Origin of the sequence: Actinoplanes sp. NPDC049598 (assembly GCF_040675435.1) — a bacterium.
Taxonomy (GTDB): Bacteria; Actinomycetota; Actinomycetes; order Mycobacteriales; family Micromonosporaceae; genus Actinoplanes.
Map to the genome: position 1 here is coordinate 141,065 of NZ_JBFAOX010000005.1, position 54,684 is coordinate 195,748.

At 70.6% G+C, this 54,684-nt stretch carries 57 protein-coding genes (1 of these 57 running past the window's edge); 15 read left to right on the forward strand and 42 right to left on the reverse strand.

Annotated features, from left to right (window positions below):
* The first annotated feature begins 93 nt into the window (after nucleotides 1-93).
* Entirely contained in the window at nucleotides 94-408 is a 315-nt protein-coding gene (locus AB0J66_RS14095; RefSeq protein WP_364659721.1) for an STAS domain-containing protein, read from the forward strand.
* Here the strand turns inward: AB0J66_RS14095 and AB0J66_RS14100 are convergent.
* From AB0J66_RS14100 to AB0J66_RS14130, 7 genes are all read right to left on the reverse strand, one after another.
* On the reverse strand, nucleotides 395-3,907 hold the full coding sequence (locus AB0J66_RS14100) for a SpoIIE family protein phosphatase (protein ID WP_364660245.1): 3,513 nt from the start codon (nucleotides 3,905-3,907) through the stop codon (nucleotides 395-397). The two genes, AB0J66_RS14095 and AB0J66_RS14100, sit on opposite strands and share 14 nt — an antisense overlap.
* A 131-nt stretch (nucleotides 3,908-4,038) precedes the next feature.
* Nucleotides 4,039-4,788, reverse strand: coding sequence for a gamma-glutamyl-gamma-aminobutyrate hydrolase family protein (locus AB0J66_RS14105; protein ID WP_364659722.1), 750 nt, complete (start codon nucleotides 4,786-4,788; stop codon nucleotides 4,039-4,041).
* A 21-nt stretch (nucleotides 4,789-4,809) separates the two neighbouring features.
* Nucleotides 4,810-5,493, reverse strand: coding sequence for a gamma-glutamyl-gamma-aminobutyrate hydrolase family protein (locus tag AB0J66_RS14110; protein WP_364659724.1), 684 nt, complete (start codon nucleotides 5,491-5,493; stop codon nucleotides 4,810-4,812).
* Between the two features lie 209 nt (nucleotides 5,494-5,702).
* Nucleotides 5,703-6,467 carry a 3-oxoacyl-ACP reductase gene (locus AB0J66_RS14115; protein ID WP_364659726.1) on the reverse strand — a complete coding sequence of 255 codons (765 nt, stop codon included), beginning with the start codon at nucleotides 6,465-6,467 and terminating at the stop codon, nucleotides 5,703-5,705.
* Nucleotides 6,468-7,829, reverse strand: coding sequence for an aldehyde dehydrogenase family protein (locus AB0J66_RS14120; protein WP_364659728.1), 1,362 nt, complete (start codon nucleotides 7,827-7,829; stop codon nucleotides 6,468-6,470).
* A 25-nt stretch (nucleotides 7,830-7,854) separates the two neighbouring features.
* Nucleotides 7,855-9,201 (reverse strand): glutamine synthetase family protein, encoded by a 1,347-nt coding sequence (locus tag AB0J66_RS14125; protein ID WP_364659730.1) that lies wholly within the window; start codon nucleotides 9,199-9,201, stop codon nucleotides 7,855-7,857.
* A 98-nt stretch (nucleotides 9,202-9,299) separates the two neighbouring features.
* A complete protein-coding gene (locus AB0J66_RS14130; protein WP_364659732.1) occupies nucleotides 9,300-10,823 on the reverse strand; it encodes an amino acid permease in 1,524 nt (507 codons plus the stop codon).
* Between the two features lie 681 nt (nucleotides 10,824-11,504).
* On the opposite strand from AB0J66_RS14130, the gene AB0J66_RS14135 reads away from it, so the two are divergent.
* Nucleotides 11,505-11,882, forward strand: a complete 378-nt coding sequence (locus AB0J66_RS14135) for a MerR family transcriptional regulator (RefSeq protein ID WP_364659733.1) — start codon at nucleotides 11,505-11,507, stop codon at nucleotides 11,880-11,882.
* Between the two features lie 11 nt (nucleotides 11,883-11,893).
* On the opposite strand, the gene AB0J66_RS14140 is transcribed toward AB0J66_RS14135, so the two are convergent.
* Both AB0J66_RS14140 and AB0J66_RS14145 read right to left on the reverse strand, forming a co-directional pair.
* Nucleotides 11,894-12,244, reverse strand: coding sequence for a hypothetical protein (locus tag AB0J66_RS14140; RefSeq protein ID WP_364659735.1), 351 nt, complete (start codon nucleotides 12,242-12,244; stop codon nucleotides 11,894-11,896).
* A complete protein-coding gene (locus AB0J66_RS14145; RefSeq protein WP_364659737.1) occupies nucleotides 12,208-12,417 on the reverse strand; it encodes a hypothetical protein in 210 nt (69 codons plus the stop codon). The genes AB0J66_RS14140 and AB0J66_RS14145 overlap by 37 nt, the downstream gene beginning before the upstream one ends.
* Before the next feature lie 39 nt (nucleotides 12,418-12,456).
* Between AB0J66_RS14145 and AB0J66_RS14150 the strand changes: the two genes are divergently transcribed.
* Complete coding sequence (locus AB0J66_RS14150; RefSeq protein WP_364659738.1) at nucleotides 12,457-13,350, forward strand: ATP-binding cassette domain-containing protein; 894 nt, start codon at nucleotides 12,457-12,459, stop codon at nucleotides 13,348-13,350.
* Nucleotides 13,350-14,411, forward strand: coding sequence for an ABC transporter permease (locus AB0J66_RS14155; protein ID WP_364659740.1), 1,062 nt, complete (start codon nucleotides 13,350-13,352; stop codon nucleotides 14,409-14,411). The genes AB0J66_RS14150 and AB0J66_RS14155 overlap by 1 nt, the downstream gene beginning before the upstream one ends.
* On the opposite strand, the gene AB0J66_RS14160 is transcribed toward AB0J66_RS14155, so the two are convergent.
* The 3 genes from AB0J66_RS14160 to AB0J66_RS14170 are packed head-to-tail and all read right to left on the reverse strand — an operon-like array spanning nucleotide 14,408 to nucleotide 17,837.
* On the reverse strand, nucleotides 14,408-15,070 hold the full coding sequence (locus AB0J66_RS14160; RefSeq protein WP_364659742.1) for a TetR family transcriptional regulator: 663 nt from the start codon (nucleotides 15,068-15,070) through the stop codon (nucleotides 14,408-14,410). The two genes, AB0J66_RS14155 and AB0J66_RS14160, sit on opposite strands and share 4 nt — an antisense overlap.
* Nucleotides 15,070-17,214: a YhgE/Pip domain-containing protein gene (locus tag AB0J66_RS14165; RefSeq protein ID WP_364659744.1), complete on the reverse strand. Its 2,145-nt coding sequence runs from the start codon at nucleotides 17,212-17,214 to the stop codon at nucleotides 15,070-15,072. Before AB0J66_RS14165 ends, AB0J66_RS14160 begins: the two co-directional genes overlap by 1 nt.
* Nucleotides 17,211-17,837, reverse strand: a complete 627-nt coding sequence (locus AB0J66_RS14170; protein ID WP_364659746.1) for an ATP-binding cassette domain-containing protein — start codon at nucleotides 17,835-17,837, stop codon at nucleotides 17,211-17,213. The genes AB0J66_RS14165 and AB0J66_RS14170 overlap by 4 nt, the downstream gene beginning before the upstream one ends.
* Nucleotides 17,838-18,071: 234 nt before the next feature.
* Between AB0J66_RS14170 and AB0J66_RS14175 the strand changes: the two genes are divergently transcribed.
* Nucleotides 18,072-19,034: an LLM class F420-dependent oxidoreductase gene (locus AB0J66_RS14175; RefSeq protein ID WP_364660247.1), complete on the forward strand. Its 963-nt coding sequence runs from the start codon at nucleotides 18,072-18,074 to the stop codon at nucleotides 19,032-19,034.
* A 4-nt stretch (nucleotides 19,035-19,038) separates the two neighbouring features.
* Here AB0J66_RS14175 and AB0J66_RS14180 read toward each other — a convergent pair whose 3' ends face one another.
* Together AB0J66_RS14180 and AB0J66_RS14185 are read right to left on the reverse strand one after the other, a co-directional pair.
* Complete coding sequence (locus tag AB0J66_RS14180) at nucleotides 19,039-19,620, reverse strand: hypothetical protein (RefSeq protein WP_364659748.1); 582 nt, start codon at nucleotides 19,618-19,620, stop codon at nucleotides 19,039-19,041.
* A 155-nt stretch (nucleotides 19,621-19,775) separates the two neighbouring features.
* The gene (locus AB0J66_RS14185) at nucleotides 19,776-20,615 is read right to left on the reverse strand and encodes a GNAT family N-acetyltransferase (RefSeq protein ID WP_364659750.1); all 840 of its coding nucleotides are present in this window, start codon (nucleotides 20,613-20,615) and stop codon (nucleotides 19,776-19,778) included.
* Between the two features lie 124 nt (nucleotides 20,616-20,739).
* On the opposite strand from AB0J66_RS14185, the gene AB0J66_RS14190 reads away from it, so the two are divergent.
* On the forward strand, nucleotides 20,740-21,339 hold the full coding sequence (locus AB0J66_RS14190; RefSeq protein WP_364659752.1) for a PadR family transcriptional regulator: 600 nt from the start codon (nucleotides 20,740-20,742) through the stop codon (nucleotides 21,337-21,339).
* Nucleotides 21,340-21,508: 169 nt separating this feature from the next.
* Here AB0J66_RS14190 and ispG read toward each other — a convergent pair whose 3' ends face one another.
* The 3 genes from ispG to dxr are packed head-to-tail and all read right to left on the reverse strand — an operon-like array spanning nucleotide 21,509 to nucleotide 25,197.
* Nucleotides 21,509-22,681 carry a flavodoxin-dependent (E)-4-hydroxy-3-methylbut-2-enyl-diphosphate synthase gene (gene ispG / locus AB0J66_RS14195; RefSeq protein ID WP_360241929.1) on the reverse strand — a complete coding sequence of 391 codons (1,173 nt, stop codon included), beginning with the start codon at nucleotides 22,679-22,681 and terminating at the stop codon, nucleotides 21,509-21,511.
* Nucleotides 22,682-22,688: 7 nt separating this feature from the next.
* On the reverse strand, nucleotides 22,689-23,969 hold the full coding sequence (locus tag AB0J66_RS14200) for a site-2 protease family protein (RefSeq protein WP_364659754.1): 1,281 nt from the start codon (nucleotides 23,967-23,969) through the stop codon (nucleotides 22,689-22,691).
* Between the two features lie 25 nt (nucleotides 23,970-23,994).
* Nucleotides 23,995-25,197 (reverse strand): 1-deoxy-D-xylulose-5-phosphate reductoisomerase, encoded by a 1,203-nt coding sequence (dxr, locus tag AB0J66_RS14205; protein WP_364659756.1) that lies wholly within the window; start codon nucleotides 25,195-25,197, stop codon nucleotides 23,995-23,997.
* A gap of 60 nt (nucleotides 25,198-25,257) precedes the next feature.
* Here dxr and AB0J66_RS14210 point away from each other — a divergent pair, with 60 nt between their 5' ends.
* Together AB0J66_RS14210 and AB0J66_RS14215 are read left to right on the forward strand one after the other, a co-directional pair.
* A complete protein-coding gene (locus AB0J66_RS14210; RefSeq protein WP_364659758.1) occupies nucleotides 25,258-26,076 on the forward strand; it encodes a YhjD/YihY/BrkB family envelope integrity protein in 819 nt (272 codons plus the stop codon).
* Between the two features lie 33 nt (nucleotides 26,077-26,109).
* Complete coding sequence (locus AB0J66_RS14215; protein ID WP_364659760.1) at nucleotides 26,110-27,702, forward strand: NAD(P)/FAD-dependent oxidoreductase; 1,593 nt, start codon at nucleotides 26,110-26,112, stop codon at nucleotides 27,700-27,702.
* 276 nt (nucleotides 27,703-27,978) lie between these two features.
* On the opposite strand, the gene AB0J66_RS14220 is transcribed toward AB0J66_RS14215, so the two are convergent.
* Nucleotides 27,979-29,526 (reverse strand): Rieske 2Fe-2S domain-containing protein, encoded by a 1,548-nt coding sequence (locus AB0J66_RS14220; RefSeq protein ID WP_364660249.1) that lies wholly within the window; start codon nucleotides 29,524-29,526, stop codon nucleotides 27,979-27,981.
* A gap of 135 nt (nucleotides 29,527-29,661) precedes the next feature.
* Between AB0J66_RS14220 and AB0J66_RS14225 the strand changes: the two genes are divergently transcribed.
* A complete protein-coding gene (locus AB0J66_RS14225; RefSeq protein ID WP_364659762.1) occupies nucleotides 29,662-29,898 on the forward strand; it encodes a DUF2631 domain-containing protein in 237 nt (78 codons plus the stop codon).
* Between the two features lie 42 nt (nucleotides 29,899-29,940).
* Here the strand turns inward: AB0J66_RS14225 and AB0J66_RS14230 are convergent, their stop codons facing one another.
* The 8 genes from AB0J66_RS14230 to AB0J66_RS14265 form a co-directional block, all read right to left on the reverse strand.
* Nucleotides 29,941-31,149 (reverse strand): DivIVA domain-containing protein, encoded by a 1,209-nt coding sequence (locus AB0J66_RS14230; protein WP_364659764.1) that lies wholly within the window; start codon nucleotides 31,147-31,149, stop codon nucleotides 29,941-29,943.
* Between the two features lie 37 nt (nucleotides 31,150-31,186).
* Nucleotides 31,187-32,362 (reverse strand): 23S rRNA (adenine(2503)-C(2))-methyltransferase RlmN, encoded by a 1,176-nt coding sequence (rlmN, locus tag AB0J66_RS14235; RefSeq protein WP_364659766.1) that lies wholly within the window; start codon nucleotides 32,360-32,362, stop codon nucleotides 31,187-31,189.
* 31 nt (nucleotides 32,363-32,393) lie between these two features.
* Nucleotides 32,394-33,422 (reverse strand): phosphatidate cytidylyltransferase, encoded by a 1,029-nt coding sequence (locus AB0J66_RS14240; RefSeq protein ID WP_364659768.1) that lies wholly within the window; start codon nucleotides 33,420-33,422, stop codon nucleotides 32,394-32,396.
* Entirely contained in the window at nucleotides 33,422-33,979 is a 558-nt protein-coding gene (gene frr / locus AB0J66_RS14245; protein ID WP_364659769.1) for a ribosome recycling factor, read from the reverse strand. The genes AB0J66_RS14240 and frr overlap by 1 nt, the downstream gene beginning before the upstream one ends.
* A gap of 41 nt (nucleotides 33,980-34,020) precedes the next feature.
* Nucleotides 34,021-34,737 (reverse strand): UMP kinase, encoded by a 717-nt coding sequence (gene pyrH, locus AB0J66_RS14250; protein ID WP_364659771.1) that lies wholly within the window; start codon nucleotides 34,735-34,737, stop codon nucleotides 34,021-34,023.
* Between the two features lie 104 nt (nucleotides 34,738-34,841).
* Entirely contained in the window at nucleotides 34,842-35,672 is an 831-nt protein-coding gene (tsf, locus tag AB0J66_RS14255; protein WP_364659773.1) for a translation elongation factor Ts, read from the reverse strand.
* Between the two features lie 35 nt (nucleotides 35,673-35,707).
* On the reverse strand, nucleotides 35,708-36,613 hold the full coding sequence (gene rpsB, locus AB0J66_RS14260; RefSeq protein WP_364659775.1) for a 30S ribosomal protein S2: 906 nt from the start codon (nucleotides 36,611-36,613) through the stop codon (nucleotides 35,708-35,710).
* A 220-nt stretch (nucleotides 36,614-36,833) separates the two neighbouring features.
* The gene (locus AB0J66_RS14265) at nucleotides 36,834-37,475 is read right to left on the reverse strand and encodes a hypothetical protein (RefSeq protein ID WP_364659777.1); all 642 of its coding nucleotides are present in this window, start codon (nucleotides 37,473-37,475) and stop codon (nucleotides 36,834-36,836) included.
* Nucleotides 37,476-37,620: 145 nt separating this feature from the next.
* On the opposite strand from AB0J66_RS14265, the gene AB0J66_RS14270 reads away from it, so the two are divergent.
* From AB0J66_RS14270 to AB0J66_RS14280, 3 genes are all read left to right on the forward strand, one after another.
* Entirely contained in the window at nucleotides 37,621-37,980 is a 360-nt protein-coding gene (locus tag AB0J66_RS14270) for a YraN family protein (protein ID WP_364659778.1), read from the forward strand.
* A complete protein-coding gene (locus AB0J66_RS14275) occupies nucleotides 37,980-39,491 on the forward strand; it encodes a YifB family Mg chelatase-like AAA ATPase (protein WP_364659780.1) in 1,512 nt (503 codons plus the stop codon). The genes AB0J66_RS14270 and AB0J66_RS14275 overlap by 1 nt, the downstream gene beginning before the upstream one ends.
* A gap of 100 nt (nucleotides 39,492-39,591) precedes the next feature.
* Nucleotides 39,592-40,743, forward strand: coding sequence for a DNA-processing protein DprA (locus tag AB0J66_RS14280; protein WP_364659782.1), 1,152 nt, complete (start codon nucleotides 39,592-39,594; stop codon nucleotides 40,741-40,743).
* 64 nt (nucleotides 40,744-40,807) lie between these two features.
* On the opposite strand, the gene AB0J66_RS14285 is transcribed toward AB0J66_RS14280, so the two are convergent.
* Entirely contained in the window at nucleotides 40,808-40,993 is a 186-nt protein-coding gene (locus tag AB0J66_RS14285; protein ID WP_364660251.1) for a DNA-binding protein, read from the reverse strand.
* 2,484 nt (nucleotides 40,994-43,477) lie between these two features.
* On the opposite strand from AB0J66_RS14285, the gene AB0J66_RS14290 reads away from it, so the two are divergent.
* Nucleotides 43,478-43,882, forward strand: a complete 405-nt coding sequence (locus AB0J66_RS14290) for a winged helix-turn-helix domain-containing protein (protein WP_364659784.1) — start codon at nucleotides 43,478-43,480, stop codon at nucleotides 43,880-43,882.
* Between the two features lie 58 nt (nucleotides 43,883-43,940).
* Here AB0J66_RS14290 and AB0J66_RS14295 read toward each other — a convergent pair whose 3' ends face one another.
* Nucleotides 43,941-44,402 (reverse strand): pyridoxamine 5'-phosphate oxidase family protein, encoded by a 462-nt coding sequence (locus tag AB0J66_RS14295; protein ID WP_364659785.1) that lies wholly within the window; start codon nucleotides 44,400-44,402, stop codon nucleotides 43,941-43,943.
* Nucleotides 44,403-44,429: 27 nt separating this feature from the next.
* Nucleotides 44,430-44,924 (reverse strand): DUF6636 domain-containing protein, encoded by a 495-nt coding sequence (locus AB0J66_RS14300; protein ID WP_364659787.1) that lies wholly within the window; start codon nucleotides 44,922-44,924, stop codon nucleotides 44,430-44,432.
* A gap of 61 nt (nucleotides 44,925-44,985) precedes the next feature.
* Here AB0J66_RS14300 and AB0J66_RS14305 point away from each other — a divergent pair, with 61 nt between their 5' ends.
* Entirely contained in the window at nucleotides 44,986-45,933 is a 948-nt protein-coding gene (locus tag AB0J66_RS14305; RefSeq protein ID WP_364659789.1) for a tyrosine recombinase XerC, read from the forward strand.
* A gap of 17 nt (nucleotides 45,934-45,950) precedes the next feature.
* Nucleotides 45,951-47,138, forward strand: coding sequence for an aminotransferase class V-fold PLP-dependent enzyme (locus AB0J66_RS14310; RefSeq protein ID WP_364659791.1), 1,188 nt, complete (start codon nucleotides 45,951-45,953; stop codon nucleotides 47,136-47,138).
* A 35-nt stretch (nucleotides 47,139-47,173) separates the two neighbouring features.
* Here the strand turns inward: AB0J66_RS14310 and AB0J66_RS14315 are convergent, their stop codons facing one another.
* The 13 genes from AB0J66_RS14315 to proS form a co-directional block, all read right to left on the reverse strand.
* Nucleotides 47,174-47,593 (reverse strand): M23 family metallopeptidase, encoded by a 420-nt coding sequence (locus AB0J66_RS14315; RefSeq protein WP_364659792.1) that lies wholly within the window; start codon nucleotides 47,591-47,593, stop codon nucleotides 47,174-47,176.
* 68 nt (nucleotides 47,594-47,661) lie between these two features.
* Entirely contained in the window at nucleotides 47,662-47,985 is a 324-nt protein-coding gene (locus AB0J66_RS14320) for a DUF2469 domain-containing protein (RefSeq protein WP_067505225.1), read from the reverse strand.
* Nucleotides 47,982-48,821 (reverse strand): ribonuclease HII, encoded by an 840-nt coding sequence (locus AB0J66_RS14325; RefSeq protein ID WP_364659794.1) that lies wholly within the window; start codon nucleotides 48,819-48,821, stop codon nucleotides 47,982-47,984. Before AB0J66_RS14325 ends, AB0J66_RS14320 begins: the two co-directional genes overlap by 4 nt.
* Nucleotides 48,821-49,264, reverse strand: a complete 444-nt coding sequence (locus AB0J66_RS14330; RefSeq protein WP_364659796.1) for an NUDIX domain-containing protein — start codon at nucleotides 49,262-49,264, stop codon at nucleotides 48,821-48,823. The genes AB0J66_RS14325 and AB0J66_RS14330 overlap by 1 nt, the downstream gene beginning before the upstream one ends.
* 44 nt (nucleotides 49,265-49,308) lie before the next feature.
* Entirely contained in the window at nucleotides 49,309-49,947 is a 639-nt protein-coding gene (gene lepB / locus AB0J66_RS14335; RefSeq protein WP_364659798.1) for a signal peptidase I, read from the reverse strand.
* Nucleotides 49,944-50,813, reverse strand: coding sequence for a signal peptidase I (lepB, locus tag AB0J66_RS14340; protein WP_364660253.1), 870 nt, complete (start codon nucleotides 50,811-50,813; stop codon nucleotides 49,944-49,946). The genes lepB (AB0J66_RS14335) and lepB (AB0J66_RS14340) overlap by 4 nt, the downstream gene beginning before the upstream one ends.
* Before the next feature lie 112 nt (nucleotides 50,814-50,925).
* Nucleotides 50,926-51,282, reverse strand: a complete 357-nt coding sequence (rplS, locus tag AB0J66_RS14345) for a 50S ribosomal protein L19 (protein ID WP_364659800.1) — start codon at nucleotides 51,280-51,282, stop codon at nucleotides 50,926-50,928.
* A 123-nt stretch (nucleotides 51,283-51,405) separates the two neighbouring features.
* A complete protein-coding gene (gene trmD / locus AB0J66_RS14350; RefSeq protein WP_364659802.1) occupies nucleotides 51,406-52,164 on the reverse strand; it encodes a tRNA (guanosine(37)-N1)-methyltransferase TrmD in 759 nt (252 codons plus the stop codon).
* Nucleotides 52,164-52,730 carry a ribosome maturation factor RimM gene (rimM, locus tag AB0J66_RS14355; protein ID WP_364659804.1) on the reverse strand — a complete coding sequence of 189 codons (567 nt, stop codon included), beginning with the start codon at nucleotides 52,728-52,730 and terminating at the stop codon, nucleotides 52,164-52,166. Before rimM ends, trmD begins: the two co-directional genes overlap by 1 nt.
* A 3-nt stretch (nucleotides 52,731-52,733) precedes the next feature.
* A complete protein-coding gene (locus tag AB0J66_RS14360; RefSeq protein WP_014447131.1) occupies nucleotides 52,734-52,991 on the reverse strand; it encodes an RNA-binding protein in 258 nt (85 codons plus the stop codon).
* Nucleotides 52,969-53,484, reverse strand: a complete 516-nt coding sequence (gene rpsP, locus AB0J66_RS14365) for a 30S ribosomal protein S16 (RefSeq protein WP_364659806.1) — start codon at nucleotides 53,482-53,484, stop codon at nucleotides 52,969-52,971. The genes AB0J66_RS14360 and rpsP overlap by 23 nt, the downstream gene beginning before the upstream one ends.
* A gap of 170 nt (nucleotides 53,485-53,654) precedes the next feature.
* Nucleotides 53,655-54,311 (reverse strand): DUF402 domain-containing protein, encoded by a 657-nt coding sequence (locus AB0J66_RS14370; protein WP_364659808.1) that lies wholly within the window; start codon nucleotides 54,309-54,311, stop codon nucleotides 53,655-53,657.
* Nucleotides 54,311-54,684, reverse strand: partial view of a proline--tRNA ligase gene (gene proS / locus AB0J66_RS14375; protein ID WP_364659810.1) — the final stretch only. 1,033 nt of this gene lie beyond the right edge of the window; the window shows 374 of its 1,407 coding nt (coding positions 1,034-1,407); its start codon lies off the right edge, out of view; it ends in the stop codon at nucleotides 54,311-54,313. Before proS ends, AB0J66_RS14370 begins: the two co-directional genes overlap by 1 nt.

Below are 54,684 nucleotides of genomic sequence, written 5' to 3' on the forward strand. Positions count from 1 at the left end.
ACACCTTGGCGCCGGGCACAGCCCGGTAACAGGTCCGTTGACCTTAATCGACCGGTTCTTGCCGCGTTTCCGGCGCTGTGTAATCGTGTGTTCGTGGATCAAGAGGGGGCCGACCCGAACTTCACCGCGACCGGCGCGGTGGCCGAGGACAAGGTGACCGTGACGGTGACCGGCGAGGTGGACATGTCCACCGCCGACGCGATGTTCCGGGCCGCGACCAAGGACAACACCACCGCGGCGATCATCGATCTGCGTGAGGTCACCTTCTTCGACTCGGCCGCGATCCACGCCCTGCTGCAGCTGGCCGACCGCTACGGCGACGCCCTCACCGTCCTGCCCTCGGCCCAGGTGCGCCGGGTGCTGGAGATCTCGGGGCTGGCCACCCAGCCCTGGCTCACCGGGCCTTAGTCAGCGGCCGCCGCAGCGTCACCGCGGTGCCGGTGGGCGAGCGGCTCACCGACAGCTCGCAGAGCGCGCCGATCAGCGCGAGCCCGCGCCCGCGGAAGCCCTCCGAGTTCGTGTCGCGCCAGGTCCCGGTGTCGCGCACGGTGATCACGACCGCGTCGTCGTCGAGCGAGGCCTCCACCGTGACCACCGGTTCGGCCGGCTCGATCGGATGCTCGATCGCGTTGGCGGCCGCCTCGGAGACGGCCACGGTCACGTCGAAGACGTCGTCCTCGGGCACGCCGTTGCCGGTCAGGAAGTCCTCCAGCCGCCGCCGGAGGACACTGAGCCGGCCCGGCTCGGCCGGCAGCCGCAGCACGAACTCGCGGGGCTCGGTCACCTGCAGCGCCAGCAGTGCGATGTCGTCGCGCCGGGGCCGGCGCACGGCCTTGGCCAGCAGCTCGTCGAGCAGGTCCTCGACGTGCTCGACCGGCCGGGCGGCGTCGGCGGTCAGCTCGGCCAGGCCGCTGTCGATGCCGGCCCGCCGGTCCTCGACCAGCCCGTCGGTGTAGAGCAACAGCCGGCTACCGGGCGGCAGCTCGGTCTCCACCGTCGGGAACGTGGCCTGGGCCAGGGCGCCGATCGGCGGCCCGAGGGCCGAGGAGTAGAGGAACGTGCCCAGCTCCCCCGGCGGCACGACCACCGGCGGCGGGTGCCCGGCCGACGAGTAGCCCAGGGCGCGGGTCGCCGGGTCGTACCGCACACACACGACGGTCGCGAACTGGCGGCGCCCCAGGTTGTCGACCAGGCGGTTCAGCCGGGTCAGGGCCTCACCGCAGTCGAAGCCCTCCAGGATGTACGCCCGCAGCGCGTTCCGGAGCTGGCCCATGCCGGCCGCGGCCTGCACGCCCTTGCCGACCACGTCCCCGATGACCAGGAAGAGGCGGTCGTCCGGGGCCTCGATGACGTCGTACCAGTCGCCGCCGACCTCGGCCTCGTGGCTGCCCGGCAGGTAGCGGCCGGCCACGATCGCGCCCGGCGCCCGCGGCAGCGACTGCGGCAGGAGACTGTGCTGCAGCGTGCCGGCGATCCGGTGCTCGGTGTCGTAGAGGCGCGCGTTCTCCAGCCGCAAGCCGATGAGCCGGGCCAGCTGGGTCAGCACCGCGGGCTCCAGGGCGCCCTCGGGCGAACCCCAGACCCGCAGCTCGCCGACGGTGGCGCCGGACGTGTCGGGCAGCGGCAGCACGGTGTCGGGCTCGGCCGCCGGGTCGGCCCCACCGTCCACTTCGGCCCGCCCGCCGGGGATCGAGACCACGACCCGGCCGGCCGCCGTCATCGACCGCACCTGCCGGGCCGCCACGTCGAGCACCTCGGCCGTGGTGCGCACGGTGTTGATCGCGGCCGCCGTGTCGACCAGCCCGCGGAGCCGGCTGATGATCCGGCGGCGGGCCTGCCCGAGGTCGAGGTTGGCCCGGACCCGGGCCGTCAGATCACGGGCCGAGAACGGCTTGACCAGGTAGTCGTCGGCGCCGGCGGCCAGGCCCTCCACGGACGCCTCCTCGCCGGCCCGGGCCGAGAGCACCACGATCGGCACGTCGCGGGTGCGCTCGTCGGCCCGCAACGCGGCGATCAGCCCGAAGCCGTCCAGCCGGGGCATCATCACGTCGGTCAGCACCAGGTCGAAGCGGCGGCGCCGGGCCAGCTCGAGCGCGTCCTGCCCGTCCACCGCGACCGTCACGTCCCAGTGCGGGCCCAGCAGCCGGGCCACGTGGTCCCGCAGGTCGGCGTTGTCGTCGACCAGCAGGATGCGGCCGGGCCGGCGGTCCGCCGCGGGCGCCGGCAGCGGCAGCGTGGCCGGCTCGTCCCCGGTCCACCAGTGCGCGGCCTCCTCGGCGTACGGGCGGGCGCCGGGCCCGGGTGGGATCGCCGCGCCCTCGGTCATGATCTGGTCGGCCGGCAGATGCGCGGTGCCGAACGGGATCCGGACCGTGAAGACGCTGCCCAGGCCGGGCACGCTGGAGGAGCCGGCCGAGCCGCCGTGCAGCTCGGCCAGCTCGCGGACGAGCGCGAGGCCGATGCCGGTGCCCTCGTGGCTGCGCGACCAGGCCCCGGTGACCCGGTGGAACCGGTCGAACAGCAGCGGCTGCTGGTCGGCCGGGACGCCCACACCGGTGTCCTTGACGGACAGCACCGCGTAGCCGGCGTCGGCCCCGATCCGCACCTCGATGCGGCCGGCCGGGGTGAACTTGACCGAGTTGGAGAGGAGATTGAGGACGATCTTCTCCCACATCTCGCGGTCGACGAAGACGGGCGCCGGCAGCGGTGGCGTGTCCACCACCAGCTCCAGGCCGGCCCGCTCGGCCGCGGCGCGGAAGGTGCTGGCCACCCGGGCCGTGTAGTCGGCCAGGTCGGTGGGCCGGTAGGCCGCCCGCAAACGGCCGGACTCCAGGCGCGAGAAGTCGAGGACCGTGTTGACGAGTTTGAGCAGGCGCAGGCCGTTGCGCTGCATCGGCCGCAGGCGTTCGCGCTCCGCCGCCGGCAGCTCCGGGTCGTCCAGCATCTCCTCCAGCGGCCCGAGGATCAGCGTCAACGGCGTGCGGAACTCGTGGCTGACGTTGGAGAAGAAGTTCGTCTTGGCCTGGTCGAGGGCGGCCAGCTCGGCCGCGCGGGCCCGTTCCTGTTCGTACGCCCGCAGGTTGCCGACGGCCTGCGAGATCTGCGCCGCGGCCAGCTCGAGAAAGTTGCGGTACGCCCCCTCGAGCGCGAGATGACGGCTGAGCCCGACGACGAGCGCGCCGACCGTGGCCGTTCCCGCCGTGATCGGCAGGACGAGCGCCTCGTCGGCCGCCGTGCCGGCCGGAACCGCGATGATCTCGGTGAGCGCGACCTTGGCCGGCTTTCCGCTCTCGATCACCTGCCGGGCCACGGAGGAGTAGCCCTCGGCCTCGTCGAGAAGGAGCCGGGCGAACGGCAGATCCGCCTTGTTCTCGGCGAAGACCGCCATGGCCTCGTCCGCGAGGGCCGCCTGATCGGGTGAGCCGGCCAGCCGGGTGCCGAGCGCGCTGAGCGTGCGCACCCGGCGCGCGTTGAGCACCCGCCCGGTGGTGTCGCTGACGATGCAGAAGAAGCCCTCGACCGTGCCCGGCGCGACCCGGATCGGGTCGTACGAGATGTCGAAGTAGGCCTCTTCGAGAAACCCGTGCCGCTCCAGCAGGAAGGCGAAATCGGAACCCCAGAACGCCTCGTCGCGCTCGACCACGCCGGCGAAGAGCTCCTCCAGCACCGACCAGATCTCCGACCACATCTCGCGGCAGGGCCGCCCGAGGAACGACGGATGCTTGGCGCCCAGGGCGCTGATGTACGCGTCGTTGTAGAGCGCGCAGCGTTCCGGTCCCCACAGCACGGCGATCTGGGCCCGCGAGGCGAGCATGGTGGCCACGGCCATCCGCAGCTCGGGCGGCCACCCGGAGGGATGTCCGAGTGGGCTCAGGGACCAGTCGAAGGCCAGCATCCGGCGGCCCATCTCGCCGCCTCGTTCGAAGGCGATGCGCAACTGGCCCGGAAGGGCGTCGTCCGAACCCTCGCCCAAGGGTGCCTCCCCGCACACTCATCCGCACCAGTACGGAAAGGCACGGTAACACCGCGCAACAGGTGTCACACGGCGAGTGCCCGCCGGTCAAGTCCGGACCGCTTCCCCGCAGCTTCGACGAGGCGGCTGAAGACCCGGAGGTCATTGGTGCGCTCAGGATGCCACTGCACGCCCACCGCGTACGTCAGGGCCGGGTCCTCGATGATCTCGATGACCTCGTCCTCCGGGCACCAGCCGACCGCCCGCAGCGAGCCCGGGTCGTTCACGGCCTGGTGGTGGAACGAGTTCACCGTCAGGTGCTCACCGAGCAGCTCGTACGCCCGCGAGCCGGGCTGCACCCGCACGTCGTGCCGGCCGTAGGCGGCCGAGCCGGCGGCCAGCGGATCGGTGCCGGGCGCCCCGCGGTGCCGGTCGCTGCCGATCACATCGGGCAGGTGCTGGTGCAGCGTCCCCCCGGCGGCCACGGCCATCACCTGCATGCCGCGGCACACGCCGAGGACCGGCAGGTCGGCCTCGAGCGCGGCCTTCATCAGCACGAGCTCGGCATCGTCGCGCTCCTTGTCGATCTCGGTCTCCGGATGCCGCTCGGCCCCCCAGTGCGCCGGGTCGATGTCGTTGCCGCCGCTGAAGACGAGGCCGTCCAGCGACTCGATGACGTCGGTTCCGGGCTCGTCCGGGGTGATCAGCACGGCTCGCCCGCCGACGGCGTGCACGGCGCGGACGTACGTCATGGGGAGCATGCCCGCCATGAGGTCGTTGCTGCCGTACTGCACCTGCTGGGCGTACGCGGTCATGCCGATCAGGGGCCTGCGCATGCGGTGGATTCCTCCTGTGTCTCAACTCTGTGCTGCCGCGACCAAAGCGCCGAACAGGCGCCGGTCACGCACTACTTCCGGATGCCACTGGACGCCGAGGACGAACCGGCGGCCCGGATCCTCCACGGCCTCGGGGAGCCCGTCCTCGGCCCGGCCGGTGACGGTGAGCGGGCCCGGGTCGGCCACGCCCTGATGATGGAAGCAGCGGATGGCAAGGTCGTCACCCATCAGGGCTTCGATCCGGCTGCCGGGCTCGAACCGGGCGTCGTGCTCGCCGTACACCCCCGGCGCCGGCCGGTGTTTCTCATGGCCGAGCAGGTCGGGCAGGTGCTGGTGCAGCGTCCCGCCGGCCGCGACGGTCAGCAGTTGCATCCCCCGGCAGACGCCGAGGACCGGCACATCCTGTTCCAACGCCGCGCGGACGAGCCGCAATTCCGCCTTGTCCCTCTCCGGGCGTACGACGGTGTGCGGGCCGGGCTCCTGGCCGTACAGCTCCGGTCCCAGGTCCGGACCGCCGGCCAGCACCAGGCCGTCCAGCGCGCGCAGGACGTCGGTGTCATCCTCCTGGGGGATCAGGACGGGACGGCCGCCGGCCAGCGTGACCGCGGCGACGTAGTCGTGCGGGACGAGAGTGGTCGGCAGGTCGTGCCAGACGCCCCATGTGGCGTTCTCCACATAGGTCGTGATGCCGATGATCGGGCGCATCGCACCACCGTAACCAGATCATGTTTCTGTTCCATCGCCATTTCGGCGATAAAGGGGGGCGCGCGGCGTCACCGCCTCAGCGGTGACGCCGCGCCACGGGCCCTTCTGTCCCACCCACACCGGGATCGACCGGCGCGGGCGGGGATTCGACCCCTTCACCCCTCTCGGGTGTAAAAGGGACGTGCCCATGGAAACGAACCCTCAAACGTTCACAGCGGAGTCACATAGGCTCCCGTAATTCCGCCGTCCACCACGAACTGCGAAGCGGTCATGAACGACGAGTCGTCGCTGGCCAGGAAGGCCACCGCGGCCGCGATCTCCGACGGTTCGGCGAACCGGCCCATCGGCACGTGCACCAGCCGCCGGGCCGCCCGCTCCGGATCCTTGGCGAACAACTCCATCAGCAGCGGGGTGGCGACCGGCCCCGGGCAGAGCGCGTTGATCCGGATGCCCTCGCGGGCGAACTGCACGCCCAGCTCCCGGGTCATCGCCAGCACCCCGCCCTTGCTCGCGGTGTAGGCGATCTGCGAGGTCGCGGCCCCGAGCAGGGCCACGAACGACGCGGTGTTGATGATCGAGCCCTTGCCCTGCCGCTGCATGTGCGGGATCGCGTACTTGCAGCAGAAGAAGACCGACGTGGTGTTGACCTTGAGAACCCGCTCCCACGCGTCCAGCCCGGTGACCAGGATCGAGTCGTCGTCCGGGGGCGAGATCCCGGCGTTGTTGAAGGCGATGTCAACCCGGCCGTGGCGCGCCACCACGCCGTCGAAGAGCTCCTTGACCTGCTCCTCGTCGCTGACGTCGCAGGCCACGAACTCGCCGCCGACCTCGTCGGCGACCGCCTTGCCGGCGTCCTCCGAGATGTCCACGGCGATGACCTTGGCGCCCTCGGCGGCGAAGCGCCGCGCGGTGGCCAGACCGATCCCGCTGCCGGCGCCGGTGATGACGGCGACGCGGTCCTGCAAACGCTCCATTTACTCTCCCATGGCCAAGAACACGTTCTTCACATCGGTGAAGCTGAGCAGCGCGTCCGGGCCGAGCTCGCGCCCCAGGCCGGACTGCTTCATGCCGCCGAACGGCGTCCAGTAGCGCACCGAGGAGTGGCTGTTGACGCTGAGCGCGCCGGTCTCCACGGCCCGCGAGATGCGCAGCGCCCGGCCCAGATCGCGGGTCCAGAGCGAGCCGGACAACCCGTATTCGGTGTCGTTGGCCAGCCGGATGGCGTCCTCCTCGTCGCGGAACGGCAGCACCGACAGCACCGGCCCGAAGACCTCCTCGCGCCAGTGCCGGTCCTCGGTCGAGCCCGCGAGCAGCACGGTCGGCGGGAACCACCAGCCGTCGCCCTCCGGGGCCCGGCCGGTGAAGGCGACCTCGGCCCCTTCGACGTACGACGCGACCGACGCCCGCTGGCCCGACGAGATCAGCGGGCCCATCTCGGCCGTGCTGAGCGCCGGGTCCTCGACCCGGAAGGCTTGGACCGCCGGCTCCAGCAGGCTCAGGAACTTGTCGTAGACCGACTCCTGCACCAGCAGCCGGCTTCGCGCGCAGCAGTCCTGACCGGCGTTGTCGAAGACGGACGACGGGGCGGACGCGGCCGCCTTCTCCAGGTCGGCGTCGGCGAAGACGATGTTGGCGCTCTTGCCGCCCAGCTCCAGGGTCACCCGCTTCACCTGGTCGGCCGCGCCCGCCATGATCGACTTGCCGACCGCGGTCGAGCCGGTGAAGCAGACCTTGCGGACCGCGGGATGGGTGACGAACCGCTGCCCGACGATCGAGCCCTTGCCCGGTACGACCTGGAACACGTCCTCGGGCAGGCCGGCCTCCAGGGCCAGCTCGCCGAGCCGGATCGCGGTCAGCGGGGTGAGCTCGGCCGGTTTGAGCACGACCGTGTTGCCGGCGGCCAGGGCGGGGGCGAAACCCCAGCCGGCGATCGGCATCGGGAAGTTCCACGGCACGATGATCCCGACCACGCCGAGCGGCTCGTGGAAGGTCACGTCGAGGCCGCCGGCGACCGGGATCTGCCGTCCCATCAGCCGTTCCGGCCCGCCCGAGTAGTAGTCGAGCACGTCCCGGACGTTGCCCGCCTCCCAGCGCGCGTTGCCGATCGTGTGCCCCGAGTTGCGTACCTCCAGGTCGGCCAGCTCCTCGAGGTGTTGATCCACCAGGGCCGCGAAGCGGCGCAGCAGCCGCGCCCGATCGCCGGGCGCAACCGCCCGCCAGGCCGGGAAAGCCTTTTGCGCGCGATCGATCGCCGCATCGGTGGCAGCCAGATCCAGCGAGGGAACGGTCGTGAACACCGCCCCCGTCGCGGGGTTGATCACGTCATGGGATGTCACAGGTCGGATCCTTACACATGGTGGATTACATACGCTCGAAGCCGCGGCGCAGCTCCCAGTCAGTAACCGCGGCGTCGAAGGCACTCAGCTCCACCTGGGCCATGTTCGCGTAGTGGCCGACCACGTCGGCGCCGAACGCGGACCGGGCCACCTCGCTGCCGAGCCACAGCTGCTGGGCCTCACGCAACGTGGTCGGCACCCGGTCGGCCGCCGCGTCGTCGTAGGCGTTGCCCGGCGTCTCCGGCTCCAGCTCGAGCTCGTTCTCGATGCCGTACAGGGCCCCCGCGATCAGGGCGGCGATGGCCAGGTAGGGGTTGACATCCCCGCCCGGCACCCGGTTCTCCACCCGCATGCCCTGCCCGTGGCCGGCGATCCGCAGCGCACACGTACGGTTGTCGACCCCCCAGCGCAGCGCGGTCGGCGCGAACGAGCCGGGCTGGTACCGCTTGTACGAGTTGATGTTCGGCGCGAACAGCAGGCTGAACTCGCGCATCGTGGCCAGCAGACCGGCCAGCACCCGCTGCCCGGTCTCACTGAGGTGGGCCGGCCCGTCGCCGAGCATGGCCGACTTGCCGTCGCGGCCGCGCACCGAGAAATGGATGTGGCAGGAGTTGCCCTCGCGGGCGTTGGGCTTGGCCATGAAGGTCAGCGACATGCCCTCCTGGGCGGCGATCTCCTTGGCCCCGTTCTTGTAGATCACGTGGTTGTCGGCGGCGGTGAGCGCGTCGGCGTAGCGGAACGCGATCTCGTGCTGGCCGAAGTTGCACTCGCCCTTCGCGCTCTCGGGCAGCAGCCCCGCCCCGTACATCTCGTTGCGGATGCGCCGCAGCAGCGGCTCGACCCGGGCGGTCCCGAGCAGCGAGTAGTCCACGTTGTACTGATTGGCCGGGACAAGATCGCGATAGCCCTTGTCCCAGGCCTGCTCGAAGCTGTCGCGGTACAGGACGAACTCCAGCTCGGTGCCGGCGTACGCGGTCAGGCCGTGCTCCGCCAGCCGGTCGAGTTGCCGCTTGAGGATCTGCCGCGGGGAGGCGTAGACGGGCTCGCCATCGGTCGTCTCGAGGTCGGCCAGGACCATCGCCGTGCCCGGCTGCCACGGCACGCGCCGCAGGGTGGTGAAGTCGGGCCGCATCACGAAGTCGCCGTAACCGCTGTTCCAGGACGACATCTCGTACCCGTCGACGGTGTTCATGTCGACGTCCACGGCGAGCAGGTAGTTGCAGCCCTCGCTGCCGCCGGTGGCGACGTCGTCCATGAAGTAGCGGCCGTGCAGGCGCTTGCCCTGCAACCGCCCCTGCATGTCGGTCAGCGCCAACAGGACAGTGTCGATGCTGCCGTTCTCAACGGAGACGTCGAGTTCCTCGAGATCCATGCCGGTCCCTTCCAGGTCAGTCTTCAGTCCGCTTAAGGGCGGCGGTGGGGTGGTTGGACGGGGAAGGCCGGGCGGGTGGCCCCGCCCGGCCTCTTCGATCATTCCGTGGGCATGGTCTGTTCGCCGTGTGCCGCTTTCTCGATCAGGTTCTGCTTCGGGCCGGTGAACCACTTGCGGGCGCTCGCGAACCACCAGACCGTGGCCAGTCCGAGCACGATGACCACCGCGAAGATCGTGTAGTTGAAGTTGGACGCCGTGATCGGGCTGGCCGTCGGCAGCACGAACAGGATGCAGATGATCACGACCCAGACGATGGCGAGCCAGCCGACGATCGCGCTCCACCGGCCGAGGTGCCACGGCCCCCGCTCGAAGTCGGGGTTGACCCGGCGGAGGAACACCGGCACGACGTACGCGATGTAGAGCCCGATCACCGCGATCGAGGTGGCCGCCAGATAGGCGGTGGTGTTCCACAGCGAGGGCAGCACCAGCAGGGTCGAGCAGGTCACGCAGAGCCAGATCGAGTTGGTCGGCGTGCCGGTGCGGGGGTTGACCTTCTTCCAGAGCCGCGAGCCCGGCAGCGCCCCGTCCCGCGCGAAGGCGTACGACATCCGGGAGTTGGCGGTGACCGACGCCATGCCGCAGAACCACTGCGCGACCACGCAGATGAACAGCAGGAACGTGCCCGTGTCGTGGCCGACGGCGTCGATGAAGATCTGCGCCGGGGGCAGGCCGAGGTCGGTGCCGAGCGCGCCCTCGTAGTCCTGGATCGACCAGGTGATCGCGAAGAGCAGCACGAAGCCGGCGATCACCGAGACGACCACCGACATCACGATGCCGCGCGGGGCGGCCCGGGCCGCGTCGTGGGTCTCCTCGGCCACGTGGGCCGAGGCGTCGTAGCCGGTGTACGTGTACTGGGCCATCAGCAGGCCGATGAGGACCGCGTACACCCCGGCCCCGGCGAAGGTGAAGCCGGTGGAGTTGTGCACCTCGGTGAAGACCTCGGAGATCGGCTTGTGGTTGTCCGGCACGATGGCCAGCACGCCCACGATGACGGCGACCCCGACCAGGTGCCACCAGGCGCTGACGTCCGAGAGCAGCCGGACGAGGTTCACGCCGAACGTGTTCAGCAGACCGTGGACGATGATGATGACGAGGAAGACCAGGAACGTCCGCCCGGTGGTGACCTCCCAGTCGAAGGCCAGGCTGAGGAAGGCCGAGGTGGTGATGGCCGCGCCGAAGTCGATGGCGGCGGTCACGGCGACCTCGCCCAGGAAGTTGAACCAGCCGACGAACCAGGCCCAGGCGGCCTTGTTGCGCTTGGCCAGCGCGGCCGCCCACCAGTAGAGGGCGCCCGCGGTCGGATAGGCCGAGCAGACCTCGGCCATGGCCAGCGCCACGAACGTCACCATGATGCCGACGAACAGCCAGCCCAGGGTGATGGCCAGCGGGCCGCCGGCGTTCATGGCGATGCCGTACGAGGTGATGGCGCCGGCCAGAATGGAGATGATCGAGAAGGAGACCGCGAAGTTCGAGAAGCCGGACAGTCGGCGGTGCAGCTCCTGCTGGTAGCCGAGTTGGGCCAGACGTTCTTCGTCGGTGCTGGGTGCGGGGTTGACGCTCATGTGCGGCTCCCTTACCGAGGGGTTCGCTGTGACCGCGGTCACGGCGTGCCGTGATGATCTCGCCGCACTGTTACGCGCGTCAATGATCAACGTTAATTGCGTTGCCCCTGGCCCGGGCGGTCCCGCACACTCAGGACAGATCAGGCATTCGCGAGTCCTCGGCAGACGTCGCGAACCAGGGGGCGCTTTCTTCGCGCGTCCCTCCCGCGGCGGCGCGGGGCGCGGTCACCTCTCTCTCACACGGCATCGCCGTGCCCGGCGCCCGCCCCGTGCCGCCGCACTCACACGTCTAGTACTCCTTGCACTACCCACCGTTGCCTCTTGTCTGACGATTTGTCCCAAAAAATCTGCAGTCCCGGTACTAGAAATTCGCTGCTGATGGGCATAGTCTTCCTGTGTCGGCCACGCACAGCCGACACCGAAACTGGCTCAGTTGGAGAAGGAGGACGAGATACCGCAGCAACGCGTCATCACAACGTCCCCGACCCGACAAGAGGTGATCGCAGCCGATGCCCATCACTCAGGTGGCCCGCTAGCGGCACGCAGGCGGACGACCTCAAGCGCCGACGACGGTCGGCCACAGAATTGAAAATCCAGGGCCCCGGTTACCCGCCGGGGCCCTGGACTGCTCCTGGTTCCCCCCTCAGTCCGGACACCCCGGCTTTTCGCCAGGAAGGCACGATGAACAACACGTCGTTCGACGACGCCGACTTCCCCGCGTACACGATGGGCCGCGCCGCCGACATGATCGGCGTGACGCCGGCGTTCCTCCGCAGCCTCGGCGCCGCGGGCCTGATCGAGCCCGAACGTTCGCACGGCGGCCACCGCCGCTACTCGCGCCACCAGCTCCAGCTCGCCACCCGCGTCCGCCAGCTCCTCGACGACGAGGGCATGCAGCTCGCCGCCGCCTGCCGCGTCGTCAAGCTCGAGGACCGTCTGGCCGCCGCCCACCGCCGCATCCTCGAGCTGGGCGGCGCCCTCACCCCCGACGACGACGCCGACATCCCCACCCAGACCCACCCGGACATTGCGAAGACGCAGTACTACCGCGCCCCCTGAGCAGGTCCCCGCTACGCAGGCTGCGGCTGGGCGCGGCGCACGGCGAGAACCAGGCCAGGGCCACCGCGATCGGGCCGAAGGCCGCGGCCACCGCGAAGGCCCAACGCGGCCCCGCCGCTCCCGCTCTGGGCGAAGCTCATGATCGTCATCGGCCGGATCGTCGGGTGGTTCCTGAGAAAGATCAGCCCCTCGCGCGCCTCGGCGTAGAGCGACTTGCGCGCGGCCGGATTCCGTACGCCCGACATCGCCCGCGTGATCGCCCGCAGCAGAAGCGCCGAGGCGAGGAAGCTGACCGCGTCGACCGCGAGCACACTCGCCGGCGTCATCACCGTGAGCAGCAGCCCGGCCAGGCCGGGGGCCACGATGCCGACCACGGTCTGGCCTCGAACGCGACGACCAGGCCGGTGAGGAACGGCGACCCGGTGAGGGCGAAGACCAGGACCGGCATGGCGACGTACGTCAGGCGCGAGCCTGCGGCCGAGATGACGCTCGCCACCCAGTATTTCGCGAAGTCACGGTTGTGCCGGATCTTCATAGCGCGCGACCCTAGCTTGATCCACCTAGGCTGGGTGTCATGACCAGCGTGCTCAACGTCGATGGCATCAGCCGCGCGTTCGACGGCCGGCCAGTTCTCTCGGACGTTTCGTTCCAGGTGGCCGGCGGACGGATGACGGGCTTCGTCGGGGCCAACGGCGCCGGCAAGACGACCACCATGCGAATAATCCTGGGTGTGCTCGCCGCCGACAGCGGGGAGGTGCGCTGGCGCGACGAGCGGCTCAGCCGGGAGGTCCGCCAGCGTTTCGGCTACATGCCGGAGGAACGCGGCCTCTACCCGAAGATGACCATCGCCGAGCAGATCGTCTACCTGGGACAGTTGCACGGCCTGACCCGGGCCGCGGCCGCCGAGCGGACCACGAAGCTGCTCGACCGGCTCGGCCTGGGTGAGCGAGCCGGCGAGAAGCTGGAGAAGCTGTCCCTCGGCAACCAGCAGCGGGCCCAGGTGGCGGCGGCGCTGGTGCACGACCCGGAGATGCTGGTGCTGGACGAGCCGTTCTCCGGTCTCGACCCGCTCGCCGTCGACGTCGTGGTCGACGTGCTGCGGGAGCGGGCCGCGAGCGGCGTGCCGGTGCTCTTCTCCAGCCACCAGCTCGACCTCGTCGAACGCCTCTGCGACGACCTGGTGATCATCGCCGGTGGCACCATCCGGGCCGCCGGTGACCGCTCCGGGCTGCGCCGGACGTACGCGCTCCCCCGGTTCGAGCTGCACACCGACTCGGATCCGGCCTGGCTGGCCGCGCACCCCGGCGTCACGGTGGTCGAGAGCGACGGCACCCGCGCCGTCATCGACCTGGCCGACGGCACCGACGATCAGCAGCTGCTGCGGACGGCCCTCGACCACGGCCCGGTCCGCTCGTTCGGCCCGGTCACCCCCTCCCTGGCCGAGATCTTCCGAGAGGTGATCCGCTGATGACCACGTTCACTGCCGCCAAGGTCGTGGCCGCTCGGGAGATCAAGGTCAAGCTGCGCGACCGTACGTTCCTCTTCAGCACGGTGTTCTTCCTGTTCATCGCCGTCGCCTCGACCGTGGTGCCGGCCCTGCTCGGCGGCGGGGCGACGTCGGTGGCGGTGGCCGATCAGGCGACCGCCACCGCGCTGCAGTCGGCGGACCTCGACGTTCGGGTGGTCACCGACGACGCGGCCGCCGAAAAGCTGGTCCGCGACGGCGATGTGGACGCGGCCGTGGTGGCCGGCCCGACTGTGCTGGCCCTGGACGACAGCCCGGGTGACGTGGTGCGGGCGCTGAGCACCGCCCCACCCGTACGCCTGCTCGACCCGAGCGACGTCGACCCGTTCGTCCAGTTCGCCGTGCCGTTCGCCATCGCGTTCGTCTTCTTCTTCACGTCGTTCCTGTTCGGCGTGCAGATCGCGCAGAGCGTCACCGAGGAGAAGCAGACCCGGATCGTGGAGATCCTCGTCGCCAGCGTGCCGACCCGGGCCCTGCTGGCCGGCAAGGTGGCCGCGCTGACCCTGCTCGCGTTCGGCCAGGTGGCGCTGATCGCGATCGTGGCCCTGGTCGGGGCCCGGGTGGCCGACGTCGACTCGGCCGTGCTGTCGCTGCTGGAGCCGACCGTCGGCTGGTTCCTGGTCTTCTTCGTCTTCGGTTTCGTCATGCTGGCCACCCTGTGGGCCGGCGTGGGCGCGCTCGCCGCCCGGCAGGAGGACATCAACGGCGCCTCGGCCCCGGTGCAGATGCTGGTGATGATCCCGTTCTTCGCCACCATCTTCCTGATCGACAACGACGCCGCGATGCGCGCGCTGTCCTACATCCCGTTCTCGGCCCCGGTCGCCATGCCGGTCCGCCTGTTCACCTCGGACGTGGCCGGCTGGGAGCCGATCGTCTCGCTGCTGATCCTCGCCGCCACCGCCGTGGCCCTGCTGGCCGTCGGCGCCCGCATCTACGAGGGCTCCCTGCTCCGCACCAACGGCCGCACCTCCTTCGCCACCGCTTGGCGCTCAAAAGCGGGCTAGCCGACGCGGCGGACGATGGCGAGGAGGGACTCCTCGACGTCCTCGATGGGGCGGTCGGGCATGAAGACGAGCCAGTCGACGGCGACGACCAGGCCGACGCCGAACAGGGCCGAGGAGGCGACGCGCACGTCGAGCTCGGCCGGCAGGTCGCCGGCGTCGACGCCGCGCTGCACGGTCTCGGCGATCACCCCGATCGCCTGCTCGCGCAGCAGGACCAGGGTCTGCTGCCACTCGCGGTTGGTGCGCCACATCTCGGAGAGCAGCAGCTGAGCGAAGGCGCGGTAGCGCCGGATGTACTCCAGCTGGCTGCGCACGAGGGCGGCCACCGCCTCACGCGGCGGCAGGTCCTCGACCGCGGCCCGGAAGTCGGCGGTGAGCAGCCCGATGCCGTGCCGCAGCAGCTCCTCGAAGAGGTCGGTCTTCGACTTGAAGTTGTAGTAGACCGTCCCCTTGGCCACCCCGGCCCGCAGCGCGATGTCGTCGACCGTGGTGGCCGAGAAGCCCTGCTCGGCGATGAGCTCGACGGCCGACTCGAACAGGCGCTGCCGGGTGTCACCCCGGCGCCGGGTCCGCCCGTCCGCCGTCACCGTCGCCCCCTCGCAGATCTTGTACGCCCCGCCCGGGCGAAGCGCCCGCGGGGAAAGTGTGTGCGCCTCCATCACAGCACGAGCTCCGGGTGCAGGTCCGAGGCGGTCATCCGCCGGCTGCGCCGGGCGGCCATCCAGGTCAGCGCGACGGCCCCGATCCCGTACGCGACCATCAGCAGGGCGCCCTGCACCACGGTGCCCCACGGCCCGCCGTCGATCGCGTGACGGGCCGCCGCCACCACGTACGTCATGGGCAGCAGCGGGTGGATCGCCTGGAAGAAGCCGGGCGAGGTCTGCACCGGATAGGTGCCGCCGGAGGAGGTCAGCTGGAGCATGAGCAGGGCGAGGGCCAGGATCCGCCCGGGTGCGCCGAAGACCGCGCCGAGCATCTGCATGATCGCCGCGAAGACCGCGCCGGCCAGCAGGAGCAGGCCCCAGGTGGCCATCGGGTGGACCGGGTCGAGCCCGAGCCCGAAGTGCACCACCGCGAACAGAATCGTCGCCTGCACCAGCCCGATGGCGACGGCCGGCAGCAGACCGGCGAGGACCACGCGGAAGGTCGGCGCCTCGGACATCAGGTAGCGCCGGTTCAGCGGCTTGAGCACGAAGAAAGTGATCATCGCGCCGACCCAGAGGGCGAGGGCGAGGAAGTACGGCGCGAAGCCGACGCCGTAGGTGGCGGCCGGGTTGCGCACGGTGCGGTCGAGCGAGACGGGGTCGGCCAGCACGCCGGCCCGGTCGCTGGGGTCGTCGCCATAGCCGGGGATCTGCTTGGCTCCGTCGGTCAGCCCGGCCGCAAGCCGGCCCGCACCGGCCTGCAGGTCGCCGAGGCCGCCGGCTAGTTTGTGGCCGCCCGTGGAGAGCGTGGCGAGGCCGCCGCTGAGCTGCTGGGCGCCGTCCGAGAGCCGGTAGATGCCGTTGCGCAGGTCGATCGCGCCCTGCTCGGCCTGATCGGTGCCGGTGCTCAGCTGCCTGGCCCCGGTGGCCAGGCGGTCGAGGCCGGCGCTGAGCTGATCGACCTTCGTCCGGGCATTGTGGACGTCATCCGCCAGATGGGGCGCGGCCGCGGCGATCTCGCGGGCCGTCGCTGCCGTCTGTTTGAGCTCGGCCCGCAGGTCGTCGAGGTCGGCGTTGCGGACTGTGCTCTGCACCTTCCGCGCCGCAGTGACGAGCCGGGTGGCGAGGGCCTTCGCGTCGGCCAGCCCGGGGGTGTCGGCGGGCAGCGTGCCGAGGTAGCTCTGCAGCTGTTCGGCGTTGGCGACGGCCTGGTCGGCGGCGGTGTCGATGGTCTTGATGTTGGCGGCCAGGGCGTCCGCGCCGCGGGCGACCAGGGTCGCCGCGGTCTGGAGGCGTGACGCGTTCTCCCGCAGCAGGGGCTCGGCCTTGTCGGCCGCGGCGTCCACCGCGGTCGCCAGCTGCCGTCCGCCGCTCGCGGCCTGGGCGGTGCCGGTGGCCAGTTGGGAGGCGCCGGCGCTGAGCTGTGCGAGCCCGTCGGCCAGGTCGTCGGCGCCGCTGCCGGCGGTGCCGAGACCGTTGCTGAGGGTCTTGGCACCGCTCTGGGCGTCGTCGATGCCGTCGGCGAGCTGCTCGGCGCCGCTGCGGGCGGATTTCGCGCCGTCGTCGAGCTTGGTGGCGCCGTCGGCCGCCTTCTGCGTCTGCGTCTTGAGGTCGGTGAAGCCGATCAGCATCTTGTCGTAGTAGCCGGCCGAGGCGCTGGCCGAGGCGGCCGCCTGCACCTCCTGGAAGGCCGAGCGGGCGAAGACGCCGGAGAGGTAGTTGTTGGCGTCGTCGCTGACCGCGACGAGCTGGGCGGCCTGGGCCTTCACACCGGCGTTGGGCGGGGTCGCCAGGTCGGCCGAGAAGTCGGCCGGGATGCGCAGCAGGAGCTGGTACTTGCCGTCGGTCAGCCCGCGCTCGGCGCCGGCCTCGTCGGTGACGTCCCAGTCGAAGACCTGGCGGTCCTGGAGCTCCCGGGCCAGGTCCTGCCCGGCGTGCAGCTTCGTGCCGTCCTGGGCGGTGGCCGGGTGGTCCTCGACGACGAGCGCGGCCGGGATGTGGTTGAGGCGGCCGTAAGGATCCCAGAACGCGTACAGGTAGAGCGCCCCGTAGAGCAGCGGGATGACCGCGATGACGACCAGGGCGGCCGTGGTGAGGCGGCCGCGCAGGAAACGCCGGAGCTCCAGGCCGGCCAGCGAGAGGGTGGACAGTCCTTTCATCGCTCCTCCTTCGGCTCGGTCGCTTCCGTGGCCTCGATCTCATCAGGCTCGGCCGGGGCCGGGTCCTCGTCGTCCACAGGGGCCGGTGGCGGCGCGGGCGGGTTGTCCACAGGATGACGATCACCAGGCAGGCGGATCACCGTGGTCACTGACGCGGGATCGATCTCCCGGGCGGTCACCAGCACGGCCGTACCGCTCGCCGTGACCTCACCCAGCAGTCGCCCCAGGTCTTCCCGTTCTTGCTGGTCGAGCCCTTGGTCCACGCCGTCCAGGGCGATCAGCGAGGGCTCGCTGAGCCGGGCCAGGATCAGGCCGAGAAGCTGCTTCTCGTACGGGGAGAGATCGCGTCCCTGCCGGTCGGGATCCAGGCCGAGCAGGGGGACATTTCCGGCGCCGGCCCGCGATTTCCCGAGCAGAGCGAGTCGCTCCCGCACGTGTTCCGTGACGGTGAAGACAGGTTCGGGGCCTTCGACGTCGGGCACGTACCCGAGCGAGGCGGTGCCCGAGATCTCGACCGAACCGGCGCTGAGCCGGAACCGCTTCGCCAGCGCGAGCAGCGCGGTGGTCCGCCCGCTGCCCGGAGGCCCGACCACCGCGACCAGCTCACCAGGCTCGATGCTCACGTCGAGGTCCCGGAAGAGCCAGCGGCGCCGATGACGGACTCCCGCCCCGCGTGCGGTGACAACCGACATGTCCGGCCTCCAATTGAACTGACTGGTCAGTTCAAAAACATACCCGTGGTTGCCCCCGTTCCGACCGGCCCGTGGCGGACCTCACGTCCTACGCCGATGCGTCACAAGTGATGGACCTCACGGTCGCCCCACGGCAGGATCGAGGCCATGTCGACGCGATGGGGAATGACCGTTCCGCTGGCCGGGGTTCCGCTCGCCGAGCATGCCGCCGTCTACGCGGCGCTCGAGCAGGCCGGCTTCACCGACGTGTGGTCGTCCGAGGTGAACGGCTCGGACGCGTTCACCCCGCTCACCCTGGCCGCCGCCTGGGCGCCCAGCCTGAGCCTGGGCACCGCCATCGCGCCGGTCTTCACCCGCGGACCGGGCCTGCTCGCGATGACCGCGGCCGCCCTCGCCGAGACCGCGCCGGGCCGCTTCCAGCTCGGCATCGGCGCGTCCTCACCGGTCGTGGTCGGCGACTGGAACGCGGCCGACTTCACCGAGCCGTACGCCCGCAGCCGCGACGTCCTCCGCTTCCTCAAGGCGGCCCTGGCCGGCGAGCTGGTGGACGGCGAGTTCGACAGCTTCACCATCCGCCGCTTCCGGCTGGAGCGCGCACCGGCCGTCCCGCCCCGGATCCTGCTGGCCGCGCTCCGGCCCGGCATGCTGCGGCTGGCGGCCGCCGAGGCCGACGGGGTCATCCTCAACTGGCTCTCCGCGGCCGACGTGGCCACGGCTTTGGCCGAGGTCAAGGCCGGGGGTACGGATTTCGAGGTGGCCGCCCGCATCTTCGTCTGCCCGACCGACGACGCCGGCTACGCGCGCAACGTCGGCCGCCGCATGATCACGTCGTATCTCACGGTGCCCGCCTACGCCGCCTTCCACCGCTGGCTGGGCCGCGACGAGATCCTGCGGCCGATGTGGGACGCCTGGTCGTCCGGCGACCGCAAGGGTGCCCTGGCCGCCATCCCCGACCAGGTCGTCGACGACCTGATCGTCCACGGCACCCCCGAGCAGTGCCGCGAACGGGTCGAGGCCTACGCGGCGGCCGGCATCACGGTGCCGGTGATGGCCCTGCTGCCCACCCCGGCCCTGAACTCGGGCGACTTCGCCACCGTGCACGACGTCCTGACCGGCCTGGGCCGCTGAACCGTCACCAGGTCGGGCCGCAGACGCGGTATTGCGCGTAATGCCGGGCGGGCAGATAACCCGACTGCGACACCCGGATGTCGATCGTGCAGACGCCATTGACGATTCCGGTGCCGCGGTAGGTGCTGTAATCGGCGTAGTACACGTGACTGGCCCGGCGGCCGACCGCGAAAATCAGGACCGCCGATTGCACGACCTGGCGGGCGGCCGCGCACCCACCCCGGGCCGGAATGTGCTGCGCCATTGTTCCGACCCTCTGCGTGAGGGTCTGCTGCTGCAAGGTGCGGCCGAGGGCCTTGACCCGTCCGCTGACCACGTACGACAGGGTCTTCATCGGCCCGATGCCGGGCAGCACCCAGGTGAACGCGGACGGAGCACAGCGCAGGATGGTGCCGCTGTGCTTCACCAGCACATCGAGGGCCATGTCGGTGGCGTAGCGGCTCTTGTGCCAGCCGTCCTCGTATCCCGCCGCGTACTGAGAGCCGACGAGCCACTGACTGCCGGCCGCCTCGGCCGGTGAGGCCAGACCGAGTGAAAGCGCCACGGTCGTGACCGCGGCCACGACGAATCGACGAGAATGAAACATTTTGCCCTCCCCATTTCGAATGGGGATGACTCTACGATTGCCGGCGGTTCTTTTCGGCCGGCGTTAACCCGTACGAGATGCGATACGGATGATCGCATCGTCGCGGCGAATACCACGCCGTGAAAAACGATCCGTTCGGCCGATCCGATCTGTTTCTAGAAGAGCACCGTGGCGAAACTGCCCGCCGAGATGAAGCCGCAGCGCTCGTAGACGCGGCGGGCGGGGGCGTTGTAGTCGTTCACGTAGAGACTGACCGTGGGGGCCACGCGGCGTAGCGCGTCGCGGACGACGGCGGTCATCGCGGGGGCGGCCAGGCCCCGCCCGCGGTACTCCGGGTCGACCCAGACGCCCTGGACCTGCGTGGTGCGGCGGGTGACGATGGCCAGCTCGGCCTTGAAGATGACCCGGTCGCCGACGAAGCGGGCGTAGGCGCGTTTGCCCTTGACCAGCTCCGCGATGCGGCGCCGGTAGCCGCGGCCGCCGTCGTCGATCAGCGGGGAGACGCCGACCTCCTCGGTGTACATGGACACCGCGGCCGGGAAGAGCTGATCGATCTCGCTCGGGCGGACCAGGCGGACCTCGGGGTCGGGCGGCACCACCGGGTCGCGGTCGGCGACCAGCAACGGCTGGTTGGGGCGCACCTCGCGGGCCTTGCCCCAGTGGCCGCCCAGCCTGTCCCACAGGTCGAGCACCTGGTCGGAGCGTCCGATGATCGACGAGCAGATGCGGGGCTCGGCACCGAGCATGTCGGCGAAGGCGGCGATGGCCGGCGGCGTGGCGCAGAGCGGCACGAGGTGGGCGCCCGACCAGATGATGGACTCGACGCGGCGGCCGGGACCGTACCCGAAGATCCGCCCGTCGGAGCGCCACCAGTTCAGGCCGTGCGCCGCCACCCGCTCGGCGATCTGGGCGCCGGCGTAGGGGTCGCGGTCGAGGATCTTCTCGACCGCTGCGCGCTCGGACTCACCGAGCTGGCGAATCGGCACCGTCAGCACAGGTATCACATTGCCAGATCGACCCCGGCCCACACCCGTCGCAGCCCCCTCCCTTCAAGAAACCCTTGTCGACGATGCATTGCCGATATATCGTCTAGCTATCGACAACAGATCGGAGATAGTCATGAGGCACATGCACGAAGGTCACGAGGGTCGCCGGCACCGCGGCGGCTTCGGCTTCCCGGGCGGTTTCCCGTTCGGCGGCGGTGGTCCCGACTTCGGCGGCTTCGGCCCCGGCGGCCCGTTCGGTGGTCCCGGCGGTCGCGGCCCGCGACGAGGTGGTCGCGGCCAGCGGCTCAACGTCCGCCCCGCCCTGCTGGCGCTGCTGCTGGAGCGCCCGATGCACGGCTACGAGATGATCCAGGAGCTCGACTCCCGCACGAACGGCATCTGGCGCCCGAGCCCCGGCTCGGTCTACCCGACGCTGCAGCTGCTCGAGGACGAGGGCCTGATCGAGGCCGAGGCCAACGGCAGCCGCAAGAGCTACCGTCTCACCGCCGACGGCCGCCCCGAGGCCGAGGCCGCCGCGGAGAACCCGCCGTGGTCGCGCATCGGCGACGACTCGATGTCCCAGGTGCAGGATTTCCGCGACGCCGCGGCCGGCATCCTGGGCGCGCTGAAGCAGGTCGGTTTCTCGGGCACCGCCGAGCAGCGCCAGAAGGCGCTCGAGGTGCTCAACGAGACCAAGCGCAAGCTTTACGCCATCCTCGCCGACAGCGAGTGAGACCAGACCGAGGTACGCGGTCTCACCCCACCCAACCGCAAGCTCGGGCGGCCCGCCGCTCGGCTACGGCTGAGTGGTCCCCGAGGCCGCACCCCGCTTCCGGGCCGGATGGCGGGGAAAAGCGAAAGGCCCCGTCGACACCGACGGGGCCTTTCGCTTTGCTCATGGGTCAGTGCACGGTGACCCGGGGGCCGGGGACCAGGTCGCGCAGCTCCTCGGGGAGGTCGGCGCCCATCTCGTCGGCCAGGCGCAGGGCCTCCTCGACCAGGGTCTCCACGATGATCGCCTCGGGCACGGTCTTGATGACCTGGCCCTTGACGAAGATCTGGCCCTTGCCGTTGCCCGACGCGACACCCAGGTCGGCCTCGCGGGCCTCGCCGGGGCCGTTGACGACGCAGCCCATGACGGCCACCCGCAGCGGGACCGGGAAGCCGTCGAGGGCCGCGGTCACCTGCTCGGCCAGCGTGTAGACGTCGACCTGGGCCCGGCCGCAGCTCGGGCAGGAGACGATCTCCAGGCCGCGCTCGCGCAGGCCCAGCGACTCCAGGATCGCGTTGCCGACCTTGATCTCCTCGACCGGCGGGGCCGACAGCGAGACCCGGATGGTGTCGCCGATGCCCTCGGCCAGCAGCGCGCCGAAGGCGACCGCGCTCTTGATCGTGCCCTGGAACGCCGGCCCGGCCTCGGTCACGCCGAGGTGCAGCGGGTAGTCGCACTGCTCGGCCAGCTGCCGGTAGGCGCGGATCATGACGAGTGGGTCGTTGTGCTTGACCGAGATCTTGATGTCGCGGAAGCCGTGCTCCTCGAACAGCGAGCACTCCCACAGCGCCGACTCGACCAGCGCCTCGGCGGTGGCCTTGCCGTATTTCTCCAGCAGGCGCTTGTCGAGCGAGCCGGCGTTGACGCCGATCCGGATCGGGATGCCGGCGTCCGAGGCCGCCTTGGCGATCTCCTTGACCTTGTCGTCGAACTGCCGGATGTTGCCCGGGTTGACCCGGACCGCGGCACAGCCGGCGTCGATCGCGGCGAAGACGTATTTCGGCTGGAAGTGGATGTCGGCGATCACCGGGATGCCGGATTTCTTGGCGATGGCCGGCAGCGCCTCGACGTCGTCCTGCGACGGCACGGCGACCCGGACGATCTGGCAGCCCGAGGCGGTGAGCTCGGCGATCTGCTGCAGGGTCTTGTTGACGTCGGCCGTGAGCGTGGTGGTCATGGACTGCACACTGACCGGCGCGCCACCACCGACCGGGACGTTGCCGACCATGATCTGGCGGCTCTTCCGGCGGGGAGCCAGCGGCGGAGGGGGCACAGCGGGCATACCGAGACTGATGGCGGTCACTTTCACATCACCTGTTGAAGATCGTGATCGGGTTGACGATATCGGCGGTGACGGTCAGCAGGGTGAACGCACCACCAATCAAGATGACTGCGTAGGTGACAGGCATCAGTTTGTAGTAGTCGACGCGGCCCGGGTCGGGTTTCTTCAGCCGGCCGTAGAGCCACGAGCGGGCCCGCTCGTACCAGGCGATGGCGATGTGCCCACCGTCGAGCGGCAGCAGCGGCAACAGGTTGAAGATGCCGATGAAGACGTTGAGCGAGATGAAGATCGTGAGGAACAGCTGGGGCACGCCGTTGGCGATGGCCTCGCCGCCGAGCCGGCTCGCGCCGACCACGCTGATCGGGGTGTCCGGGTCGCGCTCGTCGCCGGTGATCGAGTGCCACAGGGCCGGGATCTTGTCGGGGATCCGCTTCATGGCCTCGAACGTGTTGTCGACCAGGAACCAGCCGTAGTCGAAGGTGGCCGGGACCGCCGAGGCCGGGTTGTACTTGATCATCGACGGGATGCTGTCCTGGTCCCACAGGATCGCGGCGATCGAGACCTTGGTGGTCTTGGCGTCCTCGCTGTCGTCGGTGATCGCGCTGCGCTCGGCACTGATCAGGTTGACCTCGGCCGTGGCCGGGGTGCCGTTGCGGGTGTAGTCGAAGGCGACCTTGCCGGCGGGCAACGAGCGGATCTTGTTGACCAGGTCGCCGTAGTTGGTGATCGGGGTGCCGCCGACGCTGGTGATCAGGTCGCCGTCGCGCAAGCCGGCCGCGTAGGCCGGGCCGGCCACGGCGCCGTCGACGCCGGGCTTGCAGTCGTCCTGGGTGGCGCCGGCCGGGGCGTTGCCCGTCCACACGCAGGAGGGCACGTCGATGACGGCCTTCTCCGGCAGGGTGTCGGCGGTGGTGGTCGGGTAGGACGTGTTCTGCAGGCCGAAGGTGAACGCGGCGATCCAGGTCGCCACCAGCGCCAGCAGGAAGTGGGTGATCGAGCCGGCTGACATCACGATCGTCCGCTTCCACACCGGGAAGCGCCACATGGCGCGCGGCTGGTCCTCGGGGGCGACGTCGTCGTCCTGCGGCGTCATGCCGACGATCTTGCAGAAGCCGCCGAGCGGGATCGCCTTGAGGCCGTACTCCGTCTCACCTCGCCGGAAGGAGAACACCGTCGGGCCGAAGCCCACGAAGTACCGCGTCACCTTCATGCCGAAGCGCTTGGCGGTGATCATGTGACCCGCCTCGTGCAGGCTCACCGAGATCAGGATGGCCAGCGCGAACCCGGCGACACCCAGCCAGTACAGCATCAAGCTCCTTCTGCCGCAGTATCGGTCATGCCAGGTGCCTGGCGATCACGTCTTGTGCCTGGGCGCGCGCCCATGTCTCGGCGGCGAGCACTTCCTCGACCGTACCCGGCTCGGCAAAATCCGGGGCCGCCGCGAGCACCTCGGCGAGCGTGTCGACGATGCCCAGAAAAGGTAGCCGACCGGCGACGAAAGCGGCCACACACTCCTCGTTGGCCGCGTTGTAGATCGCCGGGCGGCAGCGCCCCTCGCGGCCGGCCTGCTTGGCCAGCGCGACGGCCGGGAACGCCTCGTCGTCGAGGGGGCGGAACTCCCAGTTGTGCGCCTCACGCCAGTCGACCGCCGCGACCGCCCCCGGCACCCGCTCGGGCCAGGCCAGGGCCAGCGCGATCGGCAGCCGCATGTCGGGCGGGCTGGCCTGGGCCAGCGTCGAGCCGTCGGCGAACTCGACGAGGGAGTGGATCACCGACTGCGGGTGGATCGTCACCTCGATGTCGTCGTACGGCACCGCGAACAGCTCGTGCGCCTCGATCACCTCAAGCCCCTTGTTCACCATCGTGGCCGTGTTGATGGTGACCACCGGGCCCATGTCCCACGTCGGGTGCTTCAGCGCGTCCTCGGGTGTGACGTTCGTCAGCTCCTCGCGGCGGCGGCCCCGGAACGCGCCGCCGCTGGCGGTCAGGATCAGCCGGCGCACCTCCTCGCGGGCGCCGCCGCGCAGGCACTGGGCCAGCGCCGAGTGCTCGGAGTCGACCGGGACGATCTGGCCCGGCTTGGCGATGCGGCGGACCAGGGGGCCGCCGGCGACCAGCGACTCCTTGTTGGCCAGGGCGAGCACCCGGCCCGACTCGAGGGCGGCCAGCGTCGGGGCCAGGCCGAGGCTGCCGACCACGCCGTTGAGCACGACGTCGCAGGGCCAGCGGGCCAGCTCGGTCATCGCGTCCGGCCCGGCCACGATCTTGGGGAGCTTGAAGTCGCCGGTGGCCCAGCCGCGCTTCTGCGCCTCGGCGTAGAAGGCGAGCTGCAGGTCCTGCACGACCGAGGCGCGGGCCACCCCGACCACGTCGACGCCGAGCTCGAGCGCCTGGGCCGCGAGCAGGGCGACGTTGCCCCCGCCGGCGCCGAGCGCGACCACGCGGAACCGGTCGGGATTGCGGCGCACGATGTCGATGGCCTGGGTGCCGATGGAGCCGGTGGATCCGAGGAGGACGAGCTCGCGCATGCCGCCCATCTTCCCGGATCGCCGGAGATCGCTCGCGTCGGCCTGTGGATAACTGGGTATGCGGTCTCCATGCCCCGGTGGTTGATCTCCCTGTTTCGGCCACTCAAGGGTCGTGACCTCGCATTGCACGCTGCTGCCGTCACCTTCTACGCCGGGATCGCGGTGGTGCCGATCGCCTTGCTGGCGATCTGGGTCACCGGGTGGATCGCCGGGGCCGACCGGGTGCGCCGGCTGACCGGCCGTACGATCGGCGCCCTGCCCGACGCGATCGGCGCGCCGCACGCCCTCTCCGCCCTGATCGACGCCGGGCTGCACCTCACACCCTGGTTCGCTCTGGCCAGCCTGCTCCCGGCCACTTTCTACGGCGAGGGGTTGCGCCGGGCCTTCGTCTCCCTGCGCGCGCCCGGCAGCGAGCCTCTCGTGGGCTGGCGCGGCCGTCTGCTGTGGCTGCCGATCCTGGCCGCGGCGCCGGCGCTGCTGCTGGCGATGTTCCTCGCCCTCCCGGCGACCAGTGGCCTTTGGGAGCGCGGCGGGTGGTATTCGGTACTAGGCGTGGTTCTGTCGTTTCTCGCCTGCTGGCTGGTGCTCACGCCGGTGCTGATCTGGGTCTACCGGTACGTGGCCCCGGGCCGCCCGGCCTGGCTGTCCACCGTCCTCGTGGGGTCGTTCACCGCAGCCAACCTCTCCGGTTTTCTGCACGGTTTCGTGCTGTTCTGCTCCCTGCCGCTCGATTTGGGGGCGCCCTTCGGGGGCTTCGACGCCATCGGCGGCACGATCGCGGTCGGTCTCTGGCTCTATCTGTTCCACGTCATCGTCCTGGCCGGGTACGCGGCGACCCGCAGCGCGAGTACCTATGAGGCCACATATCGGGCACGAAAAGCTGAGTAGCGTTCACATAGCGCCGCGCTACGCTCACTCGTCATGACCACTCTCCCCCAGCGTTCCGACGTGGTGATCATCGGAGCGGGCCACAACGGCCTCGTCTCGGCGATCCTGCTGGCGCGCGCCGGCCTGAGCGTCACCGTGCTCGAGGCGGCGACTGTCATCGGCGGCGCCGCCCGCACCGAGCGCCCCTTCCCGGCGGCTCCCGGTCTGGGCCAGTCCACCGGCTCCTACCTGCTCGGGCTGATGCCGCCGGAGCTGCTGCGCACCCTCGACGTCGACATCCCCGTGCTGCGCCGCGACCCGCACTACTTCCTCCCCACGCCCGGCCCGGCCGGCTCGCCCTATCTGCTCTTCGGCCGCGACCAGGCGGCCACCAGGGCGCAGCTCGAGCGCTTCTTCTCCCGTCGCGACGTCGCGGCCGACGAGCAGCTCTCGGTGGAGATCGCCGCGCTGCGGGCCGACCTCGCGCCGGCCTGGCTCGAGGAGCCGGGGACGGTCGAGGAGATCGCCGATCGGTACATCCGGCCCCAGCTGCAGAGCACCTTCGTCGACCTCGTGCGGGGCTCGGTGGCCGACTATCTCGCGCGGTTCGGCTTCAAGAGCGAGTTGCTGATGAGCATGTACGCGGTGACGGACGGGCTCTCCGGCCTCAACGCCGGCCCGGACGACCCGGGCACCGGCCACAACTTCCTTGTGCACAACATGTGCCGCCTGCCCGGCTCGGACGGCACCTGGATGATCGCTCAGGGCGGCATGGGCACCGTGTCGCGGGTCTTCGCCGACGCCGCCCGCGCGGCCGGGGCCCAGATCCTGACCGGCGCCCCGGTGGCCTCGGTGACCGTGGACGGCGGCGCGGCCAGCGGGGTCGTGCTGGCCGACGGGCGCTCCATCGCCGCCCGCGTGGTCCTGGGCAGCTGCGACCCGTACAGGCTGATCGACCTCGTGCCCGAGGGCACGCTGCCCGCGTCGCTGACTTCGCACATGGCCGCGGTGCGCAAACCGGGGTCGACGCTCAAGCTCAACCTGGCGCTGCGCGGGCTGCCGCGGTTCTCCTGCCTGCCCGACGGCACGGCGTCGCCGTTCGGCTCGACCATTCACCTGCTGCCGGGCTCGGCCGGGCTGGCCGGGGTGCCGGGCACCGACTCGCCGATGGCGGCGCTGCGGGCCATGTGGGCCGACGTGCAGGCCGGCCGGCTCCCGGCCGAGCCGACCATCGAGTGGTATCTGCACACGACCGTCGACCCGTCGCTGCGGGACGCCGAGGGCAACCACTCGTCGGCGCTGTTCGTGCAGTCGGTGCCGTATGAGCCCGCGGGCTCGTCCTGGGAGGCCGAGCTGCCCGGCTACATCGACAAGCTGCTCGACATCTGCGAGCGGTACGCCCCGGGCACCCGCGACCTCGTGGTCGACATGATGCCGCTCACGCCGCCGGGCATCGAGGAGCACTTCGGCATCACCGGCGGCCACATCCACCACGTGGACAACACGGTCGCCTTCAACGAGCGCATGCCCTATTTCACGGGCCTCGACGGGCTGTACGCGGGCTCGGCCGGCACCCACCCGGCCGGCAGCGTCATCGGCGCCGCCGGCCACAACGTCGCCCAGCGCATCCTGAAAGACCTCGCCTGAGTCCTGGCCTCACGAACCTGAGTCCTGGCCTCGCGAACCTAAGTCCTGGCCTCGCGAACCTGAGTTCCCGGCCCACGAGAAAAGCCGCACCCCGCGCGTCCGGCGGGGTGCGGCTTTGTTTTTGACTTTGGGTTTCTGGGCGCAACCACTCACGCACGTCGCCGTGGTGGGGTGAGCGCTCTGGGCGCGCCAGCGCCCAGCTCACCCCGCCGCGGCCCTCGGCGGGAGCAGCGAACTGTACCCACCACCCCGCTACGACCCGCCCTTGATCTTGATTTACTCGCCTTTGCTGGCCCGGATCTTGTGGCCCACGCTGGTCAGGCAGCGCCCGCTGGGGAGGTCGAATTTCCAGCCGTGCAATTGGCAGGTCAGGACGTTGCCGTCAACCATGCCGAAGCGGCTGAGGTCGGCCTTGAGGTGCGGGCAGCGGCGCTGGACCGTCCAGTCGCCGAACTGGGTGTCCTCGGCCTCGACGGCCTTCTCGTGCTCGTCGTACCAGCCCTCGGCGTACTGCAGGCGCTCCTCGGAGAGGCACTTGAAGAACGCGTAGACGAACTCGTTGTACTGGCCGATGCGGGCGGCAGAGAAGCGGCAGGACAGGAAGAGCGAGTTGACCCAGTCACCCTCGTCAATGTGGATCAGGTGCTCGACCAGCGCTCGGCCGGTCTTGAAGCGGTAGCGGACCTTCTCGCCGGCGTAGGGGCGGACCTGCTTGCCGGGGAAGTCGACCACGATCGACTCGAGGATCTCGCCGGTCGGGCCGAAGCTGTCGGTGAAGTCGAAGCGGACCGGGCCGCCGACGCCCTGGGCCATGTAGATCGACTCTTCGAGCAGGGGCTCGATGCGCTTCTTGAGCTCGCCCAGCACGTCGATCTCGGGGTGCCGCCAGCTGGCCTTCTCGGCCGCGATGATCGGGGCCTTGCGCTCGCGCATCTCCTCGAGGTGCTGCTTCTTGTTCGCGAAGAACTCGTCGACCGGAACCGGGTGGGTGGTGGTCGCCTCTTTTTCCGACAGATCGGTCGTCGATCCCGGCAGCAGGACGATGCCGTTGGTGCCGCCGACCTTGGCGTACTCCGTCATGAAGACCGACTGGTCGGGGAAGATGTTGCCCTCGTCGCCGAAGATGTCGTTGAACTGGTAGAGCTCGTCGTCGAGGAAGCACGGCGGGCCGGCGATCGGGAAGACGTGGTCGGCCTTCAGGTCGTCGATGTAGCGCCAGGTGCGGTCGAACTGACGGTCGCGTTTCTGCTTGCCGAACGCGGTCTTGGCCGCGTCGGGCAGCTCGTAGACCATCGGGTACCAGATGGCGCCGGAGAACTGCAGCATGTGGGCGTGCACGTGGCCGAGCTCGGCGAACCGGCTCAGGTCGGACGGGCGCGCGTCGTTCTGGTTGAGCACCCGGATGCCGTCGTGCTCGACCCAGAGCGAGGAGTCGCCGATCGGGCCGTCGGTGGGGCTGATCAGCGCCTGGATCATGATCTTCAGGCCGCCGTCGAGCTCGTGCACCTCGTCCGACTTGGTCTTCAAGAAGCTGGTGAAGCCCAGGTCACGCAGCTCGTCCTCGAGCTGGCTGGTCGGGTACTCCGGCAGCAGGACGGTGGCCTTCTTGTTGATGTAGCGCTTGAGGTGCTCGGCGTCGAAGTGGTCGCGGTGCAGATGCGACACGTAGAGGTAGTCGACGTTGCCCAGCGTCTCCCAGTCGAGCTGGGAATTGTCCGGGAAAGGGAACCATGACGCGAAGAACGCCGGATTGACCCATGGATCGCACAGAATGCTGCCGGCGGCGGTGTCGATCCGCATGCTCGCGTGCCCAGTGCCTGTGATCCGCACCGTTTAACTCCCTCGATCCAAGAACCCGACCGCATCGAAGGTACCGGGTCCGGGTTGGTGGGCCGCGCGCGGAGCCGCCGTGCGAGACTGAGCAGGAGTAAGAAGGCCTTGGACGGAAGGACTCCGGCGGTGTCTGCGGAAGAACATGATGAGGTCTACGCCCCCGACCAGCTCAAGCCGGGCAACCGGCGGCGGGGACAGAAGGGCGCGATCATCTCGGCGATCGTCATCCTGATGTTCTTCTGGGGCAATCACGAGGGCAACACCGAGAACATCTGGCTCGTCGTGTTCGCGGTCGGCCTGGTCGTCGCGGTGATCGCCGACGCCGTCCTGCGGCGCCGTGGCCTGCGGCCCAGCGAGCAGTAACCCTTCGCCACGAAAAAGGGGCCCGGCCGGGCCCCTTTTCCTTTATCGGCGTCGGGTGAGGATGTCCTTGACCTCGCGCAGCGCGGCGTCGACCTCGGCCTCGAAGTAGCCACCGGGCACCAGGCCGAACTGCAGCATGTCGAGGTCGTTCTCCGGTACGGGCATCGGCCCGCGCCCGGTCATCGCCTGCAGGATGCCCTCGAACAGCCGGTCCACCTGCATCGGGTCGTAGCCGCTGCCGAAGCGCCGCGGCTGGAACGTGCGGCGCAGCTGGTCGACCCGGTAGAGCTCACCACCCGGCTCGCCCATCGGCGGCGGCAGCTGGGGCTGCGGCGGGCCGCCGTAGCCACCGCCCTGGGGCGGGCCGCTCATCGGGGCGTTGCCCATCGGCGGGCCACCCATCGGCGGGCCACCCATCGGGGGTCCGCCCATCGGCGGGCCGCCCATCGGCGGCGGGGCGCCGTAGCCGCGCGGGTCCTGCTCGCGGGGCATGCGGATCTCGGCCGTCATGTCGGTCTTGCCGTGCCGGCCGGCCTCGAAGCCGTCGAAACCGCCCGTGTTCTCGAAGCCACCGGTGTTGTCGAAGCCCTGGTCGTAGCCGCCCTGGTCGTAACCGCGCGGATCCCGGGGGTCGCGCTGGTCCCGCGGGTCGTAGCCGGGCGGGGGCGGCGGCTGGGTCTGGCGCTGCGGCAGCTGAGGCTGCGGCGGCTGGCCGTAGCCGGTCGGCTCGTCGAACCGGCCCGCATACGGGTCGGGGGCGGGCATCTGCGGGCGCTGCGGCATCTGCTGCGGCTGCATCCGGTCGGGCGGCGGCATCCTGTCCGGCATCCGGTCGTCCCGGATGGGCGGGGCCGGGAGACGCTCGGTGGGCGGCGCCATCCGGCCGGCCGCCGCCGCGTTGATGCTGCCCGTGTTGGCGCCGGCCGGTGGCCGGGCGAAGCTGCCGGTGGTGAGGCCGCCGCGCAGCGAGTCACGCATCGGGTCGGGCGCCGGGGCGCCCCGGCCGCCGCGGTCCTCGAGCTCGGCCAGCTGGCGCTCGACGCGGTCCAGGTGGAGGTCGACCTGCCACTCGTCGTAGCCGCCGAAGCGCACGCGGAAGACCACGTCGTGCACCTCCTGCGCGCCCACGGGCGGGCCGGACTGCTCGCCGGCCAGGGTGGCCTCGACGCGGTCCAGGAAGGCGTCGACCTCATCGACCTTGTAACCGCGGCGCAGCGCACGCCGCCGGAAACGCTGCCCCTGACTCGTCACAACGTCTCCCACTCCGCTCGCTGGGACCTACGCCCAGTCACTGTGCCACCTCCGGGTCGGCCGCGCCCCCAGCGCTCGCCTCCGTAAGCTCGCCCGCGGCCAGCTGGCCGCACGCGCCGTCGATCTCCCGGCCCCGGGTATCGCGGACCGTCGTCGACACCCCGGACTCGCGGAGGCGGCGGACGAACTCGCGCTCGACCGGTTTCGGGCTCGCATCCCACTTGCTGCCCGGGGTCGGGTTGAGCGGGATGAGATTCACATGCGCCAGCTTGCCGTGCAAGAGCTTGCCGAGCAGGTCGGCACGCCAGGGCTGATCGTTGACGTCCCTGATCAGGGCGTACTCGATCGAGATCCGGCGTCCCGTCTGCGCCGCGTAGTCGAACGCGGCATCGAGCACCTCGGCCACCTTCCAACGCTGGTTGACGGGCACTAGCTCATCGCGCAGATCATCATCGGGGGCGTGCAGGGACAGCGCAAGGGTCACGTTCAGGTCTTCGGCCGTCAGGCGGCGCATAGCGGGCACTAGTCCCACGGTGGAGACGGTTATGTGCCGTTGCGAAAGTCCCAGGCCCTCCGGGGCCGGGGTGGTCAGCCGGCGGACCGCCTCGATGACCCGCGGGTAGTTGGCCAGTGGCTCGCCCATGCCCATGAAGACGACCCGGGACAGCCGCGGAGGCGAACCGGTGACCGCGCCCGACGCCGCGACCCCGGCCAGGTAGACCACCTGGTCGACGATCTCGGCGACCGACAGGTTGCGGGTCAGGCCCTGCTGGCCGGTCGCGCAGAACGGGCAGGCCATGCCGCAGCCCGCCTGGCTGGAGACACAGGCCGTGACCCGGTCCGGGTAGCCCATCAGGACGCTCTCGACCAGCGCGCCGTCGTGCAGCCGCCACAGGGCCTTGCGGGTGGCGCCCTCGTCGCAGGCCAGCTCGCGGACCGGGGTCAGCAGGTTGGGCAGCAGGTCGCCGGTGAGCTTGGCGCGCGTCTTGGCGGGCAGGTCGGTCATCTCGTCGATGTCGCGCACGAGCCGGCCGAAGTAGTGGGTGGAGAGCTGCTTGGCGCGGAACGCGGGCTCGCCCAGAGCGGTCACCGCGGCCTGCCGGGCGGCGAGATCCATGTCGGCCAGATGGCGCGGGGGCATGGCGGGGCGGCGGCGGGTGGTGACCGCGTCGGGCTTGTCGGGGCTGGTCGGGATGACCGGAAGAATCGTCATGGCAGAACAAGTCTCGCACGCTCGGGGAAGTTCACTGGGCCCACGCGATCAGGGCGAAGAGCAGGTACGCGGTGGGGACGGCGAACAGGATCGAGTCGAGCCGGTCCATCAGGCCGCCGTGGCCGGGCAGCAGACTGCTCATGTCCTTGACACCGAGGTCGCGCTTGAGCATCGACTCGGCCAGGTCACCCACGACCGCGACCACCGAGAGCACGGCGCCGAACAGCAGGCCCCAGTACACCTGGATGTCGAGCAGGAAGTACAGCAGCAGGGCGCTGCCGATGGCCGAGGCGCAGATCGAGCCGGCGAAGCCCTCCCACGTCTTGCCCGGGCTGATCGACGGGGCCATCTTGTGCTTGCCGAAGAACACACCGGTCGCGTAGCCGCCTGTGTCGGAAAGCACCACGGCCAGCAGCGTGCACAGCACCCGCCATTTGCCGTCCTCGTCGCTCTCGGGAAGAAAGAGCAGGATGCCGAAGCTGAGCAGGAACGGCACGTAGACCGCGACCAGGACGCTCGCGGTCAGATCACGGCGGAACGCCTCGGCGCCGTCGGCCAGCCGCCAGACGACCGCGGCCAGCACGGTGACCACCAGGCCCAGCAGCAACGCGTCGGTGCCGCCGTACCAGGCCAGCCCGGTCATCAGGACCGCGCCGGCGACCAGCGGGACGACCGGGGCGTTGGCGCCCGACGAGCGTAGGGCCCGGGTCATCTCCCAGACACCGACGCCGGAGGCGACCACGATCACGGCGAAGAAGGCCGGGCCCCAGAAGAGCAGTGAGAGAAGCACCACCAGGACCAGGCCGACGCCGACCCCGATGGCGGCCGGCAGGTTGCGGCCCGCGCGGCTGGTCGTGGGCTCGCCGGGGCCTCCGCCCTTGGCCCGGCGGCGGCCCGGGCCGCGCTTGGGCTCCTCGGGCTTCACCACCGGCAACTGGTTGGTCGGGACGTCCTCGGCCGCGTGCCAGGCTTTGTCGCCGGGCACGTCATAGGCGTACGGCGCCGGCACGCCCGTGTCGTCGCCGGAGGTGCGCCCGGCACGCGGATCGAGGTATGACATCAGACCTCGAGCAACTCGGCTTCCTTGTGCTTGACGAGCTCGTCCACGACGGAGACGTAACGGTGGGTCACGTCGTCGAGCTCCTTCTCGGCGCGACGGCCGTCGTCCTCGCCGGTCTCGCCGTCCTTGACCAGACGGTCGATCTGCTCCTTGGCCTTGCGGCGGACGTTGCGGATGGCCACCCGGCCCTCCTCCGCCTTGGTCCGCGCGATCTTGATCATGTCGCGGCGGCGCTCCTCGGTCATCTGCGGCAGGTGGATGCGCAGCTGGGTGCCCTCGTTGTTCGGGTTCACCCCGAGGTCCGAGTCGCGGATCGCCCGCTCGATCGGGCCGAGCTGGGAGGCGTCGTACGGCTTGACGATCACCATGCGCGGCTCCGGGACGCCGACCGAGGCCATCTGCGTCACCGGCGTGGGCGCGCCGTAGTAGTCCACCACGATCTTGGAGAACATGGCCGGAGTGGCCCGCCCCGTGCGAATGGCGGCGAACTCCTCCTTGGCGTGCTCGACCGCGCTCTCCATCTTTTCCTCGGCCTCGAAGAGGGTCTCGTCGATCACCGGCTCTTCTCGCCTCCTTGCTTTTCTCGTTGGTGCGGGGACTAGGCGGTGATCAGGGTGCCGATTTTGTCGCCACTCACGGCGCGCACAATAGTGTCGTCGCCCTCCGCCCCGAAGACGAGCATGGGGAGCTTGTTCTCCTCGCAGAGGCTGAAAGCGGCCTGATCGGCGACGCGCAGCCCGCGCTGGAGGATCTCCTGATAGGTGGCGGTGTCGAGCTTCTGCGCGGTCGGATCGAGGCGCGGGTCGGCGGTGTAGACGCCGTCGACGCCGTTCTTGCTCATCAGCACGATGTCCGCATGGATCTCGAGCGCGCGCTGGGCGGTCACCGTGTCGGTGGAGAAGTACGGCATGCCCGCGCCGGCGCCGAAGATGACCGCGCGGCCCTTCTCGAGGTGGCGGATGGCCCGCAGCGGGATGTACGGCTCGGCGACCTGGGCCATCGTGATCGCGGTCTGCACCCGCGTCTCGATGCCCTCTTTCTCCAGGAAGTCCTGCAGGGCGAGCGCGTTCATCACGGTGCCGAGCATGCCCATGTAGTCGGCGCGGTTACGGTCCATGCCACGCTTCTGCAGCTCGGCGCCGCGGAAGAAGTTGCCGCCGCCGACCACGACGGCGACCTGGATGCCCCGGCGGATGACGGTGGCGATCTGGCCGGCGATGCCCTGCACGACGTCGGGGTCGACGCCGACCGCGCCACCGCCGAACACCTCGCCGGAGAGCTTCAGCACGACGCGCTTGGGCTTGTCGGTCACCATCGAGACCCGCCTTTCCTTAGTACTCAGCTGAGACCTTATGTGAGGAGGAGGCCGGACGCAGAATCGCGTACCCGGCCTCCCTAGCCTCTAGCTCGGCAGCCGGATTACTCCTGGCCGACCTCGAACCGGACGAACCGGGTGATGTTCAGCCCGGCCTCCTCCGCGATCTGCTTGACCGTCTTCTTGTTGTCGACGACCGACGACTGCTCGAGCAGGACGTAGTCCTTGAAGAAGGAGTTCACCCGGCCCTCGACGATCTTGGGCAGAGCCTTCTCGGGCTTGCCCTCCTCCTTGGCGGTCTCCTCGGCGATGCGGCGCTCCGACTCGACGACCTCGGCCGGCACCTCCTCGCGGGTGAGGAAGCGCGGGCGCATGGCGGCGATCTGCATGCCGATGCCCCGGGCGTCCGCGTCGGCCGCCTCGTCGTTCTTGCCGGTGTACTCGACGAGCACGCCGACCTGCGGCGGGAGGTCCTGCGCCTTGCGGTGCAGGTAGACCGCGACGGTGCCGTCGACGATCACGAAACGGTTCAGGACGATCTTCTCGCCGATCTTGGCGGAGTACTCCTGGATCGTGTCGGCGACCGACTTGCCGTCCTCGAGCACCGCGGCCGAGAGGGCGGCGGCGTCGGCGAGCTTGTTCTGCGCGCCGAACTCGACCAGACGCTGACCCAGCGCGACGAAGTCGGGGGTCTTGGCGACGAAGTCGGTCTCGCAGTTGAGCTCGAGCAGCGCGCTGCCCGAGTGGGCCACGATGCCGTTGGCGGCGGTGCGGCCGGCCCGCTTGCCGACGTCCTTGGCGCCCTTGATGCGCAGGAACTCGACGGCCTTGTCGAAGTCGCCGTCCGCCTCGTCGAGGGCCTTCTTGCAGTCCATCATGCCGGCAGCGGTGAGATCGCGGAGCTTCTTCACGTCCGCGGCGCTGTAGTTAGCCATGACTCTCTCTCGATGTCAGTTCGGGATTGGCTGACTTACTCGGCGGGTGCCGTGGCGGCCGGCACGGGCTCGGCCTCCGCAGCGGGCGCCTCAGCAGCGGGCGCCTCGGCGGCGGGCGCCTCAGCAGCGGGCGCGTCGGCGGCCTTCTTCTCGGCGCCCTCGTACAGGTCGCGCTCCCACTCGGGCAGCGGCTCGCCGGCGGCGACGGTGCCCGGCTCGGGCTTCTCGTCGGCGCCACCACGGCCACGGCCGGAGCGGGCGATCAGACCGTCGGCGACGGCGGCGGCGATGACCTTGGTCAGCAGCTCGGCCGAACGGATCGCGTCGTCGTTGCCCGGGATCGGGAAGTCGACCTCGTCCGGGTCACAGTTGGTGTCGAGCACCGCGATGACCGGGATGCCCAGCTTGCGGGCCTCGTCGACGGCGATGTGCTCCTTCTTGGTGTCCACGACCCAGATCGCCGACGGCGTCTTGGTCATGTCACGCAGACCGCCGAGGGTCTTGGTGAGCTTGGTCTTCTCGCGGAAGAGCTGCAGGGTCTCCTTCTTGGTGTACCCGGCGGCGGTGCCGCTCAGGTCACCCAGGGCCTCGAGCTCCTTCATCCGCTGAAGGCGCTTGTACACCGTCTGGAAGTTGGTGAGCATGCCGCCCAGCCAGCGGTGGTTCACGTACGGCTGGCCCACGCGGGTCGCCTGCTCGGCGATCGCCTCCTGGGCCTGCTTCTTGGTGCCGACGAAGAGGATGTGGCCACCCTCGGCGACGGTGTCCCGCACGTACGCGTAGGCCTTCTCGATGTAGTCGAGGGTCTGGCGCAGGTCGATGATGTAGATACCGTTGCGCTCGGTGAAGATGAAGCGCTTCATCTTCGGGTTCCAGCGCCGGGTCTGGTGCCCGAAGTGGACACCGCTCTCCAGCAGCTGGCGCATGGTCACGACGGCCATGGTGGGTAGCTCCCTGTGGTCCCTGGTTGTCACGCTCACCGGCGGTGAGCGTCCTGGCGCCCGGTCGCCGGCCACAGTCGGACCCGAGATGATCGAGACCAGGGAGGGCCGTCGCTGCCGAGGGGTTGACCTGGCAGAGGGCGCGCGAGGTCGGCCGCACTAGGCGGTCGCCGTCGACCAGCATACGCCAATCCGGGGGAAGCCCCCTTCCGGGTCGCGCTCAGGCCACCGCCAGGCCCGCCGCGACCAGCAGGATCAAACCCACCGGGAGGTACGCCACGGGCGGGCGCACCCAGGCCTCGCGCCCGGTCGGGCCGCCCTTGGCGAGCGCGAACAGGCCGACGCCGCTGAGCGTGAAACCCAGCGTGAGAAGGACCGCCGGCACGATCGCGCGGGGCGTGGGATCGCCGGTGAACGTCGCATCGATCAGCAGCCGCACAACCGGGATCATCAGGACAATCATGACGATCGCGACAAGGAAGGACGTCGTCGACCGCTTGGACTGATACACGGGCGTGCGGGGCGTGACGGGCGGCACCAGGGCGGTGGGCTCGGCCACCGGCGCCGGCTCCTTCTCCACGGCCGGCGGCTTGATCGTCGGGTACTCCGGGCCGCGGACGGGGATCCGGGTGTCCGGTTCGGCCGGCCGGGCGTGACTGCCGGTGTCCGAGACGCCGTACGGATCGACGGCCGGCCGCTGATCGGGCAGCCGGAACGCGCCGCTCGGCCGCTCGTGGATGCCCGAGTCGTACGGGTTGCCGACCTGATGGGAACCGGAGACGTCGGGGCTGGTGCTTCGGGAGTACTGGCCGCCTGAGTACCAGCTCGGCTCGGAGTCGTCGGCGTAGCGGTGTCCTTCCACGATGTCGCAACTTAGGTGACCAAGGACGCCGATGCCACACGTGGGCCCATAACACACCGATCTGGTGACTCTCAGGTTTTCCACAATCGCGCTCTGTCCACAGGGCCCGCGGCACAGCGCTCGCGATCGGGCCAGGGTGTCGGCCATGACGACGCAAAGACGAGCGGTGGGCGCGTACGGCGAACGGGTCGCCGCCCAGCACCTCATGGACCTGGGATACGTGATCCTGGCGCGCAACTGGCGCTGCGCCGACGGCGAGCTCGACCTCGTCCTGCGCGACGGCGACGACCTGGTCATCTGTGAGGTCAAGACCCGGCTCAACAGCAACTTCGGCCCGCCGGCGGAAGCGATCACGCCGAGCAAGGTCCGCAAGATCCGGCGCCTTGCCCGCCGCTGGCTCGACGAGTCCGGCCTCAGCCACCGGGAGATCCGCTTCGACGTGGTCGAGGTGCTCCCGCAGCAGCGGGGCGCCACCCAGATCCAGCACCTGCGTGCGGCGTTCTGATGAGCTACGCCCGCGTGCTCTGCGTCGGCCTGGTCGGGATGACCGGCCACATCGTCGAGGTGGAGGCCGACCTCTCGGCCGGGCTGCCGGCGGTGGTGCTGACCGGCCTGCCCGACACCGCCCTGCACGAGGCCCGCGACCGGGTGCGGGCGGCCGTGGTCAACTCGGGCCAGTCCTGGCCCAACCGCCGGATCACGGTCAACCTGCTGCCGGCCGCCCTGCCCAAACACGGCAGCGCCTTCGACCTCGCCATCGCCGCCGCCCTCCTGGCCGGCGCCGGTGAGCTGCCGGCGGCCGCGCTCGAGGGCGTCGTGCTGCTCGGTGAGCTCGGCCTGGACGGGGCGGTCCGCCCGGTGCGCGGCGTGCTGCCGATGGTGGCCGCCGCCGCGGGCGCGGGCATCGACCGGGTGATCGTGCCGCTCGACAACGCGCGGGAGGCCACGGTCGTGCCCGGTGTCACCGTGCGGGCCGTCGACAGCCTGCACCGGCTGGTCGACTTCGTCCGGGCCGGCGGCGAGCTGCTCGACCCGCCGCCACCCATCCCGGCGCCCCCGGCCGGCGGCCCCGACCTGGCCGACGTCTCCGGACAGGAGCTGGGCCGCTACGGCCTCGAGGTGGCCGCGGCCGGCGGTCACCACCTGGCGCTGTTCGGAGCGCCCGGCGCGGGCAAGACGATGCTGGCCGAACGCCTCCCGTCGCTCCTGCCCGAGCTCGGCGACGCGGCGGCCCTCGAGGTCACGGCGCTGCAGTCGATCGCCGGGCAGCTCACCGCGAACGAAGGCCTGGTCCGGCGGCCGCCGTTCCAGGCGCCGCACCACACGGCGACCACGGCGGCCCTGGTCGGCGGGGGCAGCGGCATCCCCCGGCCCGGCGCGCTGTCGCTGGCCCACCGCGGCGTGCTCTTCCTCGACGAGGCGGCCGAGATCCGCAACTCCACCCTGCAGGCGCTGCGCCAGCCACTGGAGACGGGGGTGGTGGTGCTGGGCCGGGCCCAGGGCACGATCCGGTACCCGGCCCGCGTCCAGCTCGTGATGGCGGCCAACCCGTGCCCGTGCGCGAGCCCCGCCGGCGATCAGAATTGTGTCTGCTCACCGCTGACCCGGCGCCGCTATCTGGCCCGGCTCTCGGGACCGCTGCTCGACCGCATCGACATCCGGCTGACCCTGCACCCTCTGACGGCCGCCCAGTTGATGACGGCGACCACACCGGCGCCGACCTCGGCCGTGGTCGGCGAGCGGGTGGCCAAGGCCCGGGCGGCGGCCCGGGCCCGCTGGGATCGGGTCAACGCCGACGTGCCCGGCCCCAAGCTCCGCCAAGCGCCCTGGCGGTTGCCGGCCAAGGACACCACTGACCTGCACCATGCTCTCGATCGCGGGCTGCTGTCGGCCCGGGGCTTCGACAGAGTCGTCCGGTTGGCTTGGACGATCGCGGACCTCGACGGCCTCGACCGTCCCGCCCGCCGAGAGGTGACCGAGGCGTTCCAGCTCCGCATGGGCGACGTTCGTGGCTGACTTCGAGCCCGTCCTTCCTCTTGTCTCCGATCCTTCCCCGGCCGGCCCTGCCGGCGGCGCCCTTTCCGCAGCCGGCACGGATGCTGATCGGGCGGCACGGGTGGCGCTCACCTGGCTGGCCGAGCCGGGCAACCGGAAGGTGTGGGAGCTGGTGGAGCGGTTCGGCGCGCCGGAGGCACTCGATCGGCTGATGCGCAGCGAGCTCAAAGGGGCGATGCGGACCGCCTTGCAGGTGCGGGCGCCCGATCTGGCGCCGGGACGGCTGATGGAACTCACCCTGGGGAGGGCCCGGCGGCTCGGGGCGCGCATCGTGGTGCCGTCGGACGACGAGTGGCCGCGCCGGGTCGAGTCGCTGGCCACGCTGAGGCTGGACGGACCGGGCCGGGCCAATGAGGACGTACGGCCGCCGTTGTGTTTCTGGGTTCGCGGGCCGTGGCCGCTGGGCGCGACGCTCGAACGGTCGGTCGCCGTGGTCGGGGCCCGCGCCGCCACCCCGTACGGCCTGCATGTGACCACCGAGCTGGCCTTCGGCCTGGCCGAGGCGGGCTGGACGGTCGTCTCGGGTGGCGCCTTCGGCATCGACGCGGCGGCGCACCGGGCGGCCATGGCCGGTGGCGGGCGTACGGTCGCGGTGCTGGCCTGCGGAGTGGACCGGCCCTACCCGGCGGGCAACTCGGCGATGTTCGAGCAGATCACCGAGACCGGCCTGCTGATCAGCGAATGGCCCCCGGGCGCGGAACCGCTGCGGCACCGCTTCCTGATCCGCAACAGGGTGATCGCGGCCGCGACCGCCGGCACGGTGATGGTCGAGGCGGCGGCGCGCAGCGGGGCGGCCCAGACCATGAGCCGGGTGCTGGCCCTCAACCGTACGGCCATGATCGTGCCCGGCCCGGTGACGTCGGCGGTGTCCGTGGGCTGCCACGAGCTGCTCCGCGACCGGCCGGAGACGATCCTGGTCACCGGCCTGCCGCACGTGCTCGAGGCGGTCGGCCGGGTGGGTGAATATTTCGCCGACCCGCCGCGGGGCCCGGCCCACCGGCGCGACTCGCTCGACGAGGAGTCAGCGCTCGTGCTGGAGGCGGTGCCGCGCCGGGGCACGGCCACCCCCGAGGAGCTGGCCGCGAAGGCCGGGGTGGAGCTGCGCACGGTCCTGCGCCGGCTCTCCCTGCTGGAAGTGGCCGGCTTCGTCGAACGCCGAGGAGCCGGGGTGGCCCTGGCGCCGCCCTCCACACCGGACTCACGACATGACTGAGAGGCGCCGAGCCGTTGCGGCCCGGTCGCCTGGTCACATCCCCGCGCGCCCGTACGGCGGCGGGTCAGTCCTCGGAGTCGTCCAGGTCCCGGCGGTGCACCTTCATCCACCCCTCGACGTCGTCGGTCATCCAGACCTTGCCTTGGGCCAGATCGGCAACCGGCTTGGGGAAGTCGGCGCGGCTGGTGATCTGGTACGCACGCTGCCGGCTCACCCCACCCAGACGGATGCGGATCTCGTGTGCCCCCATGAGCCGGATCGGTTTCGCTGCCACATGATCGACCGTAGGCGCGAGACTATTAGTCGGTCATAAAGTTTACAGGAGACACGTAGTCATGAGTCATCTATACTGTTCCCATGACTAGGCGAAGTCAGAGCCACCGACCCGTGCCCGTGTACCCCACACATAGACGCACGTGGCGCACCCTCTGGCGCCGGTGCAGCTGCGGCCTCCCCGCCCCCTGCATCGACCGTCTGGTTCCCCCTCCAGCCCTTCCCTTCCCCCTCCGAGCCCCCCACACGCTCCCGTCCCCACCCCACCACGGCCCGTTCCCACCGTGGACCTTCGCCTACCCACCCCACCGCAATCCCCAGGCCTTCCTCTTCCCGCCCTACAGCCCTCGTCCCCACCCTTCGCCGCCCCACCCCGACGCCCACCGGCCACAGTTCTCGCCGGCTCAATCTCTACCGCCCGCGTCCACTCCGCCCGATGTCCCCGGCCCGTTGGCGCCCACCTCACGGCCTTCGCCCGATCCTTTGCCTCCCCTGACGTCCGCCTCGCCGTTGAACACCTTTCCTCCGCTGGCATCCGGCTCGCCGCCCCCGCCGGACCCCTTGCTTCCGCTGGCACCCGCCTCGCCGCCCCCGCCGGACCCCTTGCTTCCGCTGGCACCCGGCACGCCACCCCCGGGCGACTCCGTTCATCCCCGGACGTTCGACTCTCCGGAGCCAGGCGATCCCTTCATCCGGGCCTTCGCCCCTCCGCCTCCGCGCGATCACCTCCATCCCCGGACGTTCGTCTCTCCGCCCCGTCGTGGCCCGCTCCACCCCCGGACGTTCCCGTCCCCGGCCGGCCGCGATCCCGCCCACGAAAGGAGGCCCATCAGGTCAGACCCCGGTTCCCCTGCCACAGGTGCCGCCCGGCGGACACCGCCCTCCACCTCGGAGGCCCCCAATCCGCCGGGCGGTCACCCGCTCCAGCACGGCCCTCCCGCTCTCCCCCCACCCGGAAGCCACACACCCAACGGGGGCGGCCGCCGTCGCTCCAGCCGGACCGACGGCGGCCGATCCCCCTACTCCGCGCCCACCACCAAACGCCGGTCAGCCCACCCCGGTCCACCGCCGGACCAAGACCACATCACCCCCGGCACCTGGCGGCGCCGGGCCGCGGGTGCTGGTGGCTGATCCTCACCAGCACCCGCGCTTAAGCCGCGGCGAGCGACCGGCGACGCGCTCACCGCACCAAAGCTCGGACCACCGGCCCGCGGGACCCTCAGGCCCTAAGGCCGGCGGTTCGAGCGAACCCGCAACGCCTTCCCGGCGCGCAGGCCACCAACCAACCGCCCGGGGCTACCTCGCGTATGGGCCAACCCGGGAGAACTCGCTATCCCGTTCTTATGCCTCAACAAAGAGCCACAGCCACCGCGCCACGCGGAGGGGGTCACCGCGCCACGCCAAGGCGGTCTACCGGCCCCGCGAGGGCCGCTCCGGCACGCCACGCGAAGGTGGGCCCGGCACGCCACGCGAAGGGAAGTCCGATGCGCCACGCGGAGGTGGGTTCAGCGAGCCACGCGAAGGAAAGTCCGGCCCGCCATGCGGTGGCAGGCCTCGGCACGCCACGCGGAGGGAAATCCGGCACGCCACGTGGAGGGAAGTCCGGCCGCCAAGCGGTGGCGGGTCCGGCCACCAGGCGGTGGCAGGTCCGGCGCGCCACGCGGAAGGAAGTCCGGCCACCAAGCGGTGGCAGGTCCGGCCACCAGGCGGTGGCAGGTCCGGCGCGCCACGCGGAAAGAAGTCCGGCCACCAAGCGGTGGCAGGTCCGGCGCGCCACGCGGAAAGAAGTCCGGCCACCAAGCGGTGGCAGGTCCGGCGCGCCACGCGGAAGGAAGTCTGGCGCGCCTCTCGAAGGCGCGTCCGGCGCGCCACGCACAAGAAGAGTCCGATGCGGTGGCGGGTTCAGCGCGCCTCGCGGAGGAGGTCCGAGGCGCTGCGCGAAAGCGGATCCGGCGCCGGGGCTCACCCCGCATGGCAACTCGGCGGCCGCTTGCTCTGCTCTTCGGCCGCTCGCCAAACCGGACCGTTTCGCCAACCTCCCACCGCCGCCTCGCGAGGGCTCGAGTCCCGAGCTGTAGCAGCTCACCTGGAGGTCCAATCACCCAGCCGGGGCCGAGACTGCAGAGTCGGGCGGCTGGCCACCGTCGGCGAGCACGGGCAGCCCGACGCCGTCGTGCGAACGGGGCCGCAAACCGAGCAGGGTGCCTGGCCTTGATCGAGGTCTTGCTCGGCGGTGAACAGGGGCCGTTGTGGGCGATGGGGGCGGGGACGAAATCGGGGTGGTCGAGGGTGGGATTGAACGGGCGACATCCGGGCCGGGACGCGGATGCGTGCGGTGGGACTGTCGCCCGCCCTGCCGCGCGATCAAGCTCGGCCTTCTCAAGCGCGGCACGTCCATCGTACTAACGACCGGTCATACGTACAATACGACGGAGCGATGTGGTCACGTAAACTGTTGAACATGATCGATCCCTCCGCGGACCGTGCGGTGTTCCGGCAACTGGCTGACCTGCTCCGGAATCAGATCGAGTCCGGGGAGCTGGGGCCTGGGGAGCCGCTGCCCAGCGAGCTGCGGCTGGCCCAGGAGTACGGGATCAGCCGCACCACGGTCCGCCAGGCGATCGGCCAGCTTCGGACGGAGGGTCTCGTCACCGTTGACCGGCCGCGTGGCACGTTCGTCCGGGTGCCGGAGCCGACGGAGGTCATCGCTCTGGCCCGCGGCGAGCGGGTCAGCGCCCGCATGCCCACCGACGCCGAGCGCCGCAAGTACCGCCTCGGCGAGGGTGTGCCCGTCCTGGTGGTCACCACCCCGGACGGCACGCAGACCGTCCACCCGGCCGACCGCGTCCAACTGACCCGCCCCTAGCGCCCCACTGCGAGCGCATGCCGACCCGCGACGCGCCAGGTGAGTGGGGCTGGGGGTGTCACTTTCGGGTGCGGCGCTGGTGGCCTCGGGTCGGGTGCCATGTCTCGATGACCAGGTGGTCGGCGGGAGTGCCGACGTAGGTCAGGACCACCTCGGTGATGTCCAGGCGGAAGAAGGCGGCGTCCGCATGGGGGGTGTCGGCCGGGGGTGGGGTTTCTACGGCGAGGCCGGCCATCTTCGCGTCTCCCGGGCCGGTTTCGGGGGCGTCCGAGGGGGGCTCCAAGGTGGGGGCGTGCATCGCCATGCGGGGGTCTCGGCGCAGGTCCAGCAGTTTCACTGCGCCGGGCATGGAGCCGAAGGTGAGCTCGCCGTCCTGGAAGACCGCCTCGGTGGCGCTGATCCGGGGGGAGCCGTCGCGCCGCAGGGTGGCGATGGTCTTGTTGGTGCCCGCGTCGAACAGGGCCCTCACGCGCTGCGCGAAGGCGGGTGCGTCCTTTTCGATTTCTGCCCAGCTGGCCATGTCGTCGACCCTAGCGACAGATCCCCATCAGAAGAGGTCGTAGGTGGCCCGGGCCAGGGCGAAACCGTGCCCTGTCTTCTCGTCCTCGCAGGTCATCGCGCGGGCGGTGCTGTCGCAGCGGATCGTCCCGGAGCGCAGGGCCTCGCCGTACTCCAGGGTGTTGGCGGACGAGCCGGCCAGGGTGTCGCCCGCGCAGGTGAAGTCGGCCTTCCCCGATTCCAGGACCATGCCGTTGCCCCAGGCCTGCAGGCAGTCCTCCGGTTGGGGCGAGGCGGCCCACTCCTTGTCCACAATGTCGCAGCGGACGGAGGCGCTGGTCAGGGCGCACACGATGTTCTTCGACGGTGACTGGAAGGTCGCCTCGGTGACCTCCTCGACCCGGCTGCCGAAACCGGCCACGGCCGACGGGAGCGGCCCGGACGAGGTGGGGGTGGGTGACGGCGACGAGTTGTCATCAAGCAAGGAGCAACCGGACAGGACCGCCAGCAGAGCCGGCGCCAGGAGACAACGGAAGCGAGCCATGGTGATCGGCAGTGTAATGCCGCCCGACCAGCGTGGCCGCTTGACGGACGCGGGTCGAGCGATGACGGTCGACATGGTGGACACGCGGGACATGCACGAGCGGCTGCCGGAGGCGATGCGGCAGGCCGTGGACGACTTCGGGCACCATCTCGCGCGGGTCGAGAATCGATCGGCCCACACCGTACGGGCGTACGTCGGTGACGTGGTCTCGTTGCTGGATCATGCCGCCCGCCAGGGTGTCACCTCGCCGGCCGGTCTCGACCTCGGCCTGCTGCGGGCTTGGCTGGCGGCCCGGATGCGGGAGGGGGCCGCGCGCACATCGCAGGCGAGGCGGGCGGCCGCGGCCCGGGCCTTCACGGGGTGGGCCTTCCGCACCGAGCGGATCCCGGTCAACGTCGGCGCCAATCTCGCCAGCCCGCGGGCCCACCGCACCCTCCCGACAGTGCTCCGCGCCGACCAGGCCGCCACCCTGATCGAGGGACAGGAAGAAAAGGCCGAGAACACCGATCCCGCGGCGCTGCGGGACCGGGCCGTGCTGGAGCTGCTCTACGCCACGGGCGTACGGGTCAGTGAGCTCTGCGGCCTGAACCGCGCCGACCTGGACGAGTCGCGCCGGCTCGTGCGGGTCTTCGGCAAGGGTGCCAAGGAGCGGGCCGTCCCCTATGGCCTGCCGGCCCAGCGTGCCCTGGACGACTACCTCCGGCACGGCCGCCCGCACCTGGCCGGAGACAGGACCGACGCCCTGTTCCTCGGGGTCAAGGGCGGCCGGCTGCAGCAGACCGTCGTGCGGCGGATCGTGGACGCGGCGGCGCGTGCGGCCGGCCTGCCGCACACCAGCCCGCACGATCTGCGGCACTCGGCGGCCACCCACCTTCTCGACGGCGGGGCGGATCTCCGGGCCGTGCAGGATCTGCTCGGGCACGCCTCGCTGTCGAGCACGCAGATCTACACGCACGTGTCGACCGAGCGTCTCCGGGCCGCCTTCAAACAGGCGCACCCCCGGGCGTGACCCCGTACGATCAGAGGGTGAGCGCCGCCGCACCGCCCGCAGCCATCCCCGGCGCCCGTCTTCTGTTCTCGCTCGACCCGGGCGTGTCCTATCTCAACCACGGCTCGTTCGGCGCCGTCCCGATCGGCGTGCAGCGGGCCCAGCAGCGCCTGCGCGACGAGGTCGACGCCAACCCGATGGCCTTTTACGCGGGCGAGGGCCTGATGGACCGGGTCGTCCATACCCGACGGCATCTGGCCTCGTTCCTCGGCGCCGACCCGGACGGCAGCGCCCTGGTCACCAACACGACGACCGGGGTCTCGCTCGTCCTGCAGTCGGTGCGGCTGGAGTCGGCCGACGAGGTGCTGCTCACCGATCACGGTTACGGCTCGGTGGCGTTCGCCGCGCGCCGGCAGTGTCGCCGGGCCGGCGCCACCGCGCGGACCGTCGCGGTGCCGCTGGGGGCGAGCGACGCCGAGGTGGTTTCGCGGATCAAGGCCGCCTTGCGGCCGGGCAAGACCAAGTTGCTCATCGTCGATCAGATCGCCTCGGCCACGGCGGTGGCTTTTCCGGTACGCGAGATCGCCGCCGCCGCCCACGAGCACGACATCCCGGTGCTGGTCGACGCCGCGCACGGGCCCGGCCAGCTCCCGGTCGATGTGGCCGCGATCGGCGCCGACTTCTGGGTCGGCAACCTGCACAAGTGGGCTTTCGCCCCGCGCGGCACGGCCCTGCTCGCGGTCGCTCCGCAGTGGCGGCGGCGCATCGAGCCGCTGGTCGTCTCCTGGGAGCAGGATCAGGGCTTCCCGCTGGCCGTCGAATATCAGGGCACGCTGGATTACACCCCGTGGCTGGCCGCCCCGAGCGGCCTGTTCGTCCTGCGCACGCTCGGCTGGGAGGCCGTTCGAGCGCACAATGCGGGCTTGGCCGCGTACGGCCAGAAGGTCCTCGGGGAAGCGCTCGGGGTGACCGATCTCCCCCACCCCGGCCACCCGGAGGTGGCGATGCGGATCGTGCCGCTGCCGGCCGGCCTGGCCACGACCACGCCGGAGGCGCACGCGCTGCGCGCGCACATCGCCGAGAAGCTGGCCACCGAGACCCAGGTCAACGCGTGGGGCGGCCGCGGCCTGCTCCGCCTGAGCGCCCAGGTCTACAACCGCCCGGAGGACTACGACCGCCTGGCCGAGCGCCTCCCCCAGCTGCTGCACGAGCTGAAACGCCAATAACGCCGCCCGGGCCGAGCGACCCGACAGCGAGCCGGCTAGAGCGGCAGCAACCGCACCCGTCCCAGACCGAGCAGCGCCAGCGGGTCGAGATAAAGATCCCCGCGCCGCAGCCCCCAGTGCAGGCCCGGATGGCCCGGCTCCAACAGCCCGATCACCGCGCCGCCCGCGACCACGTCACCCACCGAGACCGACGGCGTCACCGGCTCGTACGTGGTCCGCAGCCCGCCGGCATGGGCGATGCTGATCACGCCGCGACCGGCCAGAACCCCGGCGTAGAGCACCGTCCCGGGACCGGCCGACATGACGGGCGCGGACACCGGAGCTTGCAGATCGACCCCACGATGCCCGGCCAGCCACGGCTGGGCGGGCGGGTCGAAGGCGCGCACCACCGAGGGCGGCGACACCGGCCACCCGAAGGACATGACCACCAGCAGCAGACCGAGAAGACCAGGCATGCCGGTCAGCCTGCCGCAGTTTCACGACCAATGAAAAAGCCCCTGTGGATAACCCGGGGCCGCCCGAATTATCCGCCGAAGCCCGGCTCGTCCGGCAAGGAGATGTCCGGCTTCTCCAGCTCCTCGACGTTCACGTCCTTGAACGTCATCACCCGCACGTTCTTCACGAACCGGGCCGGCCTGTACATGTCCCAGACCCAGGCGTCGTGCATCTCGACCTCGAAATACACCTCGCCGTCCGAGTTGCGCACGTGCAGATCGACCTGGTTGGCCAGGTAGAAACGGCGCTCGGTCTCCACCACGTAGGAAAACTGGCGGACGATATCGCGGTACTCCCGGTAGAGCTGCAGCTCCATCTCGGTCTCGTACTTCTCGAGATCCTCTGCGCTCATCGCTTTTCGCCCTCCATGGCCTCATCTTCCCCCACACATGGCGACGGCTGAGGCTGGTCGCCCGACGCCACGCCGACGGTACCCCCAGTGGTTGCCGTAAGCACTGGCGGCACGGCCTCGGTTGCATCAAACAGTACCGGCGGGGCCTCGGCCCGGCCGGGGCGGCGAGCCCGGGGCGGGCGGTTGCTGCGCCCGGAGGCCGCGGCCACGTTCACGTACGAGAAGCGGTGCTCGGCGCACGGCCCGTGCTCGCGCAGCGCGGCCGTGTGCTCGTCGGTGATGTAGCCCTTGTGCACGGCGAACCCGTACGCCGGGAACTGGTCGTGCAGCTCGACCATCAGCCTGTCCCGGGTGACTTTGGCGAGCACGCTGGCCGCGGCCACGCACGCCGCGACCCGGTCGCCTTTCCACACGGCCAGGCCGGGCACGCCCAGGCCGTCGACCGGGAAGCCGTCGGTCAGCACGTACTCCGGCGGGGTGGCGAGCGACGCGAGCGCGCGGCGCATCGCCGCGAGGTTGCAGACGTGCAGGCCGCGCGCGTCCACCTCGGTGGGCGGGATGATCACCACCGACCAGGCCAGGGCCCGGGCCACGACCTCGCCGTAGACGCGCTCGCGGGCGGCCGGGGTCAGCAGCTTGGAGTCGGCCAGCTCGTCGATCTCGCCGCGCTTGCCCTCGGGCAGGATGCAGGCGGCGGCCACGAGCGGGCCCGCACAGGCGCCCCGGCCCGCCTCGTCGGCCCCGGCCACCTGACGGAAGCCGCGGCGCTGGAGGGCGCGCTCGAGGGCGTAGAGCCCGCCCTCGCGGCGGACCACGGTGCGTGGCGGGGCCAGCATCACAGCCCCCGCAACAGGGCGGGCAGCTCGACCGGGAAGATCTGCTCCGAGCTCGCCTCGATCTCCTCGGCCGACCACCACCGGTGCTCGGTGATGGTCTCCTGCTCGTCGGCGTCCATGCCGGCCATGTCGATCTGGATCTCGGTGACCCGCAGCAGGAAGAAATCCTGCTCCTGGCGGTAGTCGCGGCCGTCGTAGCTGAACGACGTCACCTCGTGCCAGAAGGGCTCGCCGAGATCGCCGGCGGGAACGACCAGCCCGGTCTCCTCGAACAGCTCGCGGGCGGCGGCCTCGGCCACCGTCTCACCGGGCACGAGGCCACCGCCGGGAGTGAACCACCAGCGCTGGCCGGGACGGGCCGGATCACCGCCGTGCAGCAGGAGGGTGCGCCCGGCCTGATCGACGAGGAGCACGCGCCCGGCGCGGCGGTCGATGACGGTCACGCCACCAAGCCTATTGCGCCCGGCATGGATCTTCCGACCGGGTGTTACTTCGCATCCGGGATCTTGTCGAAGCCGTCCGGCACGGAGAGCCAGGTGGCCCGGTTGACCGGCCAGAACACCGTGAAGGCGCGGCCCACGACGGAGTCCTCGGTGATCGTCGCCTCGGTGATGTTGTGGTCGCTGTCCTGGTAGTGCTCCAGGGAGTCGCCCGAGGCGGCCCGGTGGTCACCCATCACCCACAACCGGCCCTCGGGCACGGTGATGTCGAAATTCGTGCTGGCGGGCGGGTCCTGCGTGCCGTCGGCGTCCTTGTAGACGTACGGCTCGTCGAGCGGGACGCCGTTGACGATCAGCTTGCCGGTGCCGGTGTACTGCACGCGGTCGCCCGGGGTGCCGATGATGCGCTTGATGAAGTCCTCGCCCTCGGCGCCCGACTGCCATTCCTTCGGCGCCTCGAAGACGATGATCTCGCCGCGTTTCGGGTCACGGAAGTCGTAGACGAGCTTGTTGACGAGCACCCGGTCGAGCACGTTGAGCGTGTGCTCCATCGAGGGCGACGGAATGTAGAACGTCTGGAGCACGAACGCGCGCACCAGCACTGCGACCAGGATCGCCACGCCCAGGAGGATCGGAAGCTCGCGCCAGAACGAACTCTTGCGCTTCTCCGTCTGCTCGTCAATCACGAAGGGAGCCTACGACGCCGACTCGAGAACGGCAGTCCGGAACGCGCGGATAACGCCCCACTTAAGAGAAAAGGAAGTGCGAAAACTTCCGTCGAAGGACTGGTCCGGCGCTCGGGCGGACCGGCCGCGGTGGGGTGATCGGCGGCGAAAGTCTTCCACACGTCGGGCACCGAGAGGCTGGTGAACCGGCTGCTCGGCCAGACGATGACGAATGCCCGCCCGATCACGTTGTCGATCGGGACGGGGCCCTGACATCGCGCGTCCTGCGAGACCTGCCGATGGTCGCCCATGACGAACATCTCACCCGCGGGCACGGTGACCTCGGTGAAGCGGCGGCTGGTGCACTGGTTCGGGTTCGGCGGCTGGTTGATGTCGGAATTGAAGCCGTCGGCGATGTACGACTCGTCGATGCCGATGCCGTTGACCGTGATCCGCCCCTTGGCGTCGCAGCAGGCGATCTTGTCGCCCGGCAGCCCGATCACCCGCTTGATGAAGTCGCGCTCGCCCGGCCGGCTCACCCCGACGAGGTCGCCCACCGTGCGGCCCAGCTTGGCCACGAACGAGTTGCTGACCTGCTCGGTGACCTCGGGGGCCCAGTTGTCGGTGCCGCGGAAGACCACGATCTCGCCCCGGACCGGGTCGCGCATGTCGTAGACGACCTTGTTGACCAGGACCCTGTCCTTGATCTCCAGGGTGCTCTGCATCGACCCGCTGGGGATGTAGAACGCCTGCACCAGGAAGGTCCGGATCAGCACGGCGAGGCAGAAAGCCACGATCAGCAGGAGCGGAAGCTCCTGCCAGAGCGGCATCTCCTTGCGCCGGATCATGGACCGCCGCCGTCGCTCGGACGGCCGGTAGCCCTCCATCGGTTCCACGCTTCGCATCTCCCGCCGCCGACCGAACCGCCCCGGATACAGCACTACCGCCCGAGTATCTCCCTAGGGAAACTTACGGGCGGTAGCACAGGATCGATCAAGATCAGACGGTCTGCTTCTCCCGAAGCTCCTTGATCTTGGCCTTCTTGCCCCGGAGCTCACGCAGGTAGTAGAGCTTGGCGCGGCGGACGTCACCGCGGCTCACAACCTCGATCTTGTCGATCGCGGGGCTGTTGATCGGGTACGTCCGCTCGACACCGACGCCGAAGCTGATCTTCCGGACCTTGAAGGTCTCCCGGAGACCGGCGCCCTGGCGGCCGATCACGACGCCCTGGAAGATCTGGACGCGGGAACGGTTACCTTCGACGACTCGGGCGTACACCTTGAGGGTGTCGCCGGCGCGGAAGTTCGGAATGTCGGTGCGCTGCGACTGGGCGTCGAGAGCGTCCAGCGTGTTCATCGCTGCATCCTCGTACTCAAAGGCACACCGGGAGTTCGGTGCGCGGCGGGTGATCCTGGCCCCTCACCACTCCAAGGGACCCTCGATCCCACCCCGCGGCGCGAGGTGAAATCGGCAACCTCACTACTTTGCCACAGAGGGTGGCGTGATCTGAAATCCGCCCTCGGCCAGAGCCGCCCTGTCCGCTTTGTCCAACAGCTCCGGAGCATACGACGCCATCATGTCGGGCCGCCGTGAGGCGGTCCGAAGCAGGCTCTGCGTACGCCTCCAGCGGGCGATCTTCCCGTGGTCGCCCGAGCGCAAGATGTCCGGAACGTCCCGGTCGCGCCACGAGGCGGGCTTGGTGTAGACCGGCGCCTCGAGCAACCCGGCCGAGTGCGACTCCTCATCCAGTGACGACGCGTTGCCGAGCACCCCGGGCAGCAACCGGGTGACCGCCTCCATGATCACGATGACCGCGACCTCGCCGCCGAAGAGCACGTAGTCGCCGAGCGAGACCTCCCGCACCGGCATCCGGGCCGCCGCGTCGTCGATCACCCGCTGGTCGATGCCCTCGTAGCGCCCACAGGCGAAGATCAAATGATCGAGAGAGGCCAGCTCGTACGCGTCCTGCTGGGTGAACGGCTTCCCGACCGGCGACGGCACCACCAGCGTCCCCGGCCCGACCACGTCGAGCGCCTGCCCCCACGGCTCGGGCCGCATGACCATGCCGGGCCCACCGCCGTACGGGGTGTCGTCCACCGTCCGGTGCACGTCATTGGTCCAGGTGCGCAGATCGTGCACGGAAAGAGAAAGCAGACCGGTCGACCGCGCCTTGCCGATCAGCGACAGCTCGAGCGGCGCGAAGTAGTCCGGGAAGATCGAGATGATGTCGACGCGCATCAAAGATCCAGCAGGCCCTCGGGCAGATCGACGACGACGCGGCCGCCCGAAATATCCACTTCAGGGACGATGGCGGTGACGAACGGAATCAACGCGGTCCCGCCGGCCGCCTTCTTCAGAACAATGAGATCGGACGCCGGCGCGTGATCGATGCGGCCGACCGTGCCCAGCACCTCACCGGACGAGGACTCGACCCGCAGCCCGACCAGCTGGTGGTCGTGGAACTCGTCCGGGTCCTCGGGTGGCGTCAGAGCGGAGCTGTCCACCTGGAGATACACACCGCGCAGGGCCTCGGCGATGTTGCGGTCGTAGACGTTCTCGAACAGGGCGATGCCGCGGCCCTGATGCCAGCGGATCTGCTCCAGCACGAGCTGCTTGGGCACTTCATAGGGAACACCGGCGGGAACGGCCGCCGGGCCGGTGACGACACGGCGGTCCTGAGGGACCTCCGTGACGAACACCGACCCGGGGACGAAACGTTCTTCCGGTTCATCGGTCCGCACGACCACCGAAACCTCGCCCCGGATCCCGTGCGGCTTACCGATCTGGCCGACGACTAAGAGCATCGGTCAGTACGCGTCGACGATGTCGACGCGGATGCCGCGCCCACCGATCGACCCGATGACCTGCCGCAGGGCCTTGGCCGTACGCCCGCCGCGCCCGATGACCGTACCCAGGTCCTCGGGGTGCACACGGACCTCGAGCCGCTTGCCGCGGCGCGAGTCGACCAGTCGGACCCGGACGTCGTCCGGGTTGTCGACGATGCCCTTGACGAGGTGCTCCAGCGCCGGCCGGAGCGCCCCGTCAGCTCGCGTCGGCGCCGGCACCGGCCGGGTCCTCTGCGGTCTCGGCGACGGCCTCGCGGTTGGGCTCGTCCGGCTTGGCGGCCTTGGTCTGCGCCGGCTTGGCCTCGGCGGCCTCCGGAGCGGCGGCGACCTTGTCGGCCTTCTTGGGGGTCTTGGCCGGGGTGTCGGCAACGCCGGCGGCGGCCTTCGACTCGGCCTCGTACACCTCGGCGCGGCTCTGCTTGGGCTCGGCCACGAGCAGCGGCGGCGGGGCCGGCAGGCCCTTGAACTGCTGCCAGTCGCCGGTCTTCTCGAGAATGCGCTGCACGGCCTCGCTCGGCTGCGCGCCGACCGAGAGCCAGTACTGCACACGCTCGGACTTGACCTGGATGACCGAGGGGTGTTCCTTCGGCTGGTAGATGCCCACGTACTCGATGGCACGGCCGTCGCGCTTGGTGCGCGAGTCGGCGACGACGATGCGGTACTGCGGGTTGCGGATCTTGCCCATCCGCAGAAGCCGGATCTTTACGGCCACGGTTGTCTTCGCTCCTGAATGCGTGAGTTTTTGAGCCGACGGTCACCCACGTGGGGTTGCGGGGACCGATGTCTCGCTGGACTGGCTGCACCGGAGGGTTAGAGGGCGCTCCGGTGTACCGACCAAGGAGCCATTCTGCCAGATGACCGGCGGTGAATCCCAACCGGGCGTCAAACGCGCGCCACGACCGGCCGATCCCAGCCCGCGGGCAGCGCCGTCGGCGTCTCCCAGGACGGATCGGGCTGGAAGTCGGTCCAGGTCCCGTCGAACGGGAACTCGGCCGACTCGATCTGCTTGATCACGCGGTGACCCTCGGCCCAGACCGTGGCCGGGTCCGGAACCCAGTACAGATCGGGGTTCTCGAGGCGCTCGGTGAACTCGTCCTCGTCCTTCCACTCCCACTCGAGGTCGGACGAGACCACGATGTCGAGATCCTGATCGATCACGTCGATCCCGGCCACGTCACCGTCGTCCCAGCGCACCGGGCCCTCTTCCAGGTTCACGTAGTACGCCGCGAAATTGTCCCGCTCGTCACGGAAGAACCAGACAGAGTGGGACGAGTCAGCCGGGAAGAAGCGGAGAACGCCCGGTCCCCGCCACTGCGCGAGACGCGGCGCGCGCTCAGCCGCGATCCAGGACGCGAACGACGGGAAGTCCCGCGGTCCCCGCCCGTCGGCCGCGGTCTCGACGGCGATCACCGACGACTCGGCCACCCAGAGGAGCAGGCCCCGTTCGTCGTCGGAGACCACCCGGCCCGGATGGACGAAGCCGATCCGGCCCAGGTGGGTGTCGCGGTGCAGGACCAGGCGGCCCGGAGCAAAAGCCATCAGTAGGAACGGGCCAGGATCGCGACCAGGCCGGGCTCGTCGTCCGAGTCGGGCATCGAGCCGTCCTCGCGGACCAGGCAGCGCACGGTGACCGCCTTGCCGTTGGCCTCGGCCTCGCCGGCCTCGCCGACCGCCGACCACGGCACCCGGGCCCAGCCGGTCTGGGCCGCCTCGATCGCCTCGCCGAGCGTCTTGACCTCGGTCGTGTTGGCCTCGCGGAAGGCCAGGGCCTCGTCGTAGAGCCGCTGCTGGTCCGCCTCGAGCGCGCTGGTCACGGCGCCGGCCACGTCGCCGATGGCGGTGGGGGTCTTGGAGCCGTCGATCCGGCGCGCGATGGTCACGTTTCCGGTGGCCAGGTCGCGCGGGCCGACCT

Excerpts from the sequence above, each read along its gene's own strand:
- AB0J66_RS14100 (WP_364660245.1), bottom strand. The coding sequence starts at position 3,907 with ATGGGCCGCCGGATGCTGGCCTTCGACTGGTCCCTGAGCCCACTCGGA.
- AB0J66_RS14105 (WP_364659722.1), bottom strand. The coding sequence starts at position 4,788 with ATGCGCAGGCCCCTGATCGGCATGACCGCGTACGCCCAGCAGGTGCAG.
- AB0J66_RS14110 (WP_364659724.1), bottom strand. The coding sequence starts at position 5,493 with ATGCGCCCGATCATCGGCATCACGACCTATGTGGAGAACGCCACATGG.
- AB0J66_RS14115 (WP_364659726.1), bottom strand. The coding sequence starts at position 6,467 with ATGGAGCGTTTGCAGGACCGCGTCGCCGTCATCACCGGCGCCGGCAGC.
- AB0J66_RS14125 (WP_364659730.1), bottom strand. The coding sequence starts at position 9,201 with ATGGATCTCGAGGAACTCGACGTCTCCGTTGAGAACGGCAGCATCGAC.
- AB0J66_RS14130 (WP_364659732.1), bottom strand. The coding sequence starts at position 10,823 with ATGAGCGTCAACCCCGCACCCAGCACCGACGAAGAACGTCTGGCCCAA.
- AB0J66_RS14135 (WP_364659733.1), top strand. The coding sequence starts at position 11,505 with ATGAACAACACGTCGTTCGACGACGCCGACTTCCCCGCGTACACGATG.
- AB0J66_RS14145 (WP_364659737.1), bottom strand. The coding sequence starts at position 12,417 with ATGAAGATCCGGCACAACCGTGACTTCGCGAAATACTGGGTGGCGAGC.
- AB0J66_RS14150 (WP_364659738.1), top strand. The coding sequence starts at position 12,457 with ATGACCAGCGTGCTCAACGTCGATGGCATCAGCCGCGCGTTCGACGGC.
- AB0J66_RS14155 (WP_364659740.1), top strand. The coding sequence starts at position 13,350 with ATGACCACGTTCACTGCCGCCAAGGTCGTGGCCGCTCGGGAGATCAAG.
- AB0J66_RS14160 (WP_364659742.1), bottom strand. The coding sequence starts at position 15,070 with ATGGAGGCGCACACACTTTCCCCGCGGGCGCTTCGCCCGGGCGGGGCG.
- AB0J66_RS14165 (WP_364659744.1), bottom strand. The coding sequence starts at position 17,214 with ATGAAAGGACTGTCCACCCTCTCGCTGGCCGGCCTGGAGCTCCGGCGT.
- AB0J66_RS14175 (WP_364660247.1), top strand. The coding sequence starts at position 18,072 with ATGACCGTTCCGCTGGCCGGGGTTCCGCTCGCCGAGCATGCCGCCGTC.
- AB0J66_RS14180 (WP_364659748.1), bottom strand. The coding sequence starts at position 19,620 with ATGTTTCATTCTCGTCGATTCGTCGTGGCCGCGGTCACGACCGTGGCG.
- AB0J66_RS14190 (WP_364659752.1), top strand. The coding sequence starts at position 20,740 with ATGAGGCACATGCACGAAGGTCACGAGGGTCGCCGGCACCGCGGCGGC.
- AB0J66_RS14200 (WP_364659754.1), bottom strand. The coding sequence starts at position 23,969 with ATGCTGTACTGGCTGGGTGTCGCCGGGTTCGCGCTGGCCATCCTGATC.
- dxr (WP_364659756.1), bottom strand. The coding sequence starts at position 25,197 with ATGGGCGGCATGCGCGAGCTCGTCCTCCTCGGATCCACCGGCTCCATC.
- AB0J66_RS14210 (WP_364659758.1), top strand. The coding sequence starts at position 25,258 with ATGCCCCGGTGGTTGATCTCCCTGTTTCGGCCACTCAAGGGTCGTGAC.
- AB0J66_RS14215 (WP_364659760.1), top strand. The coding sequence starts at position 26,110 with ATGACCACTCTCCCCCAGCGTTCCGACGTGGTGATCATCGGAGCGGGC.
- rlmN (WP_364659766.1), bottom strand. The coding sequence starts at position 32,362 with ATGACGATTCTTCCGGTCATCCCGACCAGCCCCGACAAGCCCGACGCG.
- AB0J66_RS14240 (WP_364659768.1), bottom strand. The coding sequence starts at position 33,422 with ATGTCATACCTCGATCCGCGTGCCGGGCGCACCTCCGGCGACGACACG.
- pyrH (WP_364659771.1), bottom strand. The coding sequence starts at position 34,737 with ATGGTGACCGACAAGCCCAAGCGCGTCGTGCTGAAGCTCTCCGGCGAG.
- tsf (WP_364659773.1), bottom strand. The coding sequence starts at position 35,672 with ATGGCTAACTACAGCGCCGCGGACGTGAAGAAGCTCCGCGATCTCACC.
- rpsB (WP_364659775.1), bottom strand. The coding sequence starts at position 36,613 with ATGGCCGTCGTGACCATGCGCCAGCTGCTGGAGAGCGGTGTCCACTTC.
- AB0J66_RS14270 (WP_364659778.1), top strand. The coding sequence starts at position 37,621 with ATGACGACGCAAAGACGAGCGGTGGGCGCGTACGGCGAACGGGTCGCC.
- AB0J66_RS14275 (WP_364659780.1), top strand. The coding sequence starts at position 37,980 with ATGAGCTACGCCCGCGTGCTCTGCGTCGGCCTGGTCGGGATGACCGGC.
- AB0J66_RS14285 (WP_364660251.1), bottom strand. The coding sequence starts at position 40,993 with ATGGGGGCACACGAGATCCGCATCCGTCTGGGTGGGGTGAGCCGGCAG.
- AB0J66_RS14290 (WP_364659784.1), top strand. The coding sequence starts at position 43,478 with ATGATCGATCCCTCCGCGGACCGTGCGGTGTTCCGGCAACTGGCTGAC.
- AB0J66_RS14295 (WP_364659785.1), bottom strand. The coding sequence starts at position 44,402 with ATGGCCAGCTGGGCAGAAATCGAAAAGGACGCACCCGCCTTCGCGCAG.
- AB0J66_RS14300 (WP_364659787.1), bottom strand. The coding sequence starts at position 44,924 with ATGGCTCGCTTCCGTTGTCTCCTGGCGCCGGCTCTGCTGGCGGTCCTG.
- AB0J66_RS14305 (WP_364659789.1), top strand. The coding sequence starts at position 44,986 with ATGACGGTCGACATGGTGGACACGCGGGACATGCACGAGCGGCTGCCG.
- AB0J66_RS14315 (WP_364659792.1), bottom strand. The coding sequence starts at position 47,593 with ATGCCTGGTCTTCTCGGTCTGCTGCTGGTGGTCATGTCCTTCGGGTGG.
- AB0J66_RS14320 (WP_067505225.1), bottom strand. The coding sequence starts at position 47,985 with ATGAGCGCAGAGGATCTCGAGAAGTACGAGACCGAGATGGAGCTGCAG.
- AB0J66_RS14325 (WP_364659794.1), bottom strand. The coding sequence starts at position 48,821 with ATGCTGGCCCCGCCACGCACCGTGGTCCGCCGCGAGGGCGGGCTCTAC.
- lepB (WP_364660253.1), bottom strand. The coding sequence starts at position 50,813 with ATGGAGGGCTACCGGCCGTCCGAGCGACGGCGGCGGTCCATGATCCGG.
- rplS (WP_364659800.1), bottom strand. The coding sequence starts at position 51,282 with ATGAACACGCTGGACGCTCTCGACGCCCAGTCGCAGCGCACCGACATT.
- trmD (WP_364659802.1), bottom strand. The coding sequence starts at position 52,164 with ATGCGCGTCGACATCATCTCGATCTTCCCGGACTACTTCGCGCCGCTC.
- rimM (WP_364659804.1), bottom strand. The coding sequence starts at position 52,730 with ATGCTCTTAGTCGTCGGCCAGATCGGTAAGCCGCACGGGATCCGGGGC.
- AB0J66_RS14370 (WP_364659808.1), bottom strand. The coding sequence starts at position 54,311 with ATGGCTTTTGCTCCGGGCCGCCTGGTCCTGCACCGCGACACCCACCTG.